At 57.9% G+C, this 53,102-nt stretch carries 59 protein-coding genes and 1 tRNA gene (1 of these 60 running past the window's edge); 26 read left to right on the top strand and 34 right to left on the bottom strand.

Annotation, left to right across the window (positions count from 1 at the left end):
• The 3 genes from SynPROS71_RS04065 to SynPROS71_RS04055 all read left to right on the top strand — a co-directional run bounded on the left by SynPROS71_RS04065 (position 1) and on the right by SynPROS71_RS04055 (position 4,554).
• Positions 1 to 86, top strand: a tRNA-Leu gene (locus tag SynPROS71_RS04065).
• 84 nt (positions 87 to 170) lie between these two features.
• Positions 171 to 2,867 carry a glucosidase gene (locus SynPROS71_RS04060; protein ID WP_186596831.1) on the top strand — a complete coding sequence of 899 codons (2,697 nt, stop codon included), beginning with the start codon at positions 171 to 173 and terminating at the stop codon, positions 2,865 to 2,867.
• An 88-nt stretch (positions 2,868 to 2,955) separates the two neighbouring features.
• Entirely contained in the window at positions 2,956 to 4,554 is a 1,599-nt protein-coding gene (locus SynPROS71_RS04055) for a GMC oxidoreductase (protein ID WP_186596829.1), read from the top strand.
• Here SynPROS71_RS04055 and SynPROS71_RS04050 read toward each other — a convergent pair whose 3' ends face one another.
• Together SynPROS71_RS04050 and SynPROS71_RS04045 are read right to left on the bottom strand one after the other, a co-directional pair.
• On the bottom strand, positions 4,555 to 5,046 hold the full coding sequence (locus tag SynPROS71_RS04050) for a DoxX family protein (protein ID WP_186596827.1): 492 nt from the start codon (positions 5,044 to 5,046) through the stop codon (positions 4,555 to 4,557).
• Between the two features lie 61 nt (positions 5,047 to 5,107).
• A complete protein-coding gene (locus tag SynPROS71_RS04045) occupies positions 5,108 to 5,947 on the bottom strand; it encodes a VOC family protein (RefSeq protein ID WP_255442362.1) in 840 nt (279 codons plus the stop codon).
• 133 nt (positions 5,948 to 6,080) lie between these two features.
• On the opposite strand from SynPROS71_RS04045, the gene SynPROS71_RS04040 reads away from it, so the two are divergent.
• Entirely contained in the window at positions 6,081 to 6,857 is a 777-nt protein-coding gene (locus tag SynPROS71_RS04040) for an SDR family NAD(P)-dependent oxidoreductase (protein WP_186597857.1), read from the top strand.
• Here SynPROS71_RS04040 and SynPROS71_RS04035 read toward each other — a convergent pair.
• The 6 genes from SynPROS71_RS04035 to SynPROS71_RS04010 are packed head-to-tail and all read right to left on the bottom strand — an operon-like array spanning position 6,832 to position 11,811.
• The gene (locus tag SynPROS71_RS04035; protein WP_186596825.1) at positions 6,832 to 7,272 is read right to left on the bottom strand and encodes a heme-binding protein; all 441 of its coding nucleotides are present in this window, start codon (positions 7,270 to 7,272) and stop codon (positions 6,832 to 6,834) included. The two genes, SynPROS71_RS04040 and SynPROS71_RS04035, sit on opposite strands and share 26 nt — an antisense overlap.
• Before the next feature lie 4 nt (positions 7,273 to 7,276).
• Positions 7,277 to 7,537 (bottom strand): Nif11-like leader peptide family natural product precursor, encoded by a 261-nt coding sequence (locus SynPROS71_RS04030; RefSeq protein WP_186596823.1) that lies wholly within the window; start codon positions 7,535 to 7,537, stop codon positions 7,277 to 7,279.
• Between the two features lie 17 nt (positions 7,538 to 7,554).
• Positions 7,555 to 8,502, bottom strand: coding sequence for an SMP-30/gluconolactonase/LRE family protein (locus SynPROS71_RS04025; RefSeq protein WP_186596821.1), 948 nt, complete (start codon positions 8,500 to 8,502; stop codon positions 7,555 to 7,557).
• A gap of 17 nt (positions 8,503 to 8,519) precedes the next feature.
• Positions 8,520 to 8,981, bottom strand: a complete 462-nt coding sequence (locus tag SynPROS71_RS04020; protein WP_186596819.1) for a cupin domain-containing protein — start codon at positions 8,979 to 8,981, stop codon at positions 8,520 to 8,522.
• A 31-nt stretch (positions 8,982 to 9,012) separates the two neighbouring features.
• Positions 9,013 to 10,128: a dihydroorotase gene (gene pyrC, locus SynPROS71_RS04015; RefSeq protein ID WP_186596817.1), complete on the bottom strand. Its 1,116-nt coding sequence runs from the start codon at positions 10,126 to 10,128 to the stop codon at positions 9,013 to 9,015.
• A gap of 3 nt (positions 10,129 to 10,131) precedes the next feature.
• Positions 10,132 to 11,811 carry a SulP family inorganic anion transporter gene (locus tag SynPROS71_RS04010; protein ID WP_255442360.1) on the bottom strand — a complete coding sequence of 560 codons (1,680 nt, stop codon included), beginning with the start codon at positions 11,809 to 11,811 and terminating at the stop codon, positions 10,132 to 10,134.
• A gap of 90 nt (positions 11,812 to 11,901) precedes the next feature.
• Between SynPROS71_RS04010 and SynPROS71_RS04005 the strand changes: the two genes are divergently transcribed.
• From SynPROS71_RS04005 to SynPROS71_RS03975, 7 genes are all read left to right on the top strand, one after another.
• A complete protein-coding gene (locus tag SynPROS71_RS04005) occupies positions 11,902 to 13,020 on the top strand; it encodes a calcium/sodium antiporter (RefSeq protein ID WP_186596815.1) in 1,119 nt (372 codons plus the stop codon).
• A gap of 114 nt (positions 13,021 to 13,134) precedes the next feature.
• On the top strand, positions 13,135 to 13,635 hold the full coding sequence (locus tag SynPROS71_RS04000; RefSeq protein ID WP_186596813.1) for a DUF2231 domain-containing protein: 501 nt from the start codon (positions 13,135 to 13,137) through the stop codon (positions 13,633 to 13,635).
• Positions 13,632 to 14,267, top strand: coding sequence for a DUF2231 domain-containing protein (locus tag SynPROS71_RS03995; protein WP_186596811.1), 636 nt, complete (start codon positions 13,632 to 13,634; stop codon positions 14,265 to 14,267). Before SynPROS71_RS04000 ends, SynPROS71_RS03995 begins: the two co-directional genes overlap by 4 nt.
• Positions 14,264 to 15,199 carry a cytochrome c oxidase subunit II gene (locus SynPROS71_RS03990; protein ID WP_186596809.1) on the top strand — a complete coding sequence of 312 codons (936 nt, stop codon included), beginning with the start codon at positions 14,264 to 14,266 and terminating at the stop codon, positions 15,197 to 15,199. The genes SynPROS71_RS03995 and SynPROS71_RS03990 overlap by 4 nt, the downstream gene beginning before the upstream one ends.
• Before the next feature lie 5 nt (positions 15,200 to 15,204).
• Positions 15,205 to 16,893, top strand: a complete 1,689-nt coding sequence (locus tag SynPROS71_RS03985) for a cbb3-type cytochrome c oxidase subunit I (protein WP_186596807.1) — start codon at positions 15,205 to 15,207, stop codon at positions 16,891 to 16,893.
• A gap of 3 nt (positions 16,894 to 16,896) precedes the next feature.
• Positions 16,897 to 17,502: a heme-copper oxidase subunit III gene (locus SynPROS71_RS03980; protein ID WP_186584569.1), complete on the top strand. Its 606-nt coding sequence runs from the start codon at positions 16,897 to 16,899 to the stop codon at positions 17,500 to 17,502.
• 39 nt (positions 17,503 to 17,541) lie between these two features.
• Entirely contained in the window at positions 17,542 to 19,062 is a 1,521-nt protein-coding gene (locus tag SynPROS71_RS03975) for a GMC oxidoreductase (protein WP_186596805.1), read from the top strand.
• Here SynPROS71_RS03975 and SynPROS71_RS03970 read toward each other — a convergent pair.
• From SynPROS71_RS03970 to gorA, 6 genes are all read right to left on the bottom strand, one after another.
• On the bottom strand, positions 19,059 to 19,529 hold the full coding sequence (locus SynPROS71_RS03970; RefSeq protein WP_186596804.1) for a hypothetical protein: 471 nt from the start codon (positions 19,527 to 19,529) through the stop codon (positions 19,059 to 19,061). The two genes, SynPROS71_RS03975 and SynPROS71_RS03970, sit on opposite strands and share 4 nt — an antisense overlap.
• A 65-nt stretch (positions 19,530 to 19,594) precedes the next feature.
• Entirely contained in the window at positions 19,595 to 20,239 is a 645-nt protein-coding gene (locus tag SynPROS71_RS03965) for a hypothetical protein (protein WP_186596802.1), read from the bottom strand.
• A complete protein-coding gene (locus SynPROS71_RS03960) occupies positions 20,202 to 20,561 on the bottom strand; it encodes a hypothetical protein (RefSeq protein WP_186596800.1) in 360 nt (119 codons plus the stop codon). Before SynPROS71_RS03960 ends, SynPROS71_RS03965 begins: the two co-directional genes overlap by 38 nt.
• The gene (locus tag SynPROS71_RS03955) at positions 20,558 to 20,920 is read right to left on the bottom strand and encodes a hypothetical protein (RefSeq protein WP_186596798.1); all 363 of its coding nucleotides are present in this window, start codon (positions 20,918 to 20,920) and stop codon (positions 20,558 to 20,560) included. Before SynPROS71_RS03955 ends, SynPROS71_RS03960 begins: the two co-directional genes overlap by 4 nt.
• Positions 20,920 to 21,441 (bottom strand): MotA/TolQ/ExbB proton channel family protein, encoded by a 522-nt coding sequence (locus SynPROS71_RS03950; RefSeq protein ID WP_186596796.1) that lies wholly within the window; start codon positions 21,439 to 21,441, stop codon positions 20,920 to 20,922. Before SynPROS71_RS03950 ends, SynPROS71_RS03955 begins: the two co-directional genes overlap by 1 nt.
• A gap of 86 nt (positions 21,442 to 21,527) precedes the next feature.
• Positions 21,528 to 22,892, bottom strand: a complete 1,365-nt coding sequence (gene gorA / locus SynPROS71_RS03945; RefSeq protein WP_186596794.1) for a glutathione-disulfide reductase — start codon at positions 22,890 to 22,892, stop codon at positions 21,528 to 21,530.
• Positions 22,893 to 23,119: 227 nt separating this feature from the next.
• Here gorA and SynPROS71_RS03940 point away from each other — a divergent pair, with 227 nt between their 5' ends.
• The 3 genes from SynPROS71_RS03940 to SynPROS71_RS03930 are packed head-to-tail and all read left to right on the top strand — an operon-like array spanning position 23,120 to position 24,513.
• Positions 23,120 to 23,284: a hypothetical protein gene (locus SynPROS71_RS03940; protein ID WP_255442356.1), complete on the top strand. Its 165-nt coding sequence runs from the start codon at positions 23,120 to 23,122 to the stop codon at positions 23,282 to 23,284.
• A gap of 42 nt (positions 23,285 to 23,326) precedes the next feature.
• Positions 23,327 to 23,815 (top strand): DUF2808 domain-containing protein, encoded by a 489-nt coding sequence (locus SynPROS71_RS03935; RefSeq protein WP_255442355.1) that lies wholly within the window; start codon positions 23,327 to 23,329, stop codon positions 23,813 to 23,815.
• 44 nt (positions 23,816 to 23,859) lie between these two features.
• A complete protein-coding gene (locus SynPROS71_RS03930; protein WP_186597855.1) occupies positions 23,860 to 24,513 on the top strand; it encodes a ParB-like protein in 654 nt (217 codons plus the stop codon).
• Here the strand turns inward: SynPROS71_RS03930 and dnaA are convergent.
• Positions 24,510 to 25,904 carry a chromosomal replication initiator protein DnaA gene (gene dnaA / locus SynPROS71_RS03925; RefSeq protein WP_186596788.1) on the bottom strand — a complete coding sequence of 465 codons (1,395 nt, stop codon included), beginning with the start codon at positions 25,902 to 25,904 and terminating at the stop codon, positions 24,510 to 24,512. The genes SynPROS71_RS03930 and dnaA overlap by 4 nt on opposite strands.
• An 87-nt stretch (positions 25,905 to 25,991) precedes the next feature.
• Between dnaA and SynPROS71_RS03920 the strand changes: the two genes are divergently transcribed.
• From SynPROS71_RS03920 to SynPROS71_RS03910, 3 genes are read left to right on the top strand one after another with little or no spacing between them, the layout of a single operon-like run.
• Positions 25,992 to 27,146, top strand: a complete 1,155-nt coding sequence (locus SynPROS71_RS03920; RefSeq protein ID WP_186596786.1) for a trypsin-like peptidase domain-containing protein — start codon at positions 25,992 to 25,994, stop codon at positions 27,144 to 27,146.
• Complete coding sequence (locus SynPROS71_RS03915; RefSeq protein ID WP_186596784.1) at positions 27,143 to 27,787, top strand: TIGR04282 family arsenosugar biosynthesis glycosyltransferase; 645 nt, start codon at positions 27,143 to 27,145, stop codon at positions 27,785 to 27,787. Before SynPROS71_RS03920 ends, SynPROS71_RS03915 begins: the two co-directional genes overlap by 4 nt.
• Positions 27,784 to 28,485 (top strand): TIGR04283 family arsenosugar biosynthesis glycosyltransferase, encoded by a 702-nt coding sequence (locus SynPROS71_RS03910; protein ID WP_186596782.1) that lies wholly within the window; start codon positions 27,784 to 27,786, stop codon positions 28,483 to 28,485. Before SynPROS71_RS03915 ends, SynPROS71_RS03910 begins: the two co-directional genes overlap by 4 nt.
• Here SynPROS71_RS03910 and SynPROS71_RS03905 read toward each other — a convergent pair.
• Positions 28,482 to 28,985 carry a GNAT family N-acetyltransferase gene (locus tag SynPROS71_RS03905; RefSeq protein ID WP_186596780.1) on the bottom strand — a complete coding sequence of 168 codons (504 nt, stop codon included), beginning with the start codon at positions 28,983 to 28,985 and terminating at the stop codon, positions 28,482 to 28,484. The two genes, SynPROS71_RS03910 and SynPROS71_RS03905, sit on opposite strands and share 4 nt — an antisense overlap.
• Before the next feature lie 79 nt (positions 28,986 to 29,064).
• Between SynPROS71_RS03905 and SynPROS71_RS03900 the strand changes: the two genes are divergently transcribed.
• Positions 29,065 to 29,820 carry an alpha/beta fold hydrolase gene (locus SynPROS71_RS03900; protein WP_186596778.1) on the top strand — a complete coding sequence of 252 codons (756 nt, stop codon included), beginning with the start codon at positions 29,065 to 29,067 and terminating at the stop codon, positions 29,818 to 29,820.
• Here SynPROS71_RS03900 and SynPROS71_RS03895 read toward each other — a convergent pair.
• A complete protein-coding gene (locus tag SynPROS71_RS03895; protein ID WP_186596776.1) occupies positions 29,793 to 31,622 on the bottom strand; it encodes an ABC transporter ATP-binding protein in 1,830 nt (609 codons plus the stop codon). The two genes, SynPROS71_RS03900 and SynPROS71_RS03895, sit on opposite strands and share 28 nt — an antisense overlap.
• A complete protein-coding gene (hisG, locus tag SynPROS71_RS03890; protein ID WP_186597854.1) occupies positions 31,622 to 32,275 on the bottom strand; it encodes an ATP phosphoribosyltransferase in 654 nt (217 codons plus the stop codon). Before hisG ends, SynPROS71_RS03895 begins: the two co-directional genes overlap by 1 nt.
• A 29-nt stretch (positions 32,276 to 32,304) precedes the next feature.
• Between hisG and gloB the strand changes: the two genes are divergently transcribed.
• The gene (gene gloB / locus SynPROS71_RS03885; protein ID WP_186596774.1) at positions 32,305 to 33,072 is read left to right on the top strand and encodes a hydroxyacylglutathione hydrolase; all 768 of its coding nucleotides are present in this window, start codon (positions 32,305 to 32,307) and stop codon (positions 33,070 to 33,072) included.
• Here gloB and SynPROS71_RS03880 read toward each other — a convergent pair.
• A complete protein-coding gene (locus SynPROS71_RS03880) occupies positions 33,047 to 34,177 on the bottom strand; it encodes an ABC transporter ATP-binding protein (protein ID WP_186596772.1) in 1,131 nt (376 codons plus the stop codon). The two genes, gloB and SynPROS71_RS03880, sit on opposite strands and share 26 nt — an antisense overlap.
• On the opposite strand from SynPROS71_RS03880, the gene SynPROS71_RS03875 reads away from it, so the two are divergent.
• From SynPROS71_RS03875 to SynPROS71_RS03865, 3 genes are all read left to right on the top strand, one after another.
• Positions 34,176 to 34,574 carry a RidA family protein gene (locus SynPROS71_RS03875; protein WP_186596770.1) on the top strand — a complete coding sequence of 133 codons (399 nt, stop codon included), beginning with the start codon at positions 34,176 to 34,178 and terminating at the stop codon, positions 34,572 to 34,574. The genes SynPROS71_RS03880 and SynPROS71_RS03875 overlap by 2 nt on opposite strands.
• A gap of 105 nt (positions 34,575 to 34,679) precedes the next feature.
• On the top strand, positions 34,680 to 35,174 hold the full coding sequence (locus tag SynPROS71_RS03870; RefSeq protein ID WP_186596768.1) for a hypothetical protein: 495 nt from the start codon (positions 34,680 to 34,682) through the stop codon (positions 35,172 to 35,174).
• Between the two features lie 42 nt (positions 35,175 to 35,216).
• Positions 35,217 to 35,444, top strand: a complete 228-nt coding sequence (locus SynPROS71_RS03865) for a DUF3136 domain-containing protein (RefSeq protein WP_186584491.1) — start codon at positions 35,217 to 35,219, stop codon at positions 35,442 to 35,444.
• 9 nt (positions 35,445 to 35,453) lie between these two features.
• On the opposite strand, the gene cbbX is transcribed toward SynPROS71_RS03865, so the two are convergent.
• From cbbX to SynPROS71_RS03795, 13 genes are all read right to left on the bottom strand, one after another.
• A complete protein-coding gene (gene cbbX / locus SynPROS71_RS03860; RefSeq protein WP_186596766.1) occupies positions 35,454 to 36,377 on the bottom strand; it encodes a CbbX protein in 924 nt (307 codons plus the stop codon).
• Entirely contained in the window at positions 36,361 to 36,612 is a 252-nt protein-coding gene (locus SynPROS71_RS03855) for a 4a-hydroxytetrahydrobiopterin dehydratase (RefSeq protein WP_186596764.1), read from the bottom strand. The genes cbbX and SynPROS71_RS03855 overlap by 17 nt, the downstream gene beginning before the upstream one ends.
• A gap of 27 nt (positions 36,613 to 36,639) precedes the next feature.
• Entirely contained in the window at positions 36,640 to 37,785 is a 1,146-nt protein-coding gene (locus SynPROS71_RS03850; protein WP_186596762.1) for a CO2 hydration protein, read from the bottom strand.
• On the bottom strand, positions 37,782 to 39,281 hold the full coding sequence (locus SynPROS71_RS03845; protein ID WP_186596760.1) for an NADH-quinone oxidoreductase subunit M: 1,500 nt from the start codon (positions 39,279 to 39,281) through the stop codon (positions 37,782 to 37,784). The genes SynPROS71_RS03850 and SynPROS71_RS03845 overlap by 4 nt, the downstream gene beginning before the upstream one ends.
• A gap of 7 nt (positions 39,282 to 39,288) precedes the next feature.
• On the bottom strand, positions 39,289 to 41,133 hold the full coding sequence (locus SynPROS71_RS03840; RefSeq protein WP_186596758.1) for an NAD(P)H-quinone oxidoreductase subunit F: 1,845 nt from the start codon (positions 41,131 to 41,133) through the stop codon (positions 39,289 to 39,291).
• Between the two features lie 78 nt (positions 41,134 to 41,211).
• Entirely contained in the window at positions 41,212 to 41,859 is a 648-nt protein-coding gene (locus SynPROS71_RS13970) for a BMC domain-containing protein (protein ID WP_304623126.1), read from the bottom strand.
• Between the two features lie 53 nt (positions 41,860 to 41,912).
• On the bottom strand, positions 41,913 to 42,164 hold the full coding sequence (locus SynPROS71_RS03825) for a carboxysome peptide B (protein ID WP_186596754.1): 252 nt from the start codon (positions 42,162 to 42,164) through the stop codon (positions 41,913 to 41,915).
• Complete coding sequence (locus tag SynPROS71_RS03820; protein WP_186596752.1) at positions 42,164 to 42,508, bottom strand: carboxysome peptide A; 345 nt, start codon at positions 42,506 to 42,508, stop codon at positions 42,164 to 42,166. Before SynPROS71_RS03820 ends, SynPROS71_RS03825 begins: the two co-directional genes overlap by 1 nt.
• Positions 42,509 to 42,510: 2 nt before the next feature.
• A complete protein-coding gene (locus SynPROS71_RS03815) occupies positions 42,511 to 44,259 on the bottom strand; it encodes a carboxysome shell carbonic anhydrase (protein ID WP_186596750.1) in 1,749 nt (582 codons plus the stop codon).
• 7 nt (positions 44,260 to 44,266) lie between these two features.
• Complete coding sequence (locus tag SynPROS71_RS03810; RefSeq protein ID WP_186596748.1) at positions 44,267 to 46,615, bottom strand: CsoS2 family carboxysome shell protein; 2,349 nt, start codon at positions 46,613 to 46,615, stop codon at positions 44,267 to 44,269.
• A gap of 101 nt (positions 46,616 to 46,716) precedes the next feature.
• Complete coding sequence (locus SynPROS71_RS03805) at positions 46,717 to 47,058, bottom strand: ribulose bisphosphate carboxylase small subunit (RefSeq protein WP_006043651.1); 342 nt, start codon at positions 47,056 to 47,058, stop codon at positions 46,717 to 46,719.
• A gap of 59 nt (positions 47,059 to 47,117) precedes the next feature.
• Positions 47,118 to 48,533, bottom strand: a complete 1,416-nt coding sequence (locus tag SynPROS71_RS03800) for a form I ribulose bisphosphate carboxylase large subunit (RefSeq protein WP_006043650.1) — start codon at positions 48,531 to 48,533, stop codon at positions 47,118 to 47,120.
• 72 nt (positions 48,534 to 48,605) lie between these two features.
• A complete protein-coding gene (locus tag SynPROS71_RS03795) occupies positions 48,606 to 48,917 on the bottom strand; it encodes a BMC domain-containing protein (RefSeq protein WP_006169870.1) in 312 nt (103 codons plus the stop codon).
• A gap of 265 nt (positions 48,918 to 49,182) precedes the next feature.
• On the opposite strand from SynPROS71_RS03795, the gene SynPROS71_RS03790 reads away from it, so the two are divergent.
• Positions 49,183 to 49,785 carry a non-canonical purine NTP pyrophosphatase gene (locus SynPROS71_RS03790; protein ID WP_186596746.1) on the top strand — a complete coding sequence of 201 codons (603 nt, stop codon included), beginning with the start codon at positions 49,183 to 49,185 and terminating at the stop codon, positions 49,783 to 49,785.
• Between the two features lies 1 nt (position 49,786).
• Here SynPROS71_RS03790 and SynPROS71_RS03785 read toward each other — a convergent pair whose 3' ends face one another.
• Positions 49,787 to 50,572 carry a BMC domain-containing protein gene (locus tag SynPROS71_RS03785; protein WP_186584371.1) on the bottom strand — a complete coding sequence of 262 codons (786 nt, stop codon included), beginning with the start codon at positions 50,570 to 50,572 and terminating at the stop codon, positions 49,787 to 49,789.
• A 95-nt stretch (positions 50,573 to 50,667) separates the two neighbouring features.
• Here SynPROS71_RS03785 and SynPROS71_RS03780 point away from each other — a divergent pair, with 95 nt between their 5' ends.
• Entirely contained in the window at positions 50,668 to 51,075 is a 408-nt protein-coding gene (locus SynPROS71_RS03780) for a hypothetical protein (RefSeq protein WP_186596744.1), read from the top strand.
• 14 nt (positions 51,076 to 51,089) lie between these two features.
• On the opposite strand, the gene SynPROS71_RS03775 is transcribed toward SynPROS71_RS03780, so the two are convergent.
• Positions 51,090 to 51,608, bottom strand: coding sequence for a hypothetical protein (locus tag SynPROS71_RS03775; RefSeq protein ID WP_186596742.1), 519 nt, complete (start codon positions 51,606 to 51,608; stop codon positions 51,090 to 51,092).
• A 137-nt stretch (positions 51,609 to 51,745) separates the two neighbouring features.
• Between SynPROS71_RS03775 and SynPROS71_RS03770 the strand changes: the two genes are divergently transcribed.
• Both SynPROS71_RS03770 and SynPROS71_RS03765 read left to right on the top strand, forming a co-directional pair.
• Positions 51,746 to 53,020: a ferredoxin:protochlorophyllide reductase (ATP-dependent) subunit N gene (locus SynPROS71_RS03770; protein WP_186597852.1), complete on the top strand. Its 1,275-nt coding sequence runs from the start codon at positions 51,746 to 51,748 to the stop codon at positions 53,018 to 53,020.
• A gap of 4 nt (positions 53,021 to 53,024) precedes the next feature.
• A protein-coding gene (locus SynPROS71_RS03765) for a ferredoxin:protochlorophyllide reductase (ATP-dependent) subunit B (protein WP_186596740.1) crosses the window boundary here: on the top strand, positions 53,025 to 53,102 show its 5' end (the start). 1,509 nt of this gene lie beyond the right edge of the window; 78 of the gene's 1,587 nt are visible here — the first part of the coding sequence; it begins with the start codon at positions 53,025 to 53,027; the stop codon falls past the right edge of the window.

Raw genomic sequence — 53,102 nt, 5'->3', positions numbered from 1 at the left:
GGGGGCGTGGCGGAATCGGTAGACGCACGCGACTTAAAATCGTTTGAGCTGAAAAGCTTGTGGGGGTTCAAGTCCCCCCGCCCCCATCCGACCTTCCTGTTGAGCGGACCCTTCTATGGGCAGTCTGTGAATCCCTCTCTACGTTCTGGGGCAAGGAATCAGATCGGCGCATGACTACGTCCCCAATCTCTACCGCTCAATTGGGCGAAGAGCCGATGGAGTTGGTTCGATCCCGGGAAAGGGATGCGGGACTGAAGCCATGGGACCTCTGGGGGACCTATCTCAGCGACCGCCAGTGGGGAACGGTCCGTGAGGATTATTCGGACGATGGCAATGCCTGGAACTCTTTTCCCTTCGATCACAGCCACTTACGAACTTATCGCTGGGGTGAAGATGGACTTCTCGGACTGAGCGATGAAAACGGTCTGCTTTGCTTCGCTCCCGTGCTTTGGAACGGGAAAGATCCTGTGCTCAAGGAACGCTTGTTCGGTCTGGGCAACCCTGAAGGCAATCACGGGGAAGACCTCAAAGACACGATGTACCACCAGGCGGGCACACCGACCTGCAGCTACGCCAAGGCCCTGTACCGCTATCCGCAGGAACGCTTTCCCTACGAACGGCTGCGGGATGAGAACCGACGCCGCAGCCGGGATGAGCCTGAATTCGAGTTGGTCGACACCGGAATTTTCTCTGAAAACCGCTTCTTCGATCTGGAAGTCGAATACGCGAAGGTCTCTCCGGAGGATCTGCTGATCCGCCTCACGGTGACCAACCAGGGATCAGAAGCCGCGGATCTTCATCTGCTTCCCAGTCTCTGGTTCCGCAACACCTGGGACTGGGGTGATGAAGACAGTGCGCGGCCACGACTTCGTGTTGCAGGCGATGCCGTAGTGAGTGATGCATTGAAAGGGTTGGCGTCTTACAACCTCAGCTGCAGCGAGCAGGGCAACTGGCTGTTCACGGAGAATGAAACCAACACCGAGCGCCTCTACAACCAACCGCTTCACCAGCCTTATGTGAAGGATGCTTTTCACCGATATCTGATCGAAGCACAAACAGACGCAGTGAACCCAAGCGGCGAGGGAAGCAAAGCGGCGCTTCATCTCCAACGCCGTCTCGAACCAGGCGAGGTCTGGCAGGTGAATCTGCGCCTCTGCCGGCATGACCATCACGGAGCGAAGGCTCCAGACCCGATGGAGTCCAGTCAAGTGGACGCCGTCATTCGCCAGCGCCGACAGGACTGGGAGGATCACTTGCAGTGGGTGGCACCCGGCCTTGGTACGGAAGATCGGGCGATCCACGCCGCGGCCGCAGCCGGACTGTTCTGGTGTCGCAAGTTTTACAACTGGTATGTCGCCCGATGGTTGCGCGGCGACAGCAATGCTCCGCGTCCTCCTGAGCAGCGTTGGCACACAGAGAACGCCTACTGGAAGACCCTGCGTGCACGCAACATCATTTCGATGCCCGACTGCTGGGAATATCCCTATTTCTGCCAGTGGGATCTGATGGTTCACGCCGTAGCTTTTGCAGAACTCGACCCCGGTGAAGCGAAACGTCAGGCCCGCATGCTGCGACAGGCGAGCCTGACAGCCAACAACGGGCAATCACCCGCCTATGAATGGGCCTTGTCCGATGCCAATCCACCGATCGGAGCCTGGGCCAGCCTGCGCATTTTCCAGATCTCCCAGCGCAGCCATGGGCAAAAGGACTATCCCTTCCTTCGCGCCAGCCTGCGGGAACTTCTGCTCGAATACGGCTGGTGGGCCAACCGCACGGATCGCAACGGCGACAGCCTGTTCGAAGGCGGCTTCCTCGGACTCGACAACATCGCCATCTTCGATCGCCGCTACCCCCTGAGAGACGGCAGTCGGATCGAGCAATCCGATGGCACAGCCTGGATGGGAATGCTCAGTCTCAACATGCTGGAGGCCTGCGTTCTGCTTGCGAGTGATCGCGAGGAATACAAAGGCTTATGCGAGCGCTTTGTCAGCGACTTCAGTCGGCTGACCTATGCCCTGAACAGTCCCTCAGGGCGTGGATTCGTGAATTGGGATGAAGCGGATGGTTTTTATTACGACGTGCTGAAACGGCCGGACGGGAGCTCCGATTACCTGCGCACCCGCTCTCTGAGCGGGCTGATTCCACTGCTAGCCATCGCCACCTTTGATGCCCAGACAGTGGATTCAATTCCAGCCCTGGATGTTCGCAGCTACCTCAATGAACTGGGGAAAGAGCGCGGGGTCCCCTTTGATGCGATCACGCACCTCGGCACATGGCACCGGGACCGGGTTTTGTTTTCGATCGTGCCTCCCGATCGCTTGCGTCGGATTCTCACCAGAGTGTTCGATGAGCAGGAGTTCCTGTCTCCTTACGGCATTCGCAGCCTCTCGAAGATCTACGACAAAAATCCTTACTCCTACCAGCAGGGAGACGACTACGCCACGATCAGCTACAGCCCAGCAGACAGCCCTGTCGCCATGTTCGGAGGCAACTCCAACTGGCGTGGCCCCATCTGGATGCCGATCAACTACCTTCTGATCGAAGCGCTCCAGAAATTCGGTCATTTCTTTGGCGACGATTTCAAAATGGAATTCCCGACAGGGTCCGGCCGGGAATTAAATCTCTGGCAGATTTCTCTGGAGTTAGAACAACGACTGATCGGCATCTTCCGCCGCGACGCCGACGGACGACGGGCCTTCAATGGTCCCGTTGAACAGTTTCAGCAGGACCCTCTGTGGCGTGATCTCTTCCTATTCAATGAATATTTTCATGGCTGCAGCGGCGCGGGCGTCGGAGCCAGTCATCAGACAGGGTGGAGCGCCATTGTTGCCAAAATGATCACGCAGTTGAATCGTTGGCAGCCTTAACCCCCTCCAGTCGGTTCGGCTCAACACGCATCTCCTGACGTCACCGAAAGCCTTACCTACCGTTTAGGTAGTGCTTTAAGTGCCACTGATGGACTTTGCTACCTGCTCCGCGCAGCGTCAGACGCCGATGGAGCCCAAAGGCGATCACTTCAATGTGGTGATCATCGGCAGCGGTGCAGGCGGCGGTTCTCTGGCACGGGCCCTGGCCGATTCAGGGCATTCGATTCTGATCCTGGAGCGAGGTGGCTGGCTGCCGCGAGAACCTCAGAACTGGGACCCAGTGGAAGTCTTTCAGAAGGATCGCTACGTCTCAACCGATCCCTGGCTCGACAAGAACGGAAAGGAATTTCAACCCGGAAGTCATTACTTCGTCGGTGGTGCTTCAAAGATGTATGGAGCAGCCCACTTCCGCCTTCGGGAAAGGGATTTTGAATCGGTGATTCACGTCGACGGCGAGTCACCGGAGTGGCCCCTCAAATACGACGTCTTCGAGCCTTACTACCGCAAAGCCGAAGAGTGGTATCACGTGCATGGCGAACGAGGAGAGGACCCCACCGAGCCACCGGCGTCATCGCCTTACCCCTACGCACCGATCAGCCACGAACCTCGGATGCAGAAACTGGTGACTGATCTGCGCTCCGCCGGTCTTCATCCGTTCCATGCACCAACCGGCGTGGCCATGAATGAGCTGGATCCAGCCTTCAGCGCCTGTGTGCGCTGCAATCGCTGCGACGGTTTCCCCTGTCTCGTGCACGCCAAAGGCGATGCCGAGGTGATGGGTGTACGTCCAGCCCTGGATCACGACAACGTTTTTATGCTGACCGAAGCGGAAGTCTGCAAGCTCAAGACTGACGCCAGCGGTCGTGAGATCACCGAAGTCGTTGTGAATCACCGTGGTGAAGAGCGCCGCTTCCGGGGAGACATTGTGGTGATTTCAGCTGGGGCAGCGAACTCTGCCCGACTGTTGCTGATGTCGGCCAATGATGCCCATCCCAAGGGACTGGCGAACAGCTCCGATCAGGTGGGAAGGAATTACATGTTCCACAACTGCAAGGCCGTGGTGGCCCTTGCCCATGAGCCAAACACAACAATCTTCCAGAAGACCGTCGCAGTGAACGACTGGTATTTCGGCGACAACGCCTTCGATTACCCGATGGGCAATGTGCAGATGACCGGCAAGACGAACGGAGCCATGATCAAGGGCTACAAGCCTCGTTTAACGGCTCTCGCTCCCACCTGGAGCATGGATCGCATCGCTGAGCATTCGCTTGATTTCTGGTTGCAAACCGAAGACCTGCCACGCCCCGACAACCGGGTCACCGTGAATGCCAACGGCCAGATCAAGCTGAGCTACACCATGACCAACGACCGGGCATCCCAGGAGCTGATAAACAGACTGGAAGGCCTTCTCGACAAGCTTTATCTGCAAAATCACCTGGCTGAGCGTCAGGTGTACTTCGCCTCCTCCATGGATATTGCAGCTGTCGGTCACCAGATGGGGACCTGCCGCTTCGGCACCGATCCCGCCACATCGGTACTAGACCTCAACTGCCGCACCCATGATGTGGACAATCTTTATGTGGTGGATACAAGCTTCTTTCCCAGCAGTTCGGCAGTGAATCCTTCACTCACCGCGATTGCTAATGCGATCCGCGTCGCCGATCACCTCAAGGAGCGGTTGGGCTGATCAGCCCAGCCAGGACTGAACTTTCGGTGCAACGAAAGCCAGGTCCAGGCTGAAAGGACCTCCTCCAGCAGTGATCAGCACACCACACATCACCACGTACATGGCTGCTTTTTCCCAACTCGGAGGGTCGCCCACACCCATGGGTCCCACATAATCACCTTCCGGAATCTGAAAGGGATCTGGGGCAATAAAGGGAAATCCATTCTTGATCTCCAACACAACGGCGTAAAGCATCGAAACAGCGATCGCCAATGCAGCAAGAGGTGTGAGAACTCCGAAGATCAGAGCAATCCCTCCGGCCCACATTGAAAAAGCCGAGAGGAAACAGAGCCAAGCCGGAGTGTTCATCGCTGCAGCCCAGGTGCTGAGATTGCTTAACTTCGGCCACCCGTGGCGAATGAACACCAGTCCCGTGAACACACGCAGCAAAAGCAAGCCTCCTGCAGCGGGCCCGGTCGGCGCAGCGGGGAGAATCAGGGAGATGAGATCCAACGAACAGGACGCATTTACCGAACGCTAGAAAGCAAGCCCAACCTGAACGTTAAGGATTGTCTTAAGACTCGATCCAGAGTCGATGCCCATCAGGATCACTCAGCAATCGGCCGTGCCCAGCATCCGGATCGCGCACAAGGATTTGCGCGTACAACGCATCCTGAGGCTGCAGAGACGCTGCTGTTGGTTCGCAAGGGGCCGGGTGCAGATAACGAAGGAACTCCACCCCACAGGGACTGGAGCCACTCACGCCGTGAATCGCAACCCGAGCATCTTTCAGGCCATCCAAGCGCTCCTGTTCAAGCCCCTGATTGAGCGTGGCGTAACGCAACTGGAGCCTGAGATCACAGCCGTAGAAAGCAAGGCTGCGGTCGCTGTCACTGATGGCGATCGCTGTGTGATCAAGCCCTTGAAAGAGCGGAGGATTGGACTGATGCCAACGGGGGTGGCCCAGTTCGGAGGGAAACCACAGCAGTTCCATGGCATGGCCGGCCGCGTTCCTGAACTTCCATGCCGCTACTCCGTTGGGGAGCCACTGGGGGGAATCGGAAATGGGTGTCACCATCGGCATCAAACAGGCAGCCGCACGGTTCATGTCACTCACCACGATCGCCACGTGCTGAAACCACAAGGTGTTGGCAGGGCCCGGTTGTAAAGACGTTGCGGGAGGACAGTCCTCAAACGTGATGGTGTCAAGACGTTCCGAGCCGAGGCGATGGTGATGCACTGTCGCTCGTCCTTCATTGAGGCCGAAACGACGCCGGAGCGCTGCGCCATCGAGCATCGTGCTGCCGTGGGCAGTGACGCCGAGGGCGCTGAACAGTGGATCAAGAGCATGCGGTTCTGGCAGAGAGAACGCCACTCCCTCCACCGCGGGCGAGGGTCGAAGGGAGTCAGTCATGGCCAGACAAAACGCTTTAAAGGCGTCTTAGCGCGTTCTGGAGGACGCAACACAACACAGCAAGCCCGACAAAAACCGGCTATCCAATGAGAGTCTTTCACCAATTCCCATGACCAACCAGGTCCCCAAGGCCATGACATCACTTTGTCTTCGCGACAAAGTGATCATTGTCACCGGCGGCAATTCCGGAATCGGCAAGTCGATCGTTGAAGCGGTTGGCGGCCTGGGCGCGAAAGTGGTGATCGATTACCGCTCCCATCCCGAACGCACCGAAGAGCTGATCGAAGAAATCGGCGAACTGGGCGGCCAAGCCATTGGTGTTCAGGCCGACGTGGCCAAGCTGGATGATCTTCAACGGCTGATTGACACTGCAGTGAAGACGTTCGGAAAGGTCGACGTCATGGTGAACAACGCAGGAATCGAAACCCGTACCTCGATCCTCAACACCACTCCCGAGGACTACGACAAAGTGATGAATGTGAATCTCCGTGGCGTGTTCTTCGCCACGCAGTTCGCAGCCAAACAGATGATCGCTCAAGGCAGCGGCGGCAGGATCATCAACATCTCATCGGTTCATGAAGACTGGCCGATGCCGGACAACACGCCCTACTGCGTGGCCAAGGGCGGTGTGCGCATGCTCACCCGCACCGCCGGTGTGGAACTGGCTAGCAAAGGAGTCTCGATTGTGAATGTGGGTCCCGGAGCCGTGGCGACGCCAATCAACGACTCCACGATCAACAATCCTGAGCTTTTGGCCAAGCTCAATGCAGCGATCCCCATGGGGCGCATGGCTCAGCCCGAAGAAATCGCCTCCGTGGTGGCATTTCTCGCCAGCAATGGAGCCAGCTACATGACCGCTACCAGCGTGTTTGCTGACGGCGGCATCATGATGAGCAGCCCTGGGCTCTGAGCTCAAAACAGTCGGCGCCAGCTCGGGCGATCGCAGTGTCCTGATCAGGAGTCATCCCAGACACGCCGATCGCCCCCACCACAACTCCCTGGGAGCGCAGCACAAGACCACCAGCCATCAGAGCGCAAGGCTGGTGGAGAACCCCCTGCAGCGAGAGCAAGGCCAGACGCCCGGATGCGATGGCCTGCTCGGCAGCGGCGCTGTCGTTTCCTGTCAAAGCGGCCGTCCGCGCTTTGGCTGTGGCCGCTTCAACGCTTGCCGCTGATGCGCCATCGATCCGACTGAAACGGATCAGCAGTCCAGCCCCATCCACCACTGCAATCGACACCTGCGACGCAGAGCGTTCAGCCGCCTGGAGCGCGGAGGAGACAATCGCCTCGGCATCAGCGAGGTCCAGGCAAGGAATCATCTGCATGGATTCAGGTCCACTGAATGGCCATCTTCCAGAGATGCCCTTCCAATTCCACACCTGCAGCCAGGGCCTCTAAGGCATCCGCAGAGAGCTTCAGCGTGGCTGAGGCCTGATGCAAAAGAATGTCGACGCCTGTGAATTGAAAGCCCATCCCAGCCCCCATGGCAGCGATGTCATTAAGGCATGCGGCGGAGTGGAACTGTTTCAGCAGGTCGGAATCACCTTTCACCTTGCTGAGAAACGCTTCAAGTTGAGGATTACTGGTCATTGGAGTTCAGAAATGGGTCAGGGCAGGGCTGGGTGCTGAAGGCCCCTGGTGTTGACGTGGATGGAATACACGGTGTCCCAACTGCACAGAAACAGTCGGTTGCCATGAACACCGCCAAAACAGAGATTGCTGACGAGGCGCGGCGTGGCAATGCGCCCCAGCAGAGTTCCGTCGGGAGCGATGCAGTGCACACCATTGCCTGCGCTGCTCCAGACATTGCCGACCTCATCCACACGAATGCCATCGGCATTGCCGTTATTCACCCGGTGGAAATCCCGTCGTCCTTCGAGTTGCCGGCCACCCTCAACAACATCAAACACGTGAATCAGTCGATCGGCAACGGGATCGTCCGGGGCTCCGGTATCGACGACGTACAACAGGGACTCATCCGGCGAAAAGGCCAGACCATTCGGACCAGACACTTCATCTGGGGTGGTCATGGCTTGCAATGAGCCATCCGCTGGGTCAAAGCGGTAAACCACAGGAGCTTGCAACGAAGACCGCCGACCGCCCTCGTAATCATTGACAAGCCCATACACCGGATCACTAAACCAGATGGTGCCGTCCCGTTTCACCACCACATCATTGGGTGTATTGAGAGACTTTCCCTGATGGGAGTCCACCAACGACGTCACTTTGCCGTTGTGCTCGGTTCGCAACACGGCACGATCGCGGTGGCTGCATGTCAGCAAACGTCCTTGACGATCCCGCGTCTGACCATTCGGGAATCCTGCACTGTGGCGGAACACGCTCAATCCATGCACCTCATCCCAAGCAAGAATTCGGTCGTTGGGGATATCGGAAACCAAAAGGCGCTGCTGATCACCAAGCCACACAGGACCTTCAAGCCATCGGCAACCATCAAACAGACGTTCCAACTGGGCATTGAACAAGACCAGAGAACTGAATCGAGGATCCAGCGCCTCAAGCCTTGTTTCAACGAAATCGCTTCGGTAAATGTTCATCGCTGCGATCGCTTGTTTCAGCTGAATGAACCTGGGGGAAGATTGCGCCAGGCATTGTCATTGCGCTGGATCACCAGCTGCACGCACGGTTCATCGCCAACCTGTTCGGACAGATGGCCGAAACGACCATCGGATGTCATCACGCAGCCCTGATCTCCCCCATAGGAGTATTCACCAGCTTTCATGACAACCCGCTGACCATCCATGCTCGTAACAGCCCAAGCTCCGCGCAAGATGTAGATCCATTTGGGCTCAGGGTTTTCATGCCAATCGGCTGTCCAACCCACGGGCAGATACGTCACGAATGCATTACCGTCCTTGATCAGATCGCGGGAGAACTGCGGTGAGTTTCGCGGCCCGAGGCGGCCGAGCTTGAACTCACTGATCGTGCAGAGCTGATGACGACTCATGCCCTCGGCGTCCGTCCACAGATGCCAATACTGTTCTGCAGCGGGAGTCTGGATTTGGGGATCGCCCATGGAATGAGATGTTCGCCTCCACGAACCCTATTCAGTTCGTCTCCGCTTGCCCATCCACATGCACCGACCAATTCAACGTTTCACCTGCATGGAACAGCACGGGCCATTCACCGGCTTCGAGCCCCGACTCTGCGAACTGGTTCGCTGGCTCCGATGCAAGGTGATTGGGAACCTTCTGTTTCCGTTTCACAAGTGTGAGGGATTCGTCATTCAGGGGAAGGCCGTAGAAACGGGGCCCATGCTCACTGGCAAACCCCTGGAGATGCTCAAGAGCCCCCTCCTGCTCGAACACGGCGGCATAACTTTCGAGAGCATGCACCGCATTGAAGATGCCGGCACACCCACAGGCCGATTCCTTGCCTGAACGAGGATGGGGTGCTGAATCGGTTCCGAGAAAGAAACAGGACAGGCCACTGGTGGCCGCCTTCACCAAGGCGCGTCGATGGCATTCCCTCTTCACAACCGGAAGGCAATAGAAGTCGCTGCGCAAACCACCCATGAACATCGCGTTGCGATTGAGATGCAGATGATGCGGCGTGATGGTGGCTGCCAGGCGCGAATCACCGGCCAAGCTTGCAGTACGAATGAAATCGACAGCCTGCTCCGTGGTGATGTGTTCCAGCACGATGCGCAGGGCCGGATAACGCTGGCGAAGGGGGATCAGGTGGGATTCGATGAATGCAGCTTCCCGATCAAACACATCCACATCAGCATCCGTGACCTCTCCATGGATGAGAAGAGGCATGTCGATAGCCTCCATCCGCTCCAGCACCTTGCTGATCCTGGAGAGATCGCTCACGCCAGCGGCTGAATTGGTGGTGGCATTGGCTGGGTAGAGCTTGGCTGCCGTGAACACGCCTTCCGTGAATCCACGCTCAAGCTCAGATGGATCAATGTGATCGGTGAGATAGGCCGTCATCAGCGGCTCAAATCGCGTATCCGCTGGGACTGCCTCCAAAATTCTCTGTCGGTATGCGCGCGCCTGATCCACCGTGGTCACTGGTGGTTTCAGGTTGGGCATCACAATCGCCCTCGCAAACACCCTGGCTGTCGCAGGAGCGACGGCTCTGAGCATGGCTCCATCGCGCAGGTGCACATGCCAGTCGTCGGGGCGCCGAAGCACCAGCCGGCTGGGACTGTCCTGCAATGGTCAGACCTCCTGAAGAACGGGAAGCTCGCCGACTGCTCGGCGGAGAATCTCTTCGCGATTCTCGCTCACATGGTGATCGGGAAGAAGTTCAAGAAGCTTGAGCTTTTCGAGACGGGTGCGTGTGGCTGATCCAGCAAGCACGACAAGGTAGACAGAACGGCCAACTTCCACGGCTTCCTTGATGGCATTCTCCAACGCCAACGATGCCGTCACACCCAGGTGGGAGACTTCGCTCAGGTCAAACAGCACAGCGTCGCAGTCTTCGATGGCGTTGTGTTCACGACTGATGGTCTTGGCGACACCAAAAATCATCGGGCCGGTGAGCTGGAAGAGCAATAGACGCCCTGAGGCCTGATCGAGCAAAGCCTGCTCCTGCTCTGGCAGTTCAACGTCATCGTCGGTCGTGGTGATGGTCTTCACCCCTTTGGCCTGAAGCGCAGTCATCCGCTCAATCGTGAGCACATTCGCCACGAAAACCCCAATGAACACCGCCCAGATCAAATCAACCAACACAGTGAGAGCGATCACGCCATACGTGATGCAGGCGGCCTTGATCGAGAGATGATGCGCCCGCTTGAGAAAGCTCCAGTCGATGATGTCGAAACCGACCTTGAGGGCGATACCCGCAAGCACGGCCAAGGGGATGCGAGAGGCCAATGGGGCCGCAAGCAGGATCACCAGCATCAGGATCAAGGAACGAACGATGCCCGAAAGGGCAGATCGTCCACCAGCCTGGATATTCACAACGGTCCCCATCGTTGCGCCAGCGCCCGGGAGGCCACCGAACAGCCCAGACATCACATTGCCAAGCCCTTGGCCGATCAGTTCTTTATTGGAATCGTGCTCTGTGCGGGTGAGGCTGTCAGCCACAACCGATGTGAGCAGCGCATCGATACAGCCGAGCATGCCCAGAACCGCACCATTCACCACCATCAAGCGGATCTGATCGGTGGAGAACGTCGGGACTTGAAAGGAGGGGAACTCAGCGGTGAACGCACCGATTCGACGGAACTCCACATCGCCGAACAACGTTAAGGACAGCACTGTTCCGATCACCAGTGCCAACAGCTGGGGAGGGCAGTATCGCTTCAGCTGTTCAGGTGTGAACCAGAGGATCAGCAGTGTGATCACGGCAAGGCCGAGCTCAAGCGGCTGAATCCCTGCCGCGAGCTCCGGAAGACTGCTCAGTGTTCCGATCACTCCCCCACTCGGACTGTTCTGTCCAAGGAAAGGCGCGAGCTGAAGAATCACCAGGATCACGCCGATTCCGGACATGAACCCGGAAATCACCGTGTAGGGCATCATCGTGATGTATCGCCCGAGTCGGAAGAATCCGAACAGGATCTGGAACACACCCGCCAGCACCACCACGGTGAAGGCCATCGCCAGAGCGGTGCCCCGATCAGGAATCTGGCTCGTGAAGCTCAGGATCACCGCGGTGAACACCACCGTCATCGGACCAGTGGGCTCGGAGATGAGCGTGGGTGTCCCCCCGAACAGGGAAGCCATCAAGCCGATGATCACGGCACCCCATAAACCAGCAGCAGCGCCCGCCCCGGAGGCCACTCCGAAGGCCAGTGCCATGGGCAGAGCCACCACAGCAGCTGTCAGTCCTCCGAAGACGTCCCCAAGGATGTTGCGGGTGCTGATGTGATTCAGAAACACGACGTTGCAGGCCAATCGTGGCGGAATGCTAAGTCCGGCAAAGAGAATCGGACCTGTAGGGGCTGATGGTCGAAAGCGCACAATGAGGTCTGGCCTCAAATAGCGATGCCTCCGTTTCTGTCAGCATTTCTGGAAGTTCTGATCGGAATCGCCCTGCTGTTCGGCGGTGGTGAGTTCTTTGTGCAGGGTGCGGTGACCCTGTCGCTGATCTTCGGCATTCCCCAGCTGGTGATTGGACTCACGGTCGTGTCATTGGGCACCAGTGCTCCGGAATTGTTCGTGAGCTTGAGCTCGGTGACACAGGGATTTGATGCCCTTGCCGTGAGCAACGTTGTGGGAAGCAACATTTTCAATGTGATGGTGGTGCTGGGCAGTAGTGCCTTGGTGATGCCCCTTCGGGTAGAGAGCCGACTTGTGCGAAGGGATGTCCCCCTCCTGATTGCCGTCTCGGCTGCCGTTTGGGGAATGGCCTCGGCAGGACGAGTGACCTGGCAGGCGGGGCTTGCGCTGCTTCTAGCGTTAGTGATTAATTCGGTCTGGGAAATCCGCACGGCACGGGAAGAACCCGAAGGTGTGGGTGAAGCCGAACCCGAAGTGAATCCGGATCAGGGCAAACGGGGTGTCGCCCGTGCCCTGGGGCTGCTGCTGATCGGGATCATCCTCCTTGGCGTTGGATCACGCGTTCTGGTGCATGGAGCCAGTGCGGCGGCCACCTTTTTGGGAGTGAGTCAGGCCGTAATCGGGCTGACCATCGTGTCGGCAGGCACCTCCATGCCCGAGCTCATCACCTCACTGGTCGCAGCCGTAAAGGGAAGAACAGATCTGGCGATCGGCAATGTGGTGGGAAGCAATCTGCTCAATCAGCTGCTGGTGCTGGGAGCCAGTGCCGTGGCTGCCGCCGGTGGAACCGGGCTGCAGGTGAGCCCACTGTTGATTCAGCGGGATCTGCCGGTGATGGTGTTGGCCGCCCTGGCCTGCCTTCCGATTTTCTGGACCCGAGGTCGGATCACCCGTCTGGAAGGGGGGATTCTGGTGGCGCTGTACGTCTTCTATGTGGTCGACCAAGTGCTCCCACGCACCTTGCCCACCTGGCAGGACGAATTCCGAATTGTGATGCTCTGCCTGGTCCTGCCTGCCGTCATTGTCGTGATCAGCGTTCAAGCTGGGTTGTATTGGCGACAGCTCAAACGCAATCAAAAACAACGCGATTTGCCTTCGAGGTAATCGGCAACACAACGGTTGCGTCGGCATCCCCACACCGATCGGTGCATTCGTTCACGAAAGGATGACTGCTGTCGAAATGCTGTCCATCCTTAAAGAGCGTCGCTCCGCTTGCCGATGCTCGAGTTGCTCCCATCTCTCAACGATAAAAATCTTCCCTGGCTGGATGTCATCCACCCAATCGTTGTTCACTTCGTGATCGCGATGGCGTTGATCACTGTCGTGTTCGACGTTTTGGGTGTCGTGACACGTCGCCGAAACCTCTTCGAGGTGAGTTTCTGGAACCTTGTGGTGGCCACCGTGGCCATTTTTGTAGCCATCATTTTCGGCCAAATTGAAGCCGGCCTGGCGATGCCTTACGGGGCCTCCAGAGACATTCTCAATTACCACAGCACCATCGGCTGGTCGCTGGCGGGCGTCCTTGGGCTGCTCACAGGATGGCGCTATGTGGTGAGACAGAAAGACCCAACAGCACTGCCCTCGGGATTCCTCGTCATTGATGGCGTGCTGGCCACGCTGGTGTTCTGCCAGGTGTATCTAGGCGACAAGCTCGTTTGGGTCTACGGGCTTCACACCGTGCCCGTGGTGGAAGCGATTCGCAGCGGAGCCGTTTCATGAGCATCGCCACCATCCAATCGTTGATTGCCATCCCCTCACCGATCAACGACATCGTTGACCAACTCGGAGCGAACGATCTTCCTTACGCCATTCCCATTCACCCCAATCTTGTGCACTTCACGATTGGGTTGTTTGCCATTGGCATCGCCTTTGATTTCGCAGGTGCTTTCTATCCCCTCGAAAAAAGGATCTTCCGCTTTCTGGCCCTGCCCGTCACCCGCACGGGATTCCATGATGTGGGCTGGTACAACGTATTGGCTTGCAGTGTGATCACCTTTTTCACGGTGGCCGCAGGCTTCTACGAAATGCTCCTGGCGGTTCCACTGCCCGGAATCCGCAGTGTGATTGGCCAGAACGCCATCGACACCATGCTCTGGCATGCCATTGGCGGAGTCGCTCTGCTCTTGATCATCGTGGCCATGACGGTCTGGCGTGGTTACCAGCGCTTCGTGTGGAGAAAAGATCTCGGCCGTCAGGTGACCTGGCTCTATCTGGCAAGCGGAGCTTTCATCCTGGTTGTGATGGGTGTGCACGGAAGCCTCGGTGCATGGCTCGCAAGCGAATTTGGCGTGCACATCACAGCGGACCAATTGCTTGCCGCAGGCGCTGATCTCAAGGAGGTGCTCCCATGACCACATCGACGGATCGGAAAGGGCCAAACATCAAGGCCATCGTGATCATTTCCATTGGGGTTGCCCTCAACACGGCTCTTGCAGCCCAGATGGCCCAGTGGTCCTACAGCTGGTTCCCACCCCAGGCCTCCAGTGCCGCGCCTTATGTGGATGACCTCTTTGCCCTGGAAACGGCCATTGGCTCCTTTCTTTGGTTCGGCCTCACCGCTGTGATCGCCTGGACGCTTCTATTCAATCGGGCAGCCAAGTACGACGAGAGTTACGGCGAACCGATTGAAGGCAACAACCGACTCGAAATCACCTGGACGATCATTCCCACCGTGATCGTCTTCGCGATTGCGATCTATTCCATGCAGGTGAATGACAAGCTCGATGCACTTGGCCCTAAGCACAAGTACGCCATCGGCAGTGACCCCATTGCCGTTGCCGAAGTGGATCCACGAGCAACAGTTGGGCCGATCGACGTGATTTCACGCCAATGGAGCTGGGAATTTGTCTACCCCGATGGAACAAGAAGTTCCGAGCTTCACCTGCCCGTTGATCAACGCGTTAATTTCCGATTGATCAGCGAAGATGTGAATCACAGCTTTTACGTTCCGGCCTTTCGACTGAAGCAAGACATCATTCCAGGCAGTGTGATTTCCTACAGCCTCACACCCACAAAGCAGGGGCGATTTCGGCTCAGGGACGCCATGTTCAGTGGTACTTACTTTTCCCAGAATCAAACGGACGTGATTGTTGAGTCGGAAGACTCCTACAACCAATGGCTGGCAGCAACAGCGAAACAGCCATTGCAACCTGGCCTGAGCCCTGGCAATGAGCTCTACGCCAAGCGACTGGCCAACGGGAATAAAGGATGGGCGACCGTCCCTCCGGCACCACCACCGATGGTGAATGACCCCGGTGACGCCTCGATCCCCCACGACGCCTGAGATTCATGACATCCACCAATTTCGATCCACGCATCCTCAAGGCGCCACACCCCGTGCCCGGTGCCCCAGACAACTGGAAGCGCTTTTTCAGCTTCAACACCGATGCCAAGGTGATTGGCATTCAGTACATCGCCACCTCGTTGCTTTTCCTGCTTGTTGGCGGGCTCCTGGCGATGGTGATGCGGGGTGAACTGATCACTCCACCAGCTGATCTGGTCGACCCCACCGTCTACAACGGTCTCTACACAATGCACGGAACAGTGATGCTGTTCCTCTTTCTTTTCCCGGTTCTGAATGGTCTCAACAATCTGTTGATTCCCACGATGATCGGTGCTCCCGACATGGCCTTTCCTCGGCTCAATGCTGCAGCGTTCTGGCTTGTGCCAGTGTTCGCTTTGCTCCTGATGGGAAGCTTCTTCATCCCCGGTGGACCGGCTCAGGCTGGCTGGTGGTCCTACCCACCGATCAGCATCCAGAATCCTCTCAACAACTTCGTGAATGGGGAACAACTCTGGTTGCTTGCAGTAGCCCTCTCTGGTGTGTCATCCATCTTTGGAGCGATCAATTTCGTCACCACAATCATCAGGATGCGTGCCCCAGGCATGGGCTTCTTCAAAATGCCTCTGTATTGCTGGACAGCATGGGGAGCCCAGACGATTCAGCTGATCGGTCTTCCAGCGCTTACTGGCGGCGCCATCATGTTGCTGTTTGATCTGAGTTTTGGAACAAGCTTTTTCCGTCCCGAAGGCGGCGGAGATCCTGTTCTTTACCAGCACTTCTTCTGGTTCTATTCACACCCCGCGGTGTATGTGATGGTGCTGCCTGTATTCGGCATCTTCTCTGAAGTCTTCACCTGCTACGCGCGCAAACCGCTGTTTGGCTACAAGTTTGTGGCTTTGGCCTCATTTGGAATCGTGTTTCTGTCACTGATCGTGTGGGTTCACCACATGTTCTATACCGGTACCCCGAACTGGATGCGCGTCCTCTTCATGTTCACCACCATGACCATCGCAGTCCCTACCGGGGTGAAGGTCTTTGCATGGGTGGCCACGCTTTGGGGAGGAAAGCTTCGTCTGACCACTCCCATGCTCTTCTGCCTGGGCGGACTGCTGAATTTTATTTTCGCTGGCATCACTGGCGTGATGCTTGGAACCATACCCATCGATATCCACGTGGGGAACACTTACTTTGTGGTAGCACACTTCCACTATGTGATCTTCAACGCCATTGTTTTAGGCGTGTTCGCCGCCGTATATCACTGGTTCCCGAAATTTACTGGTCACATGTATTACGAAGGTCTGGGAAAGGTTCACTTTGCCCTCACCTTTATTGGATGCACTCTCAACTGGTTGCCGCTCCACTGGGCGGGCTTGCTCGGCATGCCCAGACGGGTCGCGTCCTACGACCCTGAATTCGCCATTTGGAATGTACTCGCCAGCATCGGCGCCTTCCTTCTGGGAGTTGCCTCGATTCCCTTCATTCTGAACATGGTGAGCTCCTGGGCACGAGGTCCTAAAGCGCCCCCAAATCCATGGGGAGCCATCGGCTTGGAATGGCTTCTGCCGTCACCACCTCCGGCAGAGAACTTTGAGGACGATGTTCCAACCGTTCTCAACAACCCCTATGGCTACGGGCTGCATGAGCCCTTTGTGGCCGACGAGGAGTTTTACATCCGACGCGCCCAGGAGGCCTGACTCATGACCAGCTTGGATTCATCCCAACAACTCAATCACACGCCGGGTCACATCAAGCATTCCGGCCACAACCTTACGGGGTTTATCATTTTCCTCTGCTCCGAAAGCATCATCTTTCTGGCATTTTTTGCAGGATTTACGCTGTTTAAAATTACGTCCCCTGAATGGCTTCCTCCAGGCGTAGAGGGCCTGGAAGTGAGGATGCCGCTCATCAACACAATTGTGCTGGTGAGCTCGAGCTTTGTGGCCTACTTTGCCGAGCGCTACCTCCACAAAGGCAACTTGTGGGGCTTCCGAATCGTGTGGTTCATCACGATGCTGATGGGCGCTTATTTTGTTTATGGACAATACGTTGAATGGTCAAGCCTGGAATTCGGACTTGGCAGCGGTGTATTCGGAGGAACTTTTTACCTCCTAACTGGATTCCATGGGTTGCATGTGATTACTGGCATTGGTCTGATGGGGTTGATGCTGTTTCACTCCTTCCGCCCGGGAAACTACGAAAAAGGAGACATGGGCGTCACTGCTGTGAGCCTGTTCTGGCACTTTGTGGATGTCATCTGGATCATCCTTTTTGTGCTGATTTACGTGTGGCAGCGCACAAACTGATTTCGCTGCATCAACCGGTTTCAACACGACACTTCCGCCATGATCATCGACGATCGCCACTACGACATCATCGTCATCGGCAGCGGCGCCGGGGGCGGAACCCTGGCTGGAGCTCTGAGCCGACAAGGACGACGTGTGCTCCTGCTTGAACGCGGGGAAGCCATGGCCCTGAGTGATCAGAACGTGGCCGATGTTGATCTCTTTCGCAAAGACCGTTACCACCCACGCAACGAACGTTGGTTCGGACCGGACGGCGACCCAATCGCCCCACAAACTACCTACGCCTTAGGGGGTAACACCAAGATCTGGGGAGCCGTTCTCGAGCGCATGCGCGAGAAGGACTTCGACGATCTCCCTCTTCAGGACGGCATTTCGCCGCGCTGGCCCTTCAGTTACCAACACCTGGCCCCCTATTACGACCAGGCCGAAAGTCTGTATCAAGTGCATGGACAATCGGGCGTGGACCCCACGGAGCCTGCTCGCAGCGGTGACTTCGGCCATGCACCAAAACCGTTGATGCCCTTTCTTGAGCCCCTGCGGGAAGGTCTCAAGCGTCAAGGTTGTCAGCCCTATGACCTGCCCTTGAGCTGGTCGAGCAGCCAAGAAGACCCCAGCGGGGACTCCCAGCTGTACGGACTGGACAACGCCGATCCCGAGAAGCTGGAGGTGCGGTCAATGGCCCGGGTGATGCGACTCCACGTGAATCCAAGTGGTCGCGAGGTGAAAGCGGTGGAAGCCGATGTCGCCGGTGAAAGCTGGTTGTTCTCAGCGGATGTAGTTGTGCTTGCGGCTGGAGCGATCAATACGCCTGCGATCTTGCTGCGCTCCAGCAGTGAAAAGCACCCCCGAGGCCTCAACAACGGGTCTGATCAGGTGGGCCGCAATCTGATGAATCTTCAGCTCACCTCGATTCTCCAGCTGGCAGCTGAACCGAACAACGGTCGCTATGCGCGATCACTGGGCGTGAATGACTACTACTGGGGGGATAAGAATGTGAGCTTCCCCCTTGGTCACATCCAAGCTGCCGGGGGTGTTTTGCAGGATGCGCTGTTTGCCGAATCACCACCGGTGCTCTCTCTTGTGAGCAAATTGATCCCTGATTTCGGCTTGGAGCGCCTGGCATCCCGTTCCGTGGCCTGGTGGGCCATGACGGAAGTGCTTCCCGACCCCCACAACAAAGTGTGGTTGAACAATGATCAGATCCGCATTAATTACTTGCATAACAATCGCGAAGCCCACGATCGCCTTGTCTATCGATGGATTGACACCTTGACGGCCGTCGAATCCGATCCCATCACCCAGGTGGTGACCAAAGCTCCAACACACCCCCGCGGTGAAGCGCCACTGAGCGTGGTGGGCTACGCCTGCGGTACATGCCGCATGGGCGAAGATCCCGCTGCATCGGTGGTCGATGGCGATGGCCGTTGCCACGAGCTCGACAACCTCTACATCGCTGATTCCAGCGTGTTTCCGAGCTGCCCAAGCGTCGGCCCTGGACTCACCACCATCGCCTTAGCACTACGCATGGCTGCAGCCCTCAAGCAACGCTTCGATGGCTAACGGGGCAGCAAGAATGCCCGAATCTTGCCGATTGGTCCGCTCGCATTGTCGTCATGGATCACCGCACCAGTAATTAAGCCGCCTGCGATGAGTGCATTGGGAATGATCCTTGATGCCAAGCGCGCTTCCAACTCTCCATTCACTTCCTCTTCCGAATACAAGCTGAGCACGGTCATCACTTCCCGATCATCCATGCCGTAGCGCACCAGTGGCGTTAGCAAAGCATCAGGAAGAAATCCCTGTCCCCCGTAACCGAAGCGGTGCTGAATGGCATGAAAAAACTCATGGCGGGCCACTTCGCCTAGGGACCGCTTCCCTTGCATCGCAACATCAGGGCAGAGGCTCACTTGCTGACGATCCGGATCGAAGCTCCCTAGGTAATGCGCTGTGGCCTCACAACCTTCCCCCCCATGCACTGTGGTGACACCTGCAAACGACGCGAGAAGCACGAGCACAAATAACGGCATCCATCATTAACAATCTCTTAACCGCCATTCTTACGGGTCTTAACCCTGTTCTCAAGTAGGAATTGCTACTCAATTAAGGATCGACGGACGATCCACACCGCCTGATCACTGGCGCGAAGCAGGAACTGCGTGTCTGCCGATGTGATCACAAGCGCGTTCAACTGCAACGTGGTTCGTGGGCTGAAGGCCTCGAGCGGCACCTCTCGCACCTCAGAGTCATCAGGAAATGCACCCAACCCATCAGGCCAGCTGTTCACAGGATCACCGGTCTCCCATAAGGAACTGACCTGCTCAACATCCAGAGGTGCTAACACCGCCACCGTGTTTTGGCGTGCCGCCCCACGTTGCCCATCGGGGCGATTCGCTCCATCACCCTGATCGGCTTTCTTTCCTGGTTGGCACTCTGGATCCTTCTTCCCCTCGGACAGGTCATCCAGAAGATCCGGAGCGGGAGGCGGTGGCAGGGTATTGCTTAGGTTCAGGCCAACCGCGGCCACAGAGCGGCTCTGTGCCACGCGCCGACTCAAACGCACAAGTTCTCGGGAATTGTCGACAACCTTTGGAGGCTTGGGTTCCTCCGTCGTCCGCGTTGCCAGCACCGTGCTGGTTCCAATCACGGCAGCATGACCGGCGATCGCGATTGCCACTGGCAGGGCAACGACGGCGAGCCTCTCAGGAGCGTGTCGCCGCAGGGAGTTGAAGATCCACATCGAGAGAGCTGGAGTCGAAGAACGGAATCAGGTCCTGCACCACTCCCCAGGAAACCTGAGGAGCCAGGGAGAGGCGGAGACGCGTGTCCGGATCAAGACGATTCAGGCGAGCGAGCAGAGCCGGGATCATCGATCGCTCAATCGGCTGGTTCCATAGACGCAGACCACCATCGGCAGCGAGGTGGATCACGATCACGCCCTCAGTGGCTGGCCGCTGTTGCCTCCACTGGGGGAGAAGCAAAACCGCCGTCGCACCAAGGGTGAGACAAAAGGAGACCACGGAACAGCCGAGAGCTCGACGCTGGGCAAGAGGAAGATTCATGGGGCGATCACTTCCGGAACAGCCTGCAAACGCACCGGGATCGAGGACTGGCGTCTGAGCCAGGCAAGGTCGGAGGCGACTGCCGATGCCGGCAAGGCACTGGAGGGAAGTAACAGCAGCTCATCCGGTCCGCCTTCACGCTGATCGAGCTGCCTGCTGAGCAAGGCAGCTGACATGGGTTGTCCATTGAGGTACCAACTGCCTCCAAGGGATCGAACCACCAGCCAACGCGTCCGCGCAGAAGCGCCTGAGATGTTGCGCTGCCTTGTTGGGGGTGTCTGCTGAACAACCAAAGGAAGGGATGCGAGGAACGTCATCAGAGTCAGCACAACGGCACCGAACGAAAGAACGAGAGGCATCAGATCTGGCCGGAACGGCGTTCCAGACAACGATCGGAAAAGGCATCGAGAACCACTTGGGCGCGCAGACGATTGAGGCGTTGCACCAAAAGAGCCAAAACCGCGATCAAAAGGCCGAGGACTGTGCCAATGAGCACCTGGCCATAACCGGCGATCAGGTCTCCTCCCTGGGAGGGAAGCGTGAGTCCGGGGCCAAGCGCTTGGAGCAACTGCATCAGGCCAATCACCGAGGCCAGCAGCCCAAGGAGAGGCCCCAGAACCATGCAAAGCTCCAATGCTCCATCCCAACGACAGAGCTGGCGCTCGAGTCGCGCCACAAGCAACTGCTGACGCAGTGATGCTTCCGATGGCTTGAGTTGCGCGAGTTCAAGCAGTGAATGCTCCGAGTTGACACGATCGCCGCGGCCCCATTGCCACCAGAAGCGCAACCGCTCGACTCCCATCGATGCAACAGCGACGGAGACCAGCATCAGAGGCACGATCAGCACGCCTCCACGACGCAGAGCCTCGAGAGTCAGCACCGCATGACACAACGAACTCTGCGCAAATTAAAGGGTCTTCCGAGGCCCCGCAGTGGCGCCGAAGCTTGACAGCAATGTCCTGAAGATCACGAAGCCATGGTGACAAATTCCTCTGACACGGTGGGATGGAGAGCCATGGTGCGATCAAAGTCGGCTTTGGTGGCTCCCATCCCCACGGCAATCGCGGCCATCTGAATGATTTCAGCGGCATGCTCTCCCACCATGTGACAGCCCAGCACCTTGTCCGTGCCGGCCTCAATGACCAGCTTGAGCAGAGTTCGAGGACCACGCTTTGGAAGTGCCTGGTCCATGGAGCGGAACCGCGCCCTGTGGATCACCACAGCATCAGCGCCCAATCGGCTGATCGCGGCTTCTTCAGAAAGGCCGACGGTGGCCAGCTCGGGCTGACTGAACACCGCACTCGCCACAAGGTCATGATTCACCTGGCGCGGCCGGCCACCGAACTGTGTATCAGCAAAGGCTCTGCCCTCATCCACAGCCACAGGGGTGAGGCAGATGCGATCAGTCACATCGCCCACAGCAAAAATATGGGAAACACTGGTGCGCTGGTCAGCGTCCACCGTCAGCTTCCTGCCCTCACTCCTGAGTCCGGCGGCTTCAAGATTCAATCCCTGCAGAAAAGGCTGACGCCCGGTTGCCAGGAGCACGCCTCCGGCCTGGATCCGCTCGCCTTGATCCGTCACCAGAACCAGATCGCCGGGCGAGCCCTCAATGGCTGCAGGACTGGTGGAGAAACGCAGATCCACTCCCTTCTCCACCATGCCCTCCTGCACAGCTGCAGCGAGTTCCCGATCGAAACCACGCAGCAGACCATCTCTCCTCACCAGCTGGGTGACGGCGATGCCAAGTCCTCGGAGGATGCAGGCGAACTCGCAGGCAATGAAACCAGCACCCACCACCACAACATGCTCGGGAAAGCGCTCAAGCAGGAACATGTCGTCACTCACCCAGCCCAGCTCTGCCCCTGGGATCGAGGGGCGCAGGGGACGTCCTCCTACAGCGATGAGAACGCGTCCTGCCGTCAGAGAGTGCTCGACATCGCCTCCAGGCTTAGAGGAAACAGCGATGCGGTGAGCATCTTGAAAACGACCCCAGCCTTGAACCAGGGTCACTCCCGCTTTCTCGAGGAGGCTCACATGCAAAGTATTTAATCGATCCACCTCAGCCCGCACCGCTTGAAGAAGCACAGAGGTGTTGATCGTGGCTGGGGGCACATCAACGCCGTAGCTCGGTGCATCAGCTAAGTGCTCTGAAACTTTGGAGCCATACACAAGCAGTTTCTTCGGCACACACCCACGGATGACACAGGTCCCCCCAACTTTGTCGCCCTCCACAAGAGCGACGCGTGCACCATGGGCCGAAGCTCGCTTGGCAGCGGCAAGACCACCTGAGCCGGCGCCGATCACAACGAGATCAAAAACCTGGTCCATCAACACGTTCCGTCTCAGATCATTCTGATCGGGTGCTCGCCTTGATCCCCACGAAGTGATGTGCGCCGGAATACGGCATGGACGTAAAGGCTTGATTATGGTCTGAGTAAGACCCAAGCCAGGGTTGTTTCATATCTGCCCTAGACACCATGAGCTCGAAGCGTTTTCGCAGAGTCCACCCCCCGGACAGCTTTCCTCTGCAGGCTGATCAGCGCCGCGAATTGGTCATGATCATCACCAAAGACGACATGAAGCAGAGACTCAAAGAACTCGCTCGGGGGGGTGAGCGTGATGACTGTCTCGCCTTGATGCGCGAACTTGGAGACTGGCAAGGCAGTTCCAGCCCAGCTGAAGTGCTTTTCGCCCCCCATCTCTGGAGAACCGAGCGCTGATCGCTGATGCGACTGATTCCCTCCGTTCTGGCGACCACGCTGATGCTGGCTCCCCTGCCCGCAAGCGCATTGGAAATCAATGGCCAGACAAGCTTCGTCGCAGTGCCGACCAAGGCTCGATTAGTGAATTACAGGTGGTACGCCTTTGAAGGGGGTGCGATTTACTACGTGGTTCTCGACTTTCCAGAAGGAGCCGACGCTGGACTTGGTGGTATCAGCCTTGAACAGATCAGGGGCGTTCAGCCCGCCTTCTTTTACGGGGCGATCCCGGTGAAAGCGTTTATCGGCACTCCGCGCCGAGAAGGCCAAGCCATTCCCGCCGTTGCTGAATTCAGCAATCAAGCACGCACCGTCAATGTCCAATTCAAAGAACCTGTCCCCCCAGGAAACACGGTGACCGTTGCCTTCAAGGCTGGAACCAATCCACCTTCAGACCTTTACACCTTCACGCTGGCTGCGATTCCTTTCGGGCCGAATCCCATCCCGCAAGTTGTCGGGGTTGTACAAATGGATATCCTCAACGCCAATTGAGCCATTGCTGCGCATAGGGTGGTTTTGCTGAGTTAGGGGGTTTCCTGCAACTTCCTCAATACGACTCCATACCTGATTACGACAGCGACCACGATCTTTTCGAGGTGAGGGTCAACGACCTTCAGCCCACGCAGATGTGCATTGGGCTCTCAGAAGTGTGGAGCCGACAGCAGGATTTCCAGACCCAAAGTCCGAAAGACAAACGTCGCTATCTTCGCGGAAAACCAGTCCCACTGGTTCGCAACCGTCTGGGGCAGCTCTGGATGGTGGATCGCCACCACAGGCTGCGGGCTCTTCTCGAACTTGACCGGTCCGTCGCCTGCTTCGGCTACGTGATTGCCGAGATTGAAAGCGAATCAAGGGAGTCAGCGCTCGAGGCGCTTCAGAAGCGCGGCTGGCTCTATCTCTTTGATGCTCGAGGCAATGGGCCCAAGCCTGCCGTGGACCTTCCCCACAGCCTCCTCGGTCTTCAAGACGATCCCTATCGGAGCCTGGTATGGAAACTGAAGAAAGAAGGCGTGATCAAACCACAACCCCTGATCCCTTATCACGAGTTCCGCTGGGGGCGTTGGCTGCGCACCAGGCCTTTACCTCCCTTCAGCTCCGCCCGACTGGGGCCAGCGTTGCCTGCCGCACGATGCCTGGCCCGCTCTGAAGCAGCGCGTCATCTCGCTGGTTGGAAAGGAGGCGCCTGTTAACGCTTCCGGCGGGAATCAATCTGAAGAAGATCCTTCACTTTCTGCACCTGACTAGCCAGTTGCGGATCACTGGACAATTTTTTCTCGATCTGTTCAATGGCATACATCACCGTTGTGTGATCTTTACCTCCAAAGGTGTCACCGATTCGTGGAAGGCTGAGGCCTGTCCCTTGTCGCATCAGGAACATTCCCACCTGCCGGGCCTGGCTGACTGCCCGTCGGCGGCTGCTGCTCCGCATGTCATCAACACTGACTCCGAACACCTCGGAGACCTTGTCGATGACCTGTTGCGGGGTCACCTCAACACCTTGTCCGCTGGGATCAAGCATTGGGGCCACGGATTCAACCGTCATCGGCATGCCCGTGATGGACGCGAAAGCGACAGCCCGAGTGAGTGCCCCTTCCAGCTCCCGGATGTTGGACGTAAAACGACCAGAGATGTACTGAATGAGGTCTCGGGGCAGTGCCACACGCTCCTGTTCTGCTTTCTTCTGCAGGATGGCCATCCGGGTTTCCAAATCCGGTGCCTGGATATCGGCAATCAGCCCCATGGAAAACCTGGAGATCAAACGCTCCTGAAGCCTGGGAATTTGACTTGGGGGTCGGTCACTAGCAATCACAATCTGACGACCCGCTTCATGAAGAGCGTTGAAGGTATGAAAAAACTCTTCCTGCGTATATTCCTTGCCCTCGATGAACTGAATGTCATCCACCAAGATCAGATCAGCAGCTCGATAGCGGTCGCGAAACGCCTGCATTCCGTCTCGTCGGATCGCAACGATTAGATCATTCGTAAAGGTTTCGGTGGAGACATAAAAGACCCTCGCCTCAGGATCGATTTCAAGCCTGTAATGGCCGATGGCTTGCATCAGATGGGTCTTCCCAAGGCCAACACCGCCGCAGATGAACAGTGGATTGAATTCGCGTCCTGGTGCTTCAGCGACGGCCAGAGCCGCTGCATGGGCCATCCGGCTGTTCGGCCCCACAACGAATCGGTTGAACACATAGCGCATGTTCAAACCGGGAAGACGGCGTGGTGCCTTGGGAGCCGTGGTCACCGTCTCGGCGGAAGGCGGCGACGGTGCGGACTCTGCAGTCGCTGCAGGCCTCCGGGTGGTAGGGCTTTCCGCCCGGGGCTCAACGTCACGAGCCTCAACCATCACCACCACTGAACGACCGACAATCTCACCAGCGACATCAGCGATCGTGCCGGCGTAATTCTTTCGAAGCCAGTTGCTCGCAAAGCTGTTGGGCGCGAGCAGGGTGAGCGTTCCGTCCTTGAAAGTGCTGCACTGGGCCGGCCTGATCCAGGTCTCAAAGGTGGGTTTGCTGAGGTTGCTCTGAAGGGTCTGCTGAACCTTGCTCCAAAGTTCACTTCCCGTCAGCTCCACACCCCTCCGGCCTTGCGGAGCTGAATCTACGCACTCTCCGTCGAGCAATCCGTCTTTAATGAGGCACTGAGCACAACATCCCCTCTCATGGCTTCCGCCATCAAGCGTCCCCGACAGCCAATCTTGCCCGCGCTGAGCCTTGGCCTCCTGAGCGCGAGTCTCAGCAGTTGCGATGGGTCCTGGCGGCAGCGCATCGGTCTTGAGAAGGAACCTGTCGCCCAGCCCATGCCGGAGGTGAGTGACGGGCCGCGATCAGCGCCGCTGAAACCCGGAGACAACGTGATCGTGGAAGCGGTGGACCGTGTGGGACCTGCCGTGGTGCGCATCGATACCCTCAAAAGTGTGGCAAGCCCGCTCGGCAACCTGTTCGGAGGCCGGGCACCCATCCAGAAGCAGGCTGGACAAGGATCCGGCTTCATCACCCGATCCGATGGGTTGATCTTCACCAACGCCCACGTGGTGGAGGGTGCTGATCAGGTGTCGGTCACCCTTCCCGATGGACGCAGTTTCAGTGGTCGAGTTCTCGGCGGGGATCCGCTCACGGATGTGGCCGTGGTGCGCGTTGTGGCCGACAAACTCCCAGTGGCTCCTTTGGGGAATTCCAATGATCTCAAGCCTGGGGAGTGGGCGATTGCCATCGGCAACCCCCTGGGACTGAACAACACGGTCACCGCAGGAATCATCAGTGCCGTGGACCGCACCAATGCGGTCGGGGAAGGACAGCGGGTCCCTTACATCCAGACCGATGCAGCCGTGAATCCCGGCAACAGCGGTGGTCCCCTGATCAATGCCTCAGGCCAGGTGATCGGCATCAACACGGCCATCCGGCAGGCACCAGGCGCTGGCTTGAGCTTTGCGATTCCGATCAATCTCGCCAAGAGGATCGCTCAGCAGATCATCAGCACCGGCCAGGCCTCCCATCCCTTCATCGGCGTAAGGCTGCAGAGCCTCACCCCTCAGCTTGCCAAGGAGATCAATGCCACCATCGATCTGTGCAAGGTGCCTGAACTCAACGGGGTGCTTGTGATCGAAGTTGTGGAGAACAGCCCCGCAGCGGAAGCGGGAATCAAGCCGTGCGACCTGATCCGCGACGTGAACGGCACTGAAGTGCAGGACCCATCGCAGGTCCAGCTGGCTGTTGACCGTGGTCGCGTCGGTGAGGAGATGCCAATCGTGGTGGAGCGAGACGGAGAACGCCTCACCCTCAACGTGACACCCGAAGAACTCCCCAGACAGCAATGATCCTTGAGGGTGAAGCCGCTGGCCTGCCCACGCTGGTCGTGATGACCCGCTGGCCTGCCAGCGGGCGCTGCAAGCGACGCCTGGCCGCAACCCTTGGGGATGAATCTGCCGCAAGGATTCAGGCCCGTTTGATCAGTCATACGGTGGCCGTGGCCGCAACCCTCGCCCAATCAGGGGTTCTCGAGGCTCGAATCGCTGTGAGCGGAGCAGGCCAGAAAGCCTGTCGGCGTTGGCTTGCCTCGCAGCAAGGCCTTTCCATCCATGCCCAGAGTCGTGGCGGCTTGGGCAACCGTCTCTGTCATGAAGTGCTCAGGGCTCGAGCTCACCGCTCCTCCACCCCGGTGATCCTGATCGGCACCGATCTGCCGGATCTGCATCAGCAGGACCTGCTGATCGCCATCGACAAACTGAAACGTTCATCCTTGGTGCTTGGACCGTCGCAGGATGGGGGTTACTGGCTTCTGGGGCTGGCTGCAGAGGAGCAGGACCCTCACTGGGCCTTTCACTCCATCCCCTGGGGAACGGATGCTGTCTGCACGCTGACCGTTGAAAGAGCACAGCAGCGGGGGATCACACCGGAGTTGCTGAGCTGGCGCAACGACATCGATACGATCGGCGATCTTCAGGGTTGGCTGGCATGACCCAGGCGATCCCATCCCTGAGTGTGGTGATTCCTTGCCTGAATGAGAGCGAAAGACTGCCGTTGTTGCTGGCGGATCTCCAGCAAGGAACCAGCAATCACGAACTGGTGATCGCTGATGGAGGCAGCATCGATGGCAGTCTTGCGATCGCTCGACTCAGCGGAGCCCACGTGATCGCCGTGGAACCGGCCGGCAGAGGCCATCAGCTTGCCGCAGGCGCCCGCCAGGCATCCGGGACATGGTTGCTGTTTCTCCATGCAGACAGTCGTCTGCCGAAGTCTTGGGCTGAACGCATCCGTTCGGTTCTGCTCTCACCGCAGGCAGCAGCATCCGCCTGGTATTTCGATCTCCAGATCCAGCCTGGAACCCCGATGAGGCACCTACTGGCCAAGGCTGTCGCCCTTCGTAGCCGGTGGCTGCAAAGGCCTTATGGAGACCAGGGACTTCTGCTTCACCAGACCCTCTACGCGCGCTCTGGTGGGTTCGCCGATGTCCCCTTGATGGAAGACCTCGACCTGGTGGAACGACTGAGCAAGATCGCAAGCTTGCGTCCTCTGCACACCCCCTTGATCACCGATGGCCGTCGCTGGGACCGCTGTGGTGTGCTCCGGCGCAGCTTGCAGAACTTCAAGCTCAAACGGAGATGGAAACAAGGTGTTTCCCTGGAAACGCTGGCCCGCGACTACTACGCGTCTTAGTTGGCGTACCAAAAGCCACAACGATGACCGCCGGGCTCCAGGTCCCAGCCCAGCCGTTGGTAGAACGGCAACACACCTGGATCCGCGAACAGGGTGGCGCGCTCTGTGCCCATCGTGCGCAAGCAATCGAGGATGTAATCCATGAGCTGCTTACCGAGGCCTGCCCCCTGATAAAGGGGATGCACGGCCACATCCCAGATGGTGGCCTCAAGCACCCCATCACCAGTGCAGCGGGCAAATCCAATCAATCGGGGAATCCGCGCGTCATGACGCCACAGACCAACCCGCAGAAGGCTGTGATCAAGGGCCTTGCGAACCCTGCGCACAGGCCGACGGCTCCAACCCACCGCTTCCAGAAGCTGCTCCAGCTCCACGAGATCGAAAGTCCGGTGCTGACTGAACACCAGAGTCAGCTGCTCGTTGGGAGACGTGCACAGCTTGGCTTGTTCGCCATACATGGCCTGCAGAGTTTCTGGCGTGAGGGAGGAACCGCTGATCACCTGCAAGTGCTGCTTTGGTGTGATCTTGACGCACCGGAGGCCGAGAAGACGGCAGGCTGGTCTCGCCTTTGACGCTCTGATGAACGACGCTCCCCTGCTGATCGCCGTGCATGGCTGGATGCTGAGCCGACAGGTCTGGGAACCATTTGTGCAGACCTGGGAACAGCGGGGCATCCCTGTCAGCTTGTGGTGTCCGGACCTGCCTGGATTTGGAGACTGCGTTCGCTTCAAGGCGCTTCTGCCCACGCTGGCGGCCTATGGACGTTGGTTGGCCGCTCAGGCTCTGGAGCGAGCAGCAGGTCGGCCATTCATCCTCATGGGTCATTCCCTTGGAGGGAGCGTGGTGCTGCACGCGGAAGCCGCACTGCGCAGGGACGCCGAGCCAGGCTTGCGTGGCCTCGTTTGCGTGGCAGCGGGGGGAGGCATTTATCAGCCCAAACCGTTCCGGCAACTGCGCTCGATCGGACGACGCGTGATTGACCTACGACCGGACGTGCTCAAGAGACTGCCTCCTCCTTTGGGACGCTTGGGTCCGGTACGGGCCGAGAGTCGCGCTGCCCGGGGGCTTCTTGTGAACAGCACCAGCAGGGGAGCTGTTCGCCAACTACCAGGGATGGTGGCACGGCTTTCAGTGAACAGCCTCTGGATCGGTGGGGAGCGTGATCAGGTGATGGAGCCGGGTTATGTCCGCCACCTGGCCGGGTACAGCCCTGGTCACGACTACCGTGAGATTGCGAACTGCGGGCATCTGCCGATGCAGGAGCAACCCGAGGAGTTGTGCACTGTGATCGAAACTTGGTTGGTCGATCAGAGCCTGGCCAGACCACGTTCCTGAAGATCGGCCAGTTCGGCATACAACCCCCCTTGGGCTCGAAGCTGGAGATGGCTTCCCTGCTCGATCAGGCGACCACGGCGTAACACCAGAATCCGGTCTGCCGCTTCCACAGTGGCCAAACGGTGCGCGATCACCACAGCCGTTCGTCGTTCCAAAAGCCGATCCAGATCACGTTGCAGGGTGGCTTCGGTGGAAGGGTCGAGAAACGCAGTGGCTTCATCCATCACCAACACCGTGGGATTGCGAATGGCGACCCGTGCAACTGCCAAGAGCTGCCTCTCTCCTGAGCTGAGATTTCCACCCCTTTCCCGGAGTTCTGTGTCGAGTCCATCCGGTAGGCGATTGAGAAGACCAGTGAGACCGAGATCCCTGCAGATGTCCTCCAGCTTCTGATCGTCGATGGTCTGATCAAGCCGCAGGTTGTCGGCGATGCTGCCGCTGAAGAGAAAGGTGTCCTGCAGAACCACTCCGAGCTGATGACGCAAATCGGAAAGAGAGAGGCTGCGGATGTCTTCGCCATCCAGCAGGATCCTCCCCCGCTGGGGTTCATAAAGACGGCAAAGCAAACGGATCACCGTCGTCTTCCCGGAACCGGTTGGGCCGACCAACGCAACATGCTCCCCGGGTGCAATGCGGAAACTGAGGTCTTCAAGGATCGGTTCGTCAGGGCGATAAGCGAAATGCACGTTGTCGAAAATCACTTCCCCTCGTTGCGCTTGGATGAGTTGAAGTGGCTTGGTGTTGGTGGATTGCTGAACGCCATCCGCAGAGATTGGTTGCTTCTGGATCTCGAGGGGCTCCTCGAGCAACTCACCGATGCGCTCCACAGCCGTCAGCCCACCCTGGATCTGAGTGAAACGTTCAGCCATCTGGCGAAGGGGATCGAACAGACGCTGTGAGTAGAGGATGAATGTGGTGAGCGTGCCCAGCCCCATCGCCCCTGCTGTGACCATCCATCCCCCCAGAGCGAGAACGATTGCGACCGCGCCGAGCGACACCCATTCCAGAAATGCGGAAATGCTGCTGTCGTAAAAAATCGTTCCATTCACAGCCTTTCTGTACGCCAAACCAGTGGTTTCAAAACGGGCACCATTGAAAGCTTCCCGCCTGTACATCTGCACCACTTCCAGCCCCTGAAGATTTTCCTGAAATTCAGCATTCAGCTGGGAGAGTTCTTCTCGCACTCTGTAATTCGCCTTGCGGTAGCGACGCTGAAGCCAGAGGATGAAAAGAGTGACCGGAACTTGTGTGACGAGGAGAAGCAATCCGAGTCGCCACTCAATCAGCAGCATGGAGATGGCGATCACCGTGAGTGACACCAGATCTCCGAGCACACCCACAGCACCACTGCCGAACACTTCAGCCAGAGCGTCGACGTCACTGGTCAGCCTGGTGAGAAGCTTTCCAACTGGCATTCGGTCATGGAATCGGAGCGATAAATCCATGGCATGAGCAAACAAATCACGCCGGATCCGCGCCGTCAGACGCTGCCCCACAGTTTGAATATTGAACGATTGGTACCCCTGCAGAGCGAGGCGCAGCAACACTGATAACAACAGCGTGCCGATGATCAGGCGGATCGCCATCGTGCTGTCCAACGCTTGAAGAGCCGGAAGAACCGACTCATTCGTGGCACCAGCCACGGTGCGAAGCACTGAAATCGCCTGACCGACGAGGAGAGGTTGGATGGCTCCAGCCAAAGCCAATGGCACCAACAACGTCAGTGTGAGCAGGAGACGGCCTCGGTCACGTCCGAGATAACGGCCCAGCCGGCGGATTCGTTGCAGATCTGATCCCGCCATCAGCTCACACCCACCGCATCTTGCGGAGAGCGCTGCATGGTGTCGATGATGCCTTGAAGCTCTCCCTGATCCAGTCGCAGAGCAAGCGGATGACCGACAAGCCGAGCGGTCGTATGAAACAGATCCTCGATGGCCACCAGACCGTTGTCACGCAATGTGCGCCCGGTGGCCACAAGGTCAACGATGGCTTCAGCAATGCCAGTGATCGGGCCTAGTTCCACAGAACCCGTGAGATGAACAAGCTCAACGGGAAGATCAATGGAATCAAAGTACTGACGCGCGCATCGAGTGAACTTGCTGGCCACCCTGCAATGCGGAGGGAGATCCGTGGCTCTGGTGTAACCGCTGGTGTCCTTGACAGCCACAGACATCCTGCAGCCTCCGAAGCCAAGATCCACGAGATGGGCCACAGGCATTTGGTGTTCACGAAGCACGTCGTAGCCCACAATTCCAAGCTGGGCTTGCCCGTAAGCCACATAAACAGGCACATCACCGTTGCGCACAAGCAGAGCTCTAGCCCGTCCGCAGGTGGAGGGAACCATCAACTGACGGTTGTCGGGATCAAGAACCGCTGAAAAGTCCAGACCGGCCATTCGGAATCGTTCAACCGAATCCCGCAACAGCGCGCCCTTGGCCAGTGCAACGGTGATCATGGACGTGAGCAACATCTCGGACTTTAACGATGAGCCTGACGCTGGAGAGGGAAGCCATTCAGCCTCTACCTGTCCTGCAGGACAACATCATCTGGATCTGGTCACGGGGATCGGAGGCCGTTGTCGTGGATCCCGCCGTTGCCGAGCCAGTGATTCAGACCCTGCAGGAGCAGCAGCTGACCTTGATCGCTGTCCTTCAGACCCATCACCACGCTGATCACATTGGTGGCACCCCAGGCCTGCTTCATCACTGGCCAAACGCTGCTGTGATCGCCTCAGAACAGGACCGACGCCGAATTCCCTTCCAGACGCAACCTGTCTCTGCCGGGGCACAAATCCAGTTACTGGGCGTGCCCGTGGACGTCATCGATGTGCGGGCCCATACCAGCGCCCATCTCGCCTTTTTCCTTCCAGAGGGATGTTCAGCAACCGAACAAACCCCTGCGCTCTTCTGCGGCGACACCATGTTCAGCGGAGGATGCGGCCGCCTGTTTGAGGGCTCTCCCGACGAGATGCACAGGGCCTTACAGAAATTCGCCGCACTCCCTGATTCCACACGTGTGTACTGCGCCCATGAGTACACAGAGGGCAATCTCCGCTGGGCGCACGCACTCAAACCTGAAGACCAAGCGATCACAGCGCGACTCAGAGAGGTCGTTGAGCTCAGGAGTCAGAAGCAGCTCACTGTCCCGAGCACAATCGCTGAGGAACGTCGGTCCAACCTCTTCCTCCAAGCGCAATCAGCGACAGAACTCGGTCGTTTGCGGCAGCTCAAAGATGATTGGAAAGGCTTCTGAGAGTCTTGCGTTGCGGGTGCAGCAGCACGGTGATACCCGGTTGGAGCTGCAGCTGACAGCGCAGTCCTCGCCCGTAATCTTCGGTGAGCGGTCTGAGAAGGCGAAGCTGACGCTCTCCGCTCTGCACTCTGTAGAGCCAGCCATGGCCAAGGAATTCCCGTCCCATCACGCAGTCCTCACCTGAAGGATCAGGGCGCAGCGCAATGGCTTCTGGAGCAACGAGCACGGTGGCGTTCGCGGGGAGTGATCCTTCCCCAAGGCCTCCGGGATCTTCCAGATCGCCGAGAGGGCAACGCAAACAACCCGCTGAAGGCTCAACCCAAACCGGCAGCACATTGCTCTGCAACACAAAGCGACCGACAAAGGGAGTGGCCGGTGATTCCACAAGCTCTCTTGGGCTGGCGCACTGATGCAGGGAACCATCGCGCAGAACAGCCACGCGATGACAGATCGCCAATGCCTCTTCAGGGTCGTGGGTGACAAGCACTCCGCTGGCATTACAAGCACTCAGCACGGCGGGGAGTTCACTGCGTAACCGCAACCTGACCTCCACATCAAGATTGGAGAACGGTTCATCCAGAAGCACCACCGACGGGGCGGGTGCCAGAGCACGTGCCAGGGCCAAGCGCTGTCGCTGCCCACCCGACAGTTCATGGGGATAGCGCTGCTGGAGCCGCTCAAGGCCGAGCAATTCCAAAAGCCAAGTAGCCCGGCTTGAGTCCTGTCCGCGGCGCAGGCCAAAGCAGGTGTTGTCCCAGGCATTGAGATGCGGGAACAGCGCATAGTCCTGAAACACCATGCCCACACCACGCCGCTCTGGGGCCAGAGATCGCCCTGGGGTCGCCACATCGCGACCGTGGAGGCGCACAACCCCGCGGGTGGGGGTCTCAAAACCGGCAATTAACCGCAACAACGTGGTTTTCCCGCAGCCGGACGGCCCCAACAAGCCCACCAACTCCCCGTTGTGAAGCTTGAGATCAATCCCCTGAAGGGTCCAATCATCAGCGGATCCGCCATAGCGATGCCAGAGGCCATCGATCTCAACGGGCAACGCCCCCATCGGCACGAAACGCGAAGATGCAGTTTCATTGTGAAGCTCGACCATGTCCGCAGCGCCGCTTCAGGCCGTGATCACCGACCAAGCTCCAGCTCCGGTGGGTCCTTATAACCAGGCGGTTCAAGCCAATGGTTGGCTGTACTGCTCCGGGCAGATTCCCCTCGACCCCATCAGCGGAGACATGGTGGGTGGAGGCGATGTGGAAGCAGAAACGCGCCAGGTGCTGAAAAACCTTGATGCTGTGCTGAAAGCAGCAGGCACCGATCCATCCCGAGTCGTGCGCACAACGGTGTACCTGGTGGATCTGAACGATTTCCAAGCGGTCAATGCGATCTATGCCGAACGATTCGGCGATGGGGTCAGTCCTGCCAGAGCCTGCGTCCAGGTGGCTGCATTGCCCAAGGGATCACGAGTCGAGATCGATTGCATTGCCTACGTGGGCTGAACGTCGAGGAGCCCCGACCCATGCGGATCTCAGCATGAAGTGTCGGGGCCAACGCCATGGAAACGCGTCCATCCCTTAGTGCCTTAGCAATCACTCAAGCTGGCTATGGACGCGTTGCTCCATTCCTCTGGACAGGCTGGTCAACAAGCGTCAGAGGGGCTGGTCCCCTGGCTGAATGCACGAGAGGAAGCGACGCAATCGCTTGTGAATCACGGCTGGCAGCGTCTCTATTCAGCGCTCACCCCCCATCGAGCCAGCGTCACCCTGCTTGATCCCAGTGAAAGCCTGCAGATCAGCCTGCAAATTCCCATCGACGATGGGGAGGGCCTTGGAGGTGACTGGGATCTATGGATCGAAGCCTGCAACCGACAGCTCAGCGTCCCCTTGAGACTCTGGCTCGAGGAACAAGGCGTCGAGCGGATGGCATTGTGCCGGTTGAGCGGAATTGGCGAACAGTCGATGGCACAACCGCTCGATCTCAAGGCCATGCTTCAGGTGGCTCGCTGGCTGCAGGACCCGATTGAAACCATCGAAGCGATCGCCAAAGCGCATAGCAGCCAATTGGTCCTTCACCTCGCAGGCCTTGGACCCAACAGCTGACCGACGGTTTCATAGGTTGAGAGTTGCACCCGAGCAACCCTCATGCCCCAGGCCAAGCTGACCATCGGCGAACTGGAAGCGGGTTACCCCTTGTACTGCAAGGCTTTACGAAGACTCCTGAAGGAAGGGCGGGAGGTCAAAGAGATCGAGAGAACCGTGTGCTGGGGACACCTCGAGACTCTCAACCGCTGCCTACCCGGACGCTACAAAGCGCCGTCATACCTGATGGCATTGATCCGGCGGGACCTCGAGCAGGCCAGCCCTACATGACGCTGCACCTCAAGCAACAGTCGGGGGCTCAGTGAGAGGCAGGGAGGGATCCTCACCCTCCACAACGCCCTGAAACACGCGACTGGACAGCACATCGGCAGCCTCAATTGTGACCAAATCATTGCGTTCCACAGGGCTGTGCATTTGCGAAAACAGCCGATTGGCCTGCCTCAGACGAAGGCGATCCACTGCGTTACGCATGGAGCGAGCATTGGCGAAAAAAGGAAGCTGGCGTCGCCTGGATATATAGGCTTTAAAAGCATCAACAGCATCGGCGCTGAATTCGTATTGCTGCTGGTGCAACAACAAGGTGGTAATTTTCAATAATTCGGATTCATTATAGTCCGGAAAATCAATATGATGAGCAACGCGCGAGGACAAGCCTGGATTGGATTGGTAAAACTCGTTCATTTTATCTTTATACCCAGCAAAAATCACAACAAGATCATTGCGCTGTGACTCCATCTCCTGCAAGAGTATTTCAATCGCTTCAGCGCCATAATCACGTTCGTTACCAGGCTTGTAAAGATAATAAGCTTCATCAATAAAAAGAACTCCACCATGGGCTCTCTTGATCATCTCTTTTGTTTTAGGCGCTGTATGGCCAACGTATTGCCCCACTAAATCATCACGCGTAACAGTCACGACATGGCCTTTTCTGAGATAACCCAAACGATGCAGAATCAGTGACATGCGGAGTGCCACGGATGTTTTCCCAGTACCAGGCTGACCAGTAAAGGACATGTGGAGACTGGGTGCAGTACTGACCAGGTCGAGTTGTCGCCGTGCCTGATCAACCAGCAACAAGGCTGCAATCTCACGAATGCGGGTCTTAACTGGACGCAGACCAATCAACTCCTGATCAAGCTGCTGAAGAACGTCTGCAACACCGGAAGAGTGGAAGGAAGAAGCGAGATCAATCAACGAGCTCATCGATGCGTTGGGCGAATGCGTGGTCGTCGGTTGTCAACGCTGCATCCTCAGCGTCACTCAACGGTCGCAGGGTTACGTTGACGTAAGTCTTGCCAAAGCTGAGATCGGGGAAGCGGTCTTGAGCTTCACTCAAGCATCCAAGGCGATCAAGAAAATCGCGAGTTTCCCCATAGGTTGAGAATTCAAAGCGCTTTTCAAGACAAACCGGACGCTTGCGCTCGTTCCACTGATCCATTCCTGCTTCAGACCAACTGAAAGAAAGCTAGAGGAGAGCCCCTCGTTGACATCCCATCAGACGTCCAGCCCAAGCACCAGCGTAGGCGCGATTCGCCTCCTGATGAGCAGGATCCGAGCTCTCCAGGGGGTGAGGCATGGTGCCTGCAATGGCGGCATTCGTAACGCAGAACATTGACTTCTGAAAGCTCACACAGATCTGCACGTGCACATCAGCGTCAGAGCGGCCATGGGACTCATACCAGGAACTCAACTCCTCTGGAAGATTCCGGTACATATCCTGCATGCAAAGACTTGGAGGAATCCCAGCCCCCATGCTGGGCACGGGATCGGCATACAGCGCACCATATTTAAATTGACTCTGATCAGGGGAGATCTGACGGGCCTGAGCGTTGTATGACACCGTGCCCAGGAATGGCATCCCACGGAAGAAGACAGCCTCCACGTAGGGAACCGCCACATCCACAAGAAATGTAAGCCCAGCCTGCGGCGGCAGCAGCCACACGGACTCCTTCCCCAGAGTCACCTCGTAAGTGATTGGGTTTGCAGCTGCAGCAACAAGACCATCACGGATGTGATGCACGACATCGAGAACACAAGCCACTTCACCGATTCGATAGCGACGAGCAAGATCAATAAACACATCACTCATCACCCGCCAAAACAGGCCAAGGGCGTAAATCGTGGTCATCGAGCGGATCGCTTCCGGAGCGAATCCTGGATAAAGAGCATTGACAAGCCGCAGCAATGGATCACGACGGCTTCGCAAACCAATCACCTGCTGACAGGCAGTTTGGAATTCATCCGAATCGAAATACGCATCCATACCGCCGGTACCATGCCAAAACATCGCCTTCTGACAGTATTCAGCGTATTCAAAATTGATACGATCACCAAGAAGATGATTCCAAAGACGTTCAATGGAAAAACCTTCGTGGAAAAACCGGAATGCGGGGAAAGGATTGAGAAGTTGAGTTTTACCTTGATGAATCAGATTTCGACTATAGGCATCGAGAACGAGACCATAGCTTTCAAGAACATTGACAACCTGCAACAGGTGATCAGCGGTATCAGCCAGGAGGGGAGTATCGGACAGCAGACGCCGAATGAGTTCATCCTGATCAGGCAGACCCTGTGCTGGGTTTTGGAGCAGCGGTTGAGGTGTGGTGATCATGCGAAACCTCCTGTTGGAACCAGCGCGGCAAGTTCACTCAGCTGTGTCGTAGCTGCCTGACTGAGTCCGACCAAAAGGTGGGGAGCCAAGCCAAGGATGAGGATCAGCAGAGACATGGACAATGCTGGAATCTGCTGACCCAACGGAACCCTACCGAGAATTGACGGATTGGGAGTGGCGCCTGAGACCGTTGCAAGCCGACCAAAAAAGGCACGATTAACCAGCAAAAGGAAATACACCGCCGTCAGACCAGAACCAATCATCGAAAACAGGGTGGCAAGGGGAAAGGGCTCGAAACTCCCCTTGAAGATCAAGAACTCGGAGATGAAGCCCGCCATCCCTGGAATACCCGCACTGGCCATCACGCCAATAATCATGAGTGTCCCAGTGAGAGGCAATCCTCGCTGAGGATTCAACAATCCTCGGAGAACATTGAGATCGCGTGTTCCCGTTCGTTCATAGACGACCCCAACCGCCAGAAACAGCACTGCAGAGATCAGGCCATGGCTCACCATCTGAAAGAGAGCACCCATAATCGCCAAAGGCGTTGCAGCAGCTGCCGCGAGCAACACATATCCCATATGCCCAACCGAGCTGTAGGCAACCATGCGCTTCATGTCTGATTGCGCGATGGCAGCGAGAGATCCATACAACACCGAAATCGCCGCCCATCCAGCCAGCCATGGCGCGGCAACAGACCAAGCCTCGGGGAAGAGCCCCAGGCAGAAACGCAGCAGACCATAAGTACCCAGCTTGAGGAGAACACCTGCAAGCAACACAGAGACCGGTGTTGAAGCCTCTGTATGGGCGTCAGGCAACCAGGTATGGAATGGAAACAAAGGAATTTTGATGCCGAATCCAACGAGGAGAGCGCCCATCAAAATCAACTGGGTTAGTAAGCTCATCTGCCCAGCAAGAATTGGACGAATCCCAAAATCTGCAGAACCGGTAATCAGAGCAATGCCTAGGAATGCAGCAAGAATAAGGATTCCCGAGACTGCAGTTATAACCAAAAACTTTGTTGACGCATAGGCTCGATTTGCGCCTCCCCAAATCGCGATCAGCAGCCACAAGGGAATCAGCTCCAGCTCGTAAAATATGAAAAATAGAAGTAAGTTCTGAGCCAGAAAAGCACCATTTACCGCCCCACTGATCACCAAGATCAGTGAAAAGTAAAGCCGGGAACGATTATCAACAGAACGCGAGGCGAAAGCAGCAACCAAACAGAGGACGGCATTCATCAGCACAAGCGGAAGGGACAAACCGTCCACACCGAGACTGAAATCAAGGCCGACAACTGGAAGCCAAGGCACACTATCAACAAGCTGCTGTCCAGCATCTAATGACCGGAAAGGGATTAACAATGCAAAGCTGTAAATACACTGAGCAGCAAGAACGACCAGGGCAAGTGATCGATTCCTGCCGGAATCATCCGGAGGCAAAACACTGATCATCAGTGCTCCGAGGAAGGGAATTAAAAGAAGAATCGTAAGCATGGCAACCTCAGTTCAAAACCCAACTCAGTGAGGAAAGAAGGATCACAATCGCAGCAATGACCGTGAGCACATAAGACTGAGTCTGTCCACTAATACTGAGCTTGAGACCTTCCGCAGACTGAAGAGAAAGTCGAGCCAGACCATGAAGCACCCCATCGACGACATTGCGATCAAACCAACCCGCTAATCGCGCAAAACTCGCCACAACATTCACAATCGTAACCCTGTAAAAACGTTCGGTGTAGAAGTCGTTCTCAAACAGATCCTGACACCAACGCAACAGAGGATTGAGAGATCGAGACCAGGCCTTATTCAGCGGAATCAAAGCACCGATCAAGAGACCGATCATTCCACTGATGACGACAAGCGCTGCTGCCCAAAGAGGGAAAGCCAGCAAGCCATCAAGAGATTCAAGCCGAATCAGCAGAAGGGGTGTCAGGAGCACGATCACCGAGAGGGCCACCATCGGCAGTGCCATCAACCAGTTCACCTCAGCAGCTCGCCTGGTCTTCGCGAGGGACTCACCAAGGAACACCTGCCTGAAGACACGGGTGAGATTCAGAGCCGTTAGAACGTTGGTCACCAAGAAAACAGGAACAAAAATCGCCTCACGAGCACCAATCAGTTCAACTGCCTGAGCGAGGCAAAGGAAGCCACCCAAGGGCAACAGGCCGACAAGTCCAGCACCACCAATCAGGAAAGAGCCTGTTGTCGCCGGCATGCGACTGGCCAAGCCACCTAGCTCGGTAATGTCTTGGCAATTGGTTGAAGCAATGACTCCTCCAACGCTCATCGAGAGGAGCGCTTTCGACACCGCGTGAGCATAAAGAAGAAGCAAGGCCAACACAGGAACCTGAAGGGAGATCGCAATGAAGACCAAACCCAAATATGCCGTTGTTGAATAGGAAAGCGTCCTCTTGATATCCACCTGGGCGATCGACACCAATGAACCGCCGATCGCACTGATCGAACCAATCACTTGAAGAACGACCAAGGTGACCGGAGCGTTTTGAAGGAGAGGCATCACTTTCAACAACACGATGGCACCGCAAGTGACCACCACGGAATTGCGGAGAATCGAGGCTGGATTGGGTCCTTCCATCGCTTCATCCAACCAGAGGTGCATGGGAAATTGGGCACACTTTCCTGTGGGACCAGCAATTAATCCAAGCCCGAGAAGTGTTGCAGCAAGGGGGAGGAGTGTTTTCTGAGCAGACCAGCTGTACAGATCTTCAAAGCTCGTGACACCCGACCATGCCGTGACTGCCACAACACTCATCAGCAGCAAGACATCGCCAACCCGCTTGGTCAAAAATGCATCTCGGGCTGCAGTCACAACGAGTGGCTGGGCATACCAAAAGCCGACCAAGAGATAGGTCGACAAGGTCAGCATCTCCAGAAGGAAGTAACTCTGGAACAGTGAGTCACTCAGAACAACACCTGACATAGCCCCTTCAAAAAATCCCAATAGGGCAAAGAACCGAGCAAGCGCCCATTCCTTGTCCATGTACCCAAGGGAGTAAATCTGGGACAAAAGGCTCAACCCAGTGATCAGCTCAAGGGCGGAGACATTTGTGAGCGAGAGGCTGAAACTGATTTCGAGGTTGAGATCGGCCACAGAGAGCCAGGGCACTCGGATCAGCGCTGGTCCGGTGAGCATCACGTCTCTGAGCACCAGGCTGCCGTGCACCACCGCCAGCAGGGTCAGAAGAATGTTGAGATAGGCGGGGGGCTTATGGGCATCCCGACGAAACCAGCCAAAAGCCCAGGGAAGAGACACAATCATCCCGGCCAATCCGTAGATGGGAATGAGCCAGGCGGTCTGAAGTGGCAGCGTCAGTGCTGAAGTCAAAGGAAACGAGACCCGGGTCTTCGTATGGCGTGTTGGCCGGGGAATCTACTCTGAAAAGTCGAGAGTTGGCATCCGCGATCAACTACGTCGTCGCACATTGGTCGCGATAAGGGCCGGTTCCACTTCCTGGTGCGGCCTGGCGATGATGTGAGCCGCAACGAGGCCGTCTCCAACCCTCTCGCAGGCGTCAGCCCCGGCACGCACCGCAGCATTCACAGCGCCAGTCTCTCCGCGCACCATCACGGTCACGTAACCGCCACCGACGTACTCACGACTAATCAGACAAACCTCTGCTGCCTTGGTCATGGCATCAGCAGCCTCGATCGCAGGCACCATGCCCCGGGTCTCAATCATGCCCAGAGCGATCCCCTGAATGGGCTGAGCAGCAGGTGCAGGGGATGTCGGGGCGGGCTTTGCCACGCTCCCTCTCCCTCCGGAACCTGTGGCTGCACTTCGACGGGTCGTGGAGCGACGGGTCGTCCCCGACGTGGATCGACTGGCGCTGGAACGCGTGGAGGTTGAGCTGGCAGCTGTCGAACCAGTCGATGCCGCTGGGGAGGAGCTGGCCGCCGGGGCTGGAGAGCTAGAAGCGGGAACTGGAGAGGTGGAAGCGGGAACTGGAGAGGTGGAAGCGGGAGTCGCCACAGGCTTCACATCAACAGTCTTGTTCGCTGCAGCACTGCTGCGGGTGGTGCGGCGACGAGGGGAAGAAGAAGAGGTGGCCATGGAGTTAACAGTTTGGAAGCGGAACGGAAACGGAGGAGAGAGGGGAAAACTCCCTATCCGTCCGGATTCCAGAAATCGATGATGCCGCCGATCGTGAGATCAGTGAGGACCTTGTTGTCCGGGCAGGCATGTCGGGCAGCGGAGCCACTGGCAGTGAACACCCAGTTGCCCTCACGGGCACCCACAGGATCCACTGCCACCAATTGTTTGCCCTTGGAATTGCGCAAGACGCGCAAGTGCATGTGATCCAATCCGGCCACGCGGAAGGTGCATACCAGGGTTCCCATGACCTGCATGATCTCCATTAGGAGCTCGCGCCTCCCGAAGGATTCGCTGGTGGAGTTGATGTTGGTGCAGCTGCAGACGGTGGTGCCGGCGCAGACGGTGGTGCCGGAGGCTTGGGAGGGTCAGGTTCCCAGTGGTCAATGATTCCCACAATCGTGAGATCACTGGGATAAGACTTGCTCCCTGCCGCTTCGCGAGCGGCCGAACTGCTGACGCAGATCACCCAGTCGCCTGGTTTGGCGCCCACAGCATCCACCGCAACCTTCTTCGTGCTGCCGTCTTGCACAACCTGAAGATGTTTGTGCTCGAAATCAGGAATCCGGTTGGTGGAAACGAGCGGCTTGATGACCTTGACGATCAACATGATCAGTGAGCCTCCTGTTGAACTGGATCAAGGGTTGAACCAACGACAACAGCGGAATGGGGCTGGTCGCGGTCGCGAATGGTGAGCAGCGTATGAAGAAGCCCCTCACTCACCAAAGGGGCATAACGATCGTTGATCGCCAACTGGATGCGATGGCAATCAGCAATCGCGCGGTCACGGGCACCGGGAACTTTTCCTGAGTAGTCGAAACGCACCACAACGGGGATCGGAAGATCGCGGGATACATTCAGGCCCTTGAAGATTTTCACTCCCACATCCAGATCTGGAGCTCCCTGCTCAACCGTGTCGAGATGGGCGAAATACGTGAGATTGCGGAGGTGTACTTCCTTAAATCCAATACCAACACCAATAAATCGTTCGGCATGCCCAGCATCGGGGTAAGGTCCTCGATGCTGGGAAAGGACATAGTCCTGCTGGGAGAAGTTATTCATCAGCAAACGAGAAATAAAGCGCACCATCCCAGAGTCGGGAGGCGATGCAACATGAGTACTCACAGCAGCTTCAACCGCTTCGTGCGCCTGCTGTGGTGTCAGAGACACCGTGCTGTCGTACAGAGCTTTGCCACACAGCCATTGATCAAGACGGATATCTCCCTTCTGATCGGGAACATGAACACGAATGGCATCCGTATCAGTATCAAGACCGATCAAAAGCAGATCAACAGACGCACCGCAACAAAAGCTGTTTTCAACGGCCTCCTTGAAATCAAGCAAGCGACGCAGTCCGGAGGATGCCGCCAGACAATCGTCGCTTCCATGGGCTGCACATCCTTGATGCAGAGGATCAACTGAACTGAAGTGGTAGGCCACCACTTTCAGATAACGGGTAGCGGCGTGAGCTTCATTGGGAATCTGCTCACGAAACCGTCGATGTTCGGTCTTCACCCAGCGATTGACCGTGTTTTCAACATCAAACATCGCGCCAGCATGGGAACGACGGCGAACAGCACTGAAAGGGATACGCAACGCGTAGGCAATGGTGTGAGCCAATCGACCGTCAGCACAAGGCGTGACATCCAGCAAATGGAATCCGCACTCCAGAAGAAAAGCCTCAAAGGCCTCTGAACCTGCACCCCCGTTTGCACCTTGAAGCGGATCCTCCTGGAAGAAGTGATCACTGAACTTTTGATGGGATTGAAAAACGCACCACGCAAACAGTGCTCGCATGTCCAAGGGACGAACCCAGGACTGTTCGAGGATGTGATCCGGCAAGTCGAATCCCAGTTCCGCCCGAGCCAGACGTTGCGCCTGCGCAATGAAATCGGGCTCATGCTGCAAGACCGACACTTGCTTAAGGACAGGAACGATTCGATCAAACCGGCCTTTCACCTCGCTTTCGTAAGCCTGGAGATGAGTGTTTTGTTGTTGATCCGTGAGGGGATGGAGATCAACAGCCCAAGGGAGAGAGGAGCGGCTGAGATTGACAGTCGACTTCGATGGCTGAGAAGACTTCTTAACCCATCCAGGCTGTTGGTTCGACCGACGAGGACGATCTTGCTGGGTACGAACACGTCCGGCGGTAACGGATCCAGAATTCACAACCGCCGCTTTGCCTGCAGTTGTCAACGCTTGGCGGCGTTGAAGCGCCGAAGATCGTGTGGCAGATCGGGTTAATGGAATTGAAGCCCCGGTGGACGTCGACGGTTGACCGTTCTGGGCGGACAGCTGACGCCGGGTAGGAGCCGTGGGCGCCTGAGGTCGCCCGCCACGAAAAGGCATGGAGCGAACCATCAGGCCATCAGCCCCGCGCGCCGCCGGAGACGGTGATCAATGAACCCTTCTCGGTGTTGCCGCTGGAACCGGTCACGCGGCTAACAGGCCATTCGATTGCATCATTTCGCTTGCGCTCGAAGGGAGACATGGCACTCATCGGTCCAGTACGACTTGGATTGCGCCGACGGGCCGAAGCACCCTCTGTACCGGTGACGTGCTCACCACGATCCCAGTCGTCACCGGTGACTTTTCTGGCCGAACCTTCGCCGGTCACACGGGAAACAGGATGTTGATCTTCATCCATGGTGACCGGTGCATCAGCCACAGGGGGTGTGGCCTGAAAATGACGACGCTGGAATTCGCGGTTATCGAAACGGAACTGCTCTGTGCCGGTGACCTTGCCACCGGCCATATCAAAAGGGCCGGTGATGCGGTTGCCCTCTTCATAGGAAGTACCAGTGACAGAACCCTGGGCATCACGCTGCTGCTGAGCGGCACGCGCTGGAGACATCACACTGAACCGTGTCCAGGCCGCACCTTCAGGGGTTTGGCCATGGGTGTCGGTACCAGCTGGCGCATCCTTGCCGCAGGCCTGAGCGAGCTGATCTGCCCCCATATAAGGAGTACCAGTGATCGCTTCGCAAGCACCGCGCTGATCTCCGGTCATCACACCGCCGACGCCGGGTTGGATTCCAGTCATGGCAGCGGAAGGAGTGCCAGGACGCACGGGGGTGCGCTCGCGGATGGCCTGCACAGCAGAAGTACCGCAGTGCTGACCGGCCTGCTCGAGTCCTGCATACGGCGTACCGGTCACGGCCTGACAACTGCCGGGCTCGTCGCCGGTGACACGCTCCGAGCGACCAGTGCGAGTTCCGCTCACCACCTGGTTGCGATTGGTGACGCTGAAGCCGACTTTGGCAGCTTCGGGCTCGGGCTTGGCCCCGCAGAAGGAATTCACCTGTTCCGCACTGATGTATTGATCGCCGGTGACGCGATGACATGAGCCGAACTCATCGCCTGTCACCTGGGAGGACCGGCCCACCATGGTGCCGGTGACACCCGTGCCGGAGAGGGTTCCCGAGAGTCCGACTTTGGGGGCAGGACGACCTTCGGGCAGGGGATCAGAACCAAGGTATTGATCACCAGTGAGACTGCGGCCAGCACCGGCTTCATCTCCGGTGACGCTTGACGAACGGCCAACCATCACGCCACTGACGGGGCGACCCTGCTGAGTCAGGCTGTGACCAACCTTGCGTGGGGAGACCTGGCCACCACCGCAATAGGCAGCGGACTGGTTGGCAGAGATGTATTCAGTACCCGTTACGTTTTTGCAAGTACCGGGCTCATCACCCGTGACCTTGTCGGAGCGACCAACCTCGTTGCCGGTGACCCGGTTGCCATGGCTCGTAGCGGACACGCGCACTTTGGCGGGGGTTGTGGGCTCAGGTGCCTGCTGGCAGAACGTCTGAAACACCTCAGCGCCTAGATATTCAGTGCCGGTGATGGAGCGGCAGGTGCTGGCCTCGTTGCCGGTGGTCTTCACCGAACGATTGGCTTGCGTGCCCGTGACCGTTTGGCCGGAAGTGGTCGTGCTTTCACCCACCTTCCAATGGGCATCTGCTGCTGCAGCCTGCTTGGCGCCGTGGCGATTAGGGCCGGAGGGACGGGTCACACCTGCGCTCTGCTTGTTGCGGGCACCGGCTTTCGCCCGGAGCTCACGCACTTGCTGAGCCAGCTCACGGCTCGTGAGATCTGGGTTCGCCTGTCGCGCCACAGCGGCGGCGCTAGTGGGTTGCTTACCGGCAGTCTTGCCATGCTTCGACATAGCATCGCGACGAGCCAACACAAGGGCACGGCTCGGATTCTCGAGGGCGCGACGCTTGGGCGTCGCACTGCGGCGGTCAGAGCGAGGCTTCAAAGTTGTGGGAGGGGCACTCAGCGGCGCTTGTTCAGCAGCACGCTGACCACCACAGCCACAGGTCTTTGTCTGTTCAACAGCTGGCGCCGAAACCTGGGATTGACGGGCAACGTCGGCGCGGTTCCGATCGCGGCTGGTATCAGCAATCTTGCCGCGGCGGGACAGTGCATCGCGGCGAGCCAGCACCAGATCACGGCTGGGATGACGTTGGGGCTTCACCTGAGAACTGCGGGATGGGGAAGCTGGTGTGAACGACACCGCGGGTTTCACCGGAGCAGCAACGGCTGGAGCAGTGGGCTCAACAGCGGCGGCAGCATCCGTGCGGGTTGGACGTGCGTCGGCGGCGGTGCGCACGCGATTGGCACCATCTCCTGCAGCCACAGAGGACTTCTTACCGGAGGTGGTCAGCGCCTTGCGGCGCTCGAGTGCGAGTTCGCGACTGGAAAGTCTTGCCATGTCCGCCCGAGGGTGTCGTCGTGAAGTGAAGGGGCACCTGCCCCTCCGGAAAAAGCTGGAGCCCTGAACGGGTCAGGGCTCGGAACCAAGGGTCCGAAGGATCAGCGTCCTTCGAAAACCACGAAGCAGGCACCCTGGCTCTGGGTGTAAGCGTCGTAACCGACGATGCGCACGTGGTGGTCGGGGTAGGCGCGATGGCAGGCCTCGAGCTCACTCACAACAACGTTGAGGTCCTTCTCTCCAAAGAAGGGAAGCTTCCAATAGGACCAATACGTGGCCATGGAATTGCTGGGATGGACGTGCTCGACGAGCGGGCTCCAACCCTGGGCAATGATGTACGCGATCTGGTCGTAGATCTCGTCCTGGGTCATCGGCGGAAGAAAGCCGAAGGTCTCCAGGGTGGCGACTGTTTGATAGTCACCCACTGTGCTCTGGAAAGGCATGGGGATCCTGGTAGTTAGAAAAATGTTGGGCCGGTTGCATCAACCGGCCAAAGAGACGATCAGTTCTGAACGTCGAGCTTGTCGACGGTGTCGAACTCGAACTTGATCTCCTTCCAGGTCTCGAGGGCGATGGCCAGCTCAGGGCTGTGCTTGCCGGCTTCCATGAGGATGTCGCGGCTCTCTTTCTCGAGATGACGGCCGGCGTTGCGAGCCTTGACGCAGGCCTCGAGGGCCACGCGGTTGGCCGCAGCACCTGCAGCGGAACCCCAGGGGTGACCGTGGGTACCACCACCGAACTGCAGGACGGAGTCGTCGCCGAAGATGGTGACCAGGGCAGGCATGTGCCACACGTGGATACCGCCGGAAGCGACGGCGAACACGCCAGGCATGGAACCCCAGTCCTGATCAAAGAAGTTGCCGCGGCTGCGGTCTTCAGGCACGAAGGATTCGCGCAGCTGGTCGATGTAGCCGAGGGTGGTCTGACGATCACCTTCCAGCTTTCCGACCACGGTGCCGGTGTGGAGCTGGTCACCACCGGACAGTCGCAGACACTTGGCGAGAACGCGGAAGTGGATGCCGTGCTTGGGGTGACGGTCGATCACCGCGTGCATGGCGCGGTGGATGTGCAGGAGCATGCCGTTCTTGCGGCACCACTTCGACAGACCGGTGTTAGCGGTGAAGCCACCGGTAATGAAGTCGTGCATGATGATCGGCATGCCGAGTTCTTTGGCGAACTCAGCGCGCTCGTACATCTCTTCGGGAGTGTTGGCGGTCACGTTGAGGTAGTGACCCTTGCGCTCGCCGGTCTCCTGCTCAGACAGCTTGATGGCTTCCGCAACGAACTCGAAGCGGTTCTGCCAACGCTGGAAAGGCTGGGAGTTGATGTTCTCGTCGTCCTTGGTGAAGTCCAGACCACCACGCAGGCACTCATAGACAACACGGCCGTAGTTCTTGCCGCTCAGGCCGAGCTTCGGCTTGATGGTGCAACCCAGCAGGGGACGGCCGTACTTGTTCATCCGGTCACGCTCGACCTGGATGCCATTCGGCGGGCCATAGCAGCTCTTGATGAACGCCATCGGGAAGCGGATGTCTTCCAGACGCAGATGGCGCAGGGCCTTGAAGCCGAACACGTTGCCAACCAGGGAGGTCAGAACGTTGGTGATCGAACCCTCTTCGAACAGATCGAGGGGGTAAGCGATGAAGGCATAGAACGACTCCTTGTCACCAGGGACGTCTTCGATGCGGTAGCAACGGCCCTTGTAGAAGTCGAGGTCGGTAAGGAGCTCGGACCACACAGTGGACCAGGTGCCGGTGGAGGATTCAGCAGCCACAGCAGCGGCAACTTCTTCCTTGGGCACACCGTCCTGACCAGTGCACTTGAAGCAGGCCAGCAGGTCGGTATCGAGGGGAACGTAATCAGGAGTCCAGTAAGTGTCTCTGTACTCCTTGACCCCGGCGTCGTACTTCTTGCTCATGAGAAAACTCCGTTAAGTCGGTAAAGGGGGTGATGAACAGTCGAACCTCTCATTTCAGAGGCTCAGCTGATCTCAGTCCTTCTGACCAAGGAAGTTGCCATTGCCGAGTGCAGGCTCCACTTCGCGGTGGGGGCGGGCAATGATGTGAGCGGCAACGAGGCCGTCGCCGACGCGCTCGCAGGCATCAGCGCCAGCGCGCACTGCAGCGTTCACTGCACCGGTCTCGCCGCGCACCAGAACGGTGACATAACCGCCACCGACGAACTCACGACCAATAAGGCGCACTTCGGCAGCCTTGGTCATGGCGTCAGCAGCTTCGATCGCGGGGACGAGGCCGCGGGTCTCGATCATGCCGAGAGCGATGCCCATGGTTTCGTTAGCCATTGCCTACCGGGAAAGGGGGAGGATGTTCGCCGCTGACATTGCTCTGGCGAAGGCCTGGCCGTCAAGCGATCCAGAGAACTCTCGAGATCACTGTCCATACTGAACTTCATAAGCTCAGCTGATGAGCCTGTCCACGACTGATGTGATCAACTGCTTGCCCTGCGGTGAGCACCCGAACACATTGGGTTGCCAACGCCGGCCAAAGCCTTTGTTTACAAAAAGACATGCCCTCGCCGCTGGTTGGCAGCGCCGTTGATCCCACACAATGGAGCCCTTCCGGGGAGGTGCCTTGCGCAGGCTGATCATCGCCAGCGGCAATCCACACAAGGTTGCTGAGATTGAAGCCATGCTCGGTCCGATCGATGTGGACGTCTGTCGCCAGCCTTCAGATCTCGATGTGGAGGAAACAGGCAGCACCTACCTCGAGAACGCTCGACTGAAAGCCGTGGCTGCAGCCCAACGAACAGGGTGCTGGGCCCTTGCTGATGACTCAGGCCTGGAAGTTGACGCTCTTGATGGTGCTCCAGGGCTCTTCACTGCACGATTCGCCGCATCAGACCACGACAAGTTGGAACGCCTTCAAGCTGCCATGGCCGACATTCCCTACCGCAGCGCATGCTTTCGCAGCGCCATGGTGCTCTGCTCGCCTGAGGGGAACTGTGACGAGGAGTCCGAAGGGTTCTGCTGGGGTGAACTGCTTCATGCTCCTGCCTATCCGGGTGGAGGGATTGAATCCCTGTTCTGGGTGCGTGAGGCAGGCTGCAGTTATGGCCAACTCAACGCGTCCCAGCTCTCGAGGCTGGGCAGTCGCGGGAAAGCAGCACGCAGTTTGGCCCCAGGACTGCGACGACGCCTTCAACTGGACTGAATCAGCGCAGGGTTGAACGCCGATTCACCAAATCGATGGCGCGCATGGCGGCGGCGGCGGCCTCTTCAACATCACCTTCTTTTCCGGCAAGGGTGAGACGTCCGAAGGCACCAACCGCTTTCACATCCACCAATGTGATGTTGGAGGCCTTCTCGGCTTCGTTTGCAGCAATCAGCACATAACCAGCCGGTTCTGTCTCGAGGATGAACATGCTCATTCCCGCCTCGATCATCGAACCCCGCCGGTTCTGTCGATTGATCAGCACCGCATGGTCAGGTGTGATCGCGCGGATCACCTCAGTCCAACTCACCTCGGCCGGGCTGCGCTGGTCGATCGAACTGCCGATCGCTTCGAGAACCACATCTCCCGAGTGGAGCACTGTGCTCTGATCACGGTGGTAGAGAGCCATGGAGCCGAATGCCCGCTCCACCACCATCTGGCCGAGCCGCACATTGCTGGCCTTCAAGGCGATATCAGTGACACGGTGCACGGCCATTCCAGGAGACACTTCCATCCAGAGACAGGCATCCCCTGGAATCGGAAGAAACCCCTGACTGACAGACCCCATGTAGGCCGCAAGCTGGGGCTGAAGAGAGTCGATGAACACGTGCGTGCGCAGTTCGATCGACTGCACATGGCTGTTTCGCCGGGTGAAGCGCGACGATTCCGAGTCAGTGGTAACGACACAGCTGGCTCCGCTGGCGGAGGACTGAACCTCCGTACCGGTGACGAGGGCGCTGCCGCCAACGCGCCGCTCCCTGGCATCGAAGCCGGCGAAACGATTCATGGCGCGGATCTTACCGGAAGCCGATGGTGCGCAAGGGCCGTGCGCTTGCGTCACTGAAGCCAGCCGATACCTTCAGCTCACATGCATCAGGACCGATGACCTCGACACAGGAGCCCCGCCTAAACGAAGGAAATTCAGCCACTGAACTGAATGCTGAACAGGCACTGGGACTGGTGAGCTACGGCCTGATGCAGCGCTTGGCTGGAGAGGGACATGTCGAACTGCCTTGGTTGCCATCCCAAAACGAAGACAAATCCCAGAATCTGCATCAGCTAAGGCAACGGCTGGAGCTCACAGCACTGGCTCTCGAGACGGGTGCACCGCTGAGCACTGCCGAAGTGGGTTTTCTTCTTGGCGCAAGGCCTGGAACAGAGCAGGTTGAGCGCGGCGGGCTCTCCGCCAAGCGTGTAAGCCGCAATGTCTGGCGTCTCACCAAGATCGATGATTCTGAGGGGAGATCGGGCGGAAGCTTTGCAGATGAGCGCTTCCGCCGGCGCCTCTGAACAACTGGCAGCGCTTAGGAGGGATCCTGATCGCCACCGTCTTTCATGGAGTCATCCTTCATGGAATCGTCCTTCATTGCGTCGTCTTCCACGGCAACGCAAACGGTGGTCGCAGCCAGCTGCTCGCGAGCGGCCACCACAGGTGCAGCCTTGCCTTTCAGCTGTTCAGCGGCTTCGGCAAGGGTGAGATTTTTGTTCTTGCTGACTTCATCGACCGCTTGACGGAAAATCTCCACTTGATCGCGGTATTCCTTCACTTCCGCCTTCGTTAACTGATCTTCAGCTTTGTTCAGTGAGGAGAGTGCATTGTTGAGCTTTTCTCCTGCTTTCTCGGCATCAGCCACTGTGGATTCCGGTGTGAGCGCGTTGACCGCGAACACGGCGGCATCGACATCCGCTTGAGCGGCACAAACCGCCTCTACGCCTTTCGCCACTTTCACTTCATCCGTTACCGCTTTCTTCTCAGCGGACTGGCAAGCAGCAAGTGCCAAGCCGAGGGCCAGGGCAGCAGGGAGGGCACGCAGTGAGGACATGGAATCGTCCGATCGACGGTCGAAATGTAGTCAGATTTCCAGATTCGGACCGTCACGATCCCAAAGAGTTTCAGGCAGTTGGCCCCTTTTGGGATTCCAGCGCCATGGTGAGAACAGGATCTGTGGACGAAGGCGAAATGAGCGCCAATCTTCTCAAGGAGTCAGGGCCTCGGGAGGTGTTCTGCGGCCTGACGTCGATCGTGTGGCTGCACCGCCGCATGCCCGATGCTTTCTTTCTCGTGGTGGGATCCCGCACCTGCGCCCACCTGATTCAGAGCGCCGCCGGCGTCATGATCTTTGCCGAGCCTCGATTCGGCACCGCCATTCTCAGCGAGCGTGATCTTGCGGGTCTGGCTGATGCCCACGATGAGCTCGACCGGGTTGCCCGAGAACTCTTGGTGCGGCGCCCTGAAATCCGCACCCTTTTCTTGGTGGGATCCTGCCCGAGCGAGGTCATCAAGCTGGATCTCGCCCGAGCCGCCGAACGTCTCAATGAGGAGCTCCAGGGGCGAGTCCGGGTTGTGAATTATTCCGGAAGCGGTATCGAAACCACCTTCACCCAGGGGGAAGACGGAGCACTGGCTGCACTCGTGCCTCTGCTTCCGGCCAGCGACGCCCGTCAGCTTCTCCTGGTGGGCACATTGGCTGATGCCGTGGAGGATCGCCTGATCCACCTCTTCTCGAAACTCGGCATCGAGACCGTGCGCAGTCTGCCGCCGCGCCAGTCTTCCGAACTGCCAGCGGTGGGGCCCGGGACCACGGTGCTGCTAACGCAGCCCTTCCTGACCGAAACCGCACGGTTGCTACGTGACCGAGGCGCCACGGTGCTCAAGGCACCGTTCCCCCTCGGCACCGAGGGCAGCCGGCGCTGGATGGAAGCTGCCGCAGACAACTTCCAATGTCCGGCAGCCAAAGTCCGCGACGTGCTCGATCCTCTTGAAGCACGGGCCCGGATCGCCATCGCTCCCCACCGGGAAGTGCTGGAAGGCAAGCGCATCTTTTTGCTGCCGGAATCCCAACTTGAACTCCCCCTGGCCCGCTTTTTGCACCGAGAGTGCGGCATGGAGCTGGTGGAAGTGGGGGTTCCTTATCTCAACCGCGAGCAGATGGGCGAGGAACTGGCCTTGCTGCCGGATGGCACAACAGTGGTGGAGGGGCAGCACGTGGAACGGCAGTTGGATCGGGTCCGCGCTGGCCACCCAGATCTAGTGGTGTGTGGGATGGGACTTGCCAATCCCCTGGAAGCGGAGGGGATCACAACCAAATGGTCAATCGAACTGGTGTTTAGTCCGATCCACGGCATCGACCAGGCAGGCGATCTTGCCGAATTGTTCTCACGTCCACTGCACAGACGCCAACTGATCCACCCGGCTCTGCATCCGAAACCCTCCAACCACCCCGTTCACGCCTGAATCGATGGAACTAACGCTCTGGACTTACGAAGGCCCCCCCCATGTGGGAGCCATGCGCATCGCCGCCTCAATGCATGGGGTT

Origin of the sequence: Synechococcus sp. PROS-7-1 (assembly GCF_014279795.1) — a bacterium.
Taxonomy (GTDB): Bacteria; Cyanobacteriota; Cyanobacteriia; order PCC-6307; family Cyanobiaceae; genus Synechococcus_C.
This window is presented reverse-complemented; position numbering and strand designations above follow the sequence as displayed.

Coding starts and splice junctions, on each gene's coding strand:
- SynPROS71_RS04060 (WP_186596831.1), top strand. CDS start 171: ATGACTACGTCCCCAATCTCTACCGCTCAATTGGGCGAAGAGCCGATG.
- SynPROS71_RS04055 (WP_186596829.1), top strand. CDS start 2,956: ATGGACTTTGCTACCTGCTCCGCGCAGCGTCAGACGCCGATGGAGCCC.
- SynPROS71_RS04045 (WP_255442362.1), bottom strand. CDS start 5,947: ATGACTGACTCCCTTCGACCCTCGCCCGCGGTGGAGGGAGTGGCGTTC.
- SynPROS71_RS04040 (WP_186597857.1), top strand. CDS start 6,081: ATGACATCACTTTGTCTTCGCGACAAAGTGATCATTGTCACCGGCGGC.
- SynPROS71_RS04035 (WP_186596825.1), bottom strand. CDS start 7,272: ATGCAGATGATTCCTTGCCTGGACCTCGCTGATGCCGAGGCGATTGTC.
- SynPROS71_RS04030 (WP_186596823.1), bottom strand. CDS start 7,537: ATGACCAGTAATCCTCAACTTGAAGCGTTTCTCAGCAAGGTGAAAGGT.
- SynPROS71_RS04025 (WP_186596821.1), bottom strand. CDS start 8,502: ATGAACATTTACCGAAGCGATTTCGTTGAAACAAGGCTTGAGGCGCTG.
- SynPROS71_RS04020 (WP_186596819.1), bottom strand. CDS start 8,981: ATGGGCGATCCCCAAATCCAGACTCCCGCTGCAGAACAGTATTGGCAT.
- SynPROS71_RS04005 (WP_186596815.1), top strand. CDS start 11,902: ATGCCTCCGTTTCTGTCAGCATTTCTGGAAGTTCTGATCGGAATCGCC.
- SynPROS71_RS04000 (WP_186596813.1), top strand. CDS start 13,135: ATGCTCGAGTTGCTCCCATCTCTCAACGATAAAAATCTTCCCTGGCTG.
- SynPROS71_RS03995 (WP_186596811.1), top strand. CDS start 13,632: ATGAGCATCGCCACCATCCAATCGTTGATTGCCATCCCCTCACCGATC.
- SynPROS71_RS03990 (WP_186596809.1), top strand. CDS start 14,264: ATGACCACATCGACGGATCGGAAAGGGCCAAACATCAAGGCCATCGTG.
- SynPROS71_RS03985 (WP_186596807.1), top strand. CDS start 15,205: ATGACATCCACCAATTTCGATCCACGCATCCTCAAGGCGCCACACCCC.
- SynPROS71_RS03980 (WP_186584569.1), top strand. CDS start 16,897: ATGACCAGCTTGGATTCATCCCAACAACTCAATCACACGCCGGGTCAC.
- SynPROS71_RS03975 (WP_186596805.1), top strand. CDS start 17,542: ATGATCATCGACGATCGCCACTACGACATCATCGTCATCGGCAGCGGC.
- SynPROS71_RS03970 (WP_186596804.1), bottom strand. CDS start 19,529: ATGCCGTTATTTGTGCTCGTGCTTCTCGCGTCGTTTGCAGGTGTCACC.
- SynPROS71_RS03965 (WP_186596802.1), bottom strand. CDS start 20,239: ATGTGGATCTTCAACTCCCTGCGGCGACACGCTCCTGAGAGGCTCGCC.
- SynPROS71_RS03960 (WP_186596800.1), bottom strand. CDS start 20,561: ATGAATCTTCCTCTTGCCCAGCGTCGAGCTCTCGGCTGTTCCGTGGTC.
- SynPROS71_RS03955 (WP_186596798.1), bottom strand. CDS start 20,920: ATGCCTCTCGTTCTTTCGTTCGGTGCCGTTGTGCTGACTCTGATGACG.
- gorA (WP_186596794.1), bottom strand. CDS start 22,892: ATGGACCAGGTTTTTGATCTCGTTGTGATCGGCGCCGGCTCAGGTGGT.
- SynPROS71_RS03940 (WP_255442356.1), top strand. CDS start 23,120: ATGATCATCACCAAAGACGACATGAAGCAGAGACTCAAAGAACTCGCT.
- SynPROS71_RS03935 (WP_255442355.1), top strand. CDS start 23,327: ATGCTGGCTCCCCTGCCCGCAAGCGCATTGGAAATCAATGGCCAGACA.
- SynPROS71_RS03920 (WP_186596786.1), top strand. CDS start 25,992: ATGGCTTCCGCCATCAAGCGTCCCCGACAGCCAATCTTGCCCGCGCTG.
- SynPROS71_RS03915 (WP_186596784.1), top strand. CDS start 27,143: ATGATCCTTGAGGGTGAAGCCGCTGGCCTGCCCACGCTGGTCGTGATG.
- SynPROS71_RS03910 (WP_186596782.1), top strand. CDS start 27,784: ATGACCCAGGCGATCCCATCCCTGAGTGTGGTGATTCCTTGCCTGAAT.
- SynPROS71_RS03900 (WP_186596778.1), top strand. CDS start 29,065: ATGAACGACGCTCCCCTGCTGATCGCCGTGCATGGCTGGATGCTGAGC.
- SynPROS71_RS03895 (WP_186596776.1), bottom strand. CDS start 31,622: ATGGCGGGATCAGATCTGCAACGAATCCGCCGGCTGGGCCGTTATCTC.
- hisG (WP_186597854.1), bottom strand. CDS start 32,275: ATGATCACCGTTGCACTGGCCAAGGGCGCGCTGTTGCGGGATTCGGTT.
- gloB (WP_186596774.1), top strand. CDS start 32,305: ATGAGCCTGACGCTGGAGAGGGAAGCCATTCAGCCTCTACCTGTCCTG.
- SynPROS71_RS03875 (WP_186596770.1), top strand. CDS start 34,176: ATGTCCGCAGCGCCGCTTCAGGCCGTGATCACCGACCAAGCTCCAGCT.
- SynPROS71_RS03880 (WP_186596772.1), bottom strand. CDS start 34,177: ATGGTCGAGCTTCACAATGAAACTGCATCTTCGCGTTTCGTGCCGATG.
- SynPROS71_RS03870 (WP_186596768.1), top strand. CDS start 34,680: ATGGACGCGTTGCTCCATTCCTCTGGACAGGCTGGTCAACAAGCGTCA.
- SynPROS71_RS03865 (WP_186584491.1), top strand. CDS start 35,217: ATGCCCCAGGCCAAGCTGACCATCGGCGAACTGGAAGCGGGTTACCCC.
- cbbX (WP_186596766.1), bottom strand. CDS start 36,377: ATGAGCTCGTTGATTGATCTCGCTTCTTCCTTCCACTCTTCCGGTGTT.
- SynPROS71_RS03855 (WP_186596764.1), bottom strand. CDS start 36,612: ATGGATCAGTGGAACGAGCGCAAGCGTCCGGTTTGTCTTGAAAAGCGC.
- SynPROS71_RS03850 (WP_186596762.1), bottom strand. CDS start 37,785: ATGATCACCACACCTCAACCGCTGCTCCAAAACCCAGCACAGGGTCTG.
- SynPROS71_RS03845 (WP_186596760.1), bottom strand. CDS start 39,281: ATGCTTACGATTCTTCTTTTAATTCCCTTCCTCGGAGCACTGATGATC.
- SynPROS71_RS13970 (WP_304623126.1), bottom strand. CDS start 41,859: ATGGCCACCTCTTCTTCTTCCCCTCGTCGCCGCACCACCCGCAGCAGT.
- SynPROS71_RS03825 (WP_186596754.1), bottom strand. CDS start 42,164: ATGGAGATCATGCAGGTCATGGGAACCCTGGTATGCACCTTCCGCGTG.
- SynPROS71_RS03820 (WP_186596752.1), bottom strand. CDS start 42,508: ATGTTGATCGTCAAGGTCATCAAGCCGCTCGTTTCCACCAACCGGATT.
- SynPROS71_RS03815 (WP_186596750.1), bottom strand. CDS start 44,259: ATGGTTCGCTCCATGCCTTTTCGTGGCGGGCGACCTCAGGCGCCCACG.
- SynPROS71_RS03810 (WP_186596748.1), bottom strand. CDS start 46,615: ATGGCAAGACTTTCCAGTCGCGAACTCGCACTCGAGCGCCGCAAGGCG.
- SynPROS71_RS03805 (WP_006043651.1), bottom strand. CDS start 47,058: ATGCCTTTCCAGAGCACAGTGGGTGACTATCAAACAGTCGCCACCCTG.
- SynPROS71_RS03800 (WP_006043650.1), bottom strand. CDS start 48,533: ATGAGCAAGAAGTACGACGCCGGGGTCAAGGAGTACAGAGACACTTAC.
- SynPROS71_RS03795 (WP_006169870.1), bottom strand. CDS start 48,917: ATGGCTAACGAAACCATGGGCATCGCTCTCGGCATGATCGAGACCCGC.
- SynPROS71_RS03790 (WP_186596746.1), top strand. CDS start 49,183: ATGGAGCCCTTCCGGGGAGGTGCCTTGCGCAGGCTGATCATCGCCAGC.
- SynPROS71_RS03785 (WP_186584371.1), bottom strand. CDS start 50,572: ATGAATCGTTTCGCCGGCTTCGATGCCAGGGAGCGGCGCGTTGGCGGC.
- SynPROS71_RS03780 (WP_186596744.1), top strand. CDS start 50,668: ATGACCTCGACACAGGAGCCCCGCCTAAACGAAGGAAATTCAGCCACT.
- SynPROS71_RS03775 (WP_186596742.1), bottom strand. CDS start 51,608: ATGTCCTCACTGCGTGCCCTCCCTGCTGCCCTGGCCCTCGGCTTGGCA.
- SynPROS71_RS03770 (WP_186597852.1), top strand. CDS start 51,746: ATGAGCGCCAATCTTCTCAAGGAGTCAGGGCCTCGGGAGGTGTTCTGC.